The organism is Stomatohabitans albus, assembly GCF_036336025.1.
Classification (GTDB): domain Bacteria; phylum Actinomycetota; class Nitriliruptoria; order Euzebyales; family Euzebyaceae; genus Stomatohabitans; species Stomatohabitans albus.
In genome coordinates this window covers 34,738-92,408 of the sequence record NZ_JAYKKE010000003.1, presented here as the reverse complement: position 1 = coordinate 92,408, position 57,671 = coordinate 34,738, and the positions used below count along the sequence as shown (strand labels likewise).

Below are 57,671 nucleotides of genomic sequence, written 5' to 3'. Positions count from 1 at the left end.
GACTGCTATAGGGCAAGCTGATGCGCCGGTTGTAACACGAGCCGGTGCCCGTCAGGGAGATGCGGTACTCCTGGTTGGGCAGGTGGGCAGCGCGGCGGCGTGTCTCGATGCATACCATGCCAAGCGGCCCATTCCACCAGCGTGTCACCAGGCGCACACGCGCCCTCGGCCACTCGTTGGCCCCGGACAACTCCTCGCCAATCTTGGTATTCACGCCATGATTGATGTGTCCGATGGGCTTGGGGCAGATGCAGCACATATTGCCGACCTATCTGGGGTCACTATTGGCCTGTTATGGGAGGCGATTGCTGACCATGTGGATCCAAGTGTGGGAGAAGCCGTTGACGGTGATATGGACCGTCTTGCCACGCTTGCCATGGGCGGTGGGGATGATTATGCCCTCATTGCCACGTGTGATGCGGACCGCGTTGACCTTGTCTTATCAACCCTTGGCCATGCATTTCCAGATATTCCTGCAAGTCAGATTGGTATTTGTGCCGGTGGGGGAGAAGGGGAGCCTGTCACCTTATATGGGTGGCCCAACGATCCCGACCACACTCAGGTGGTGTCCGATGCCGGGTGGGACCACGGGTGAGCCTCCAGCTCGATGATCCCATCTCCGTCCTTCCTGGCGTCGGGACGCGTGCCGTTCGGCTGTATGCACGGCTAGGTATTCATCGAGTTTGGGATCTCATTACACACTGGCCTCGCCAAGAGGCGTTCCATCTTGAGCACCATGGTGAGGCCGCCCATCAGGCACGCGATGGTGAGGTTGTGCACTTCGTTGCAACGATCGATGCATGGACGCGGACACCAAGACGGGGCAAAAAGGTCGGGACGGTTACCTTGACCGATGACCTGGGTACCCGGTGGGTGTCAACGTTTTTCCAGCGATGGCCACACTGGTTAGAACGACAATTTCCCGTCGGGTCGGTGGTCGAGGTAAATGGCAAGGTCACCCATTTTGGTGGACGGCCCTACCTCCAACAGCTCAAACTGGCGTCGGCGTCGTCACGAGATGACCAGCTCAACGGCAGCTCCATCGGTGTTGTCTATCCAGCCACTCAGGGCTTAGCAAGTGCCACGATCAGTAAGGATGTCCAGACCGCACTCCGGTTAGTTGGGGAGCTGGACGAATGGTTACCTGAACAATACGTTGCGACCCATCACCTTATGGGTGCCGATGAAGCGATACGGACGATGCATGAACCACCGTCCAGCGAGGCACTGACTCAAGCTCAGGCGCGCCTGGTGTATGAAGAACTCTTTGCGCTGCAAGTAGCACTCCAGCGAAACCGTAACATCATCAAAGGTGCTGAACATGGCATCATGAATGCGGTTGTTACCAATGGGGTATGTGATCATTTTCATAGCCGGTTGCCATTTGCGCTTACATCCGATCAGATTACGGTCATGGGCGAGATTGACCGAGATATGGGTAGTCCCCATCCGATGCACCGGCTCATTCAAGGCGATGTTGGTACCGGTAAAACCATTGTGGCCGCACATGCGATGCTGCGGGCTATTGATGCAGGGCGTCAAGCGGTACTTATGGTTCCGACACAGGTTCTCGCTGAACAGCATGCCAGTACGCTTCGTGACCTGTTACAAGATATGGTCATTGAGCGCTATGGACGGTTTTTAACGATTGATGTCCTCAGTGCCAACGACACCAAGAGCGAGCGCCGTCGTGTGTGTGATGGACTCGCGAGTGGTCTCACTGACTTGGTGGTTGCCACGCACGCGGTGCTGGAACCCAGTGTGCAATTTGCTGATCTTGGGCTCGTCGTAATTGACGAACAGCATCGCTTTGGTGTTGAACATCGCCGTTCATTAACAGATAAGCGGGTAACTGGTGATAGCCCAGACCTCCTGGTGATGACCGCAACGCCGATTCCCCGATCTATCGCCCTCACCCTTTATGGTGATTTGGATGTGTCAACCATTAAGACCCGTCCAGGTGGAGGTCGGATCACGGTCAAAACGATTGCCCTCGAAAAAACAAGTCCACGGCGTGAAGGGCTTTATGACTTCATCGCCCAAGAAGTGAGCCAAGGGCGTAAGGCCTATGTGGTATGCCCACTCATCGAACCACGCGAATCCCAAGATAATGCTATAGAATCCAACGATGTCCAAGAGGATTCCGGACCAACACTCTTTGTCGATACTGTCCCAGGAGGGCATGGGTGGGATGAGGTTGCTTCGGTGCGTGACGTTCATCGCACCCTGCAAGAGCGCTTTAGTCCAACACCGGTTGGGATGTTGCATGGGCGGATGCGCAGTGTGGAACGAGAAGCCGTTATGGAGGATTTTCGTGCTGGAACCGTACCGATACTTGTGGCGACAACCGTGATAGAAGTTGGGGTGAGCGTTGATGAGTCAAGCGTGATGATTATTGAAGATGCCGATCGGTTTGGTATCAGCCAGCTCCATCAACTTCGTGGACGGTTATTCCGCGGGTATCCAGATAATTATTGCGTCCTCTTTTCGAGTAAAGACCCTGAAGACAACCCGCGACTACAAGCGATGGTTGCTACTGCAGATGGCTTTGAATTAGCCGAGATTGACCTACAACTGCGCCGAGAAGGTGCGGTGTTTGGAACCAATCAAACCGGTGCTGGTGAATTGGCCTTTGCTAACTTACTCACCGACTTGGAAGTGGTGGCGCAAACCCGTGCTGACGTAGCGGCATTGTTGGCTGATGACCCTGACTTGGTTGGTTACCCGCGCATTGTTGAACAGGTCAACTACCGGCATCCTGATGACCATGTCATATTCGCTGATGCTGGATAAATCGTGACCTACGGATAAAGGACATTACATGCCGCGCATTATCGCTGGGGTTGCCGGTGGTCGGCCACTCAAAGTGCCAGCTGCTGCTCGCCCAACCGCTGACCGAGTTAAAGAAGCCATCTTTTCATCCATTGGCCCTATGGATGGGGCGGTTGTGGCTGACCTCTATGGGGGGAGTGGTGGACTGGCTATTGAAGCATTGAGCCGTGGGGCGAGCGGTGCGACCTGCTGGGAATCACATAGCCAAGCGGCAACGATCATTGCAGCAAACGTGCGTACCGCTCAAGTCGGTGATCGGTTCCAACTGATTGCTAAACCATGTGAAAAAGCGCCTGTGCACAACCCGATGGGGCTATTTACGCATTTGTTTGTTGACCCACCCTATGACTATCCAGTGACTACCATTGAACAGGCGTTAAATGGTCTCATTGCAATTGGTGCGGTGTCAGAACATGCCGTTCTTATCCTTGAACGAGATAAACGGCGGGCCGGTGAGATGCCAACTGGATGGACATTATTGCGTGAGCGCATCTATGGCGAGGCCCTTATCCGCTATGGTGAACGCCTATCATCTGTGAACCACACTGGGTAAGGATGCAATGAAGTTGAGAGCAGTGTTTGCGGGGTCCTTTGATCCTGTCACCTACGGCCACCTTGATGTGATCCGGCGCGCGAGTCGTCTCTTTGATCACGTTGTGGTGGCGTGTGCCAGTAATTCAGATAAGTCGGGGCTGTTTACGCCAGAAGAACGCCTGGACTTAGTCCGATCGGTCACTGGTGATTTGGGCAATGTCAGTACATCCACATTCACCGGATTAGTGGTTAAGTGGGCTATAGACAACAACATTGATGTGATGATCCGCGGTCTCCGTGGGGATCACGATTTAGCGTATGAAATGCGAATTGCTAGGGTAAATAGCACGATTGGACCGATGGAAACACTCTTTCTGCCTGCTGACCCGCGCCATACTCACATTTCGTCGAGTTTGGTGCGTGACCTGGCTGCGTTGAATGCAGATATTTCCACCATGGTTCCGGCTGTTGTTGCCGATGCGCTTGCGCAGCGTCTAGGCGGTACGCAAGAATAAGGAGTGTATATGGATATTGAAACGGCAATTGAAGAGCTGGTGCGCATCGTAAAACACGCGCGCCCAGTGATGCTCAGTCAAAATGTTCAAATTGATAAAGCTGAAGTGCTGTCACTCCTGGCGACGGTCCAAGATGGCCTTCCCGATGAGTTACGCAATGCCCGTTGGGTGATCAAAGAGCGCGAGGAGATGCTTGCGAAAGCTCGCCGTGAAGCCGACCAGATCATCGAAGATGCCCGTGCTGAACGTGAACATATCGTCAGCCAACATGAGGTGATCCGACAGGCAAACCGTGAGGCTCAACAAATTGTTGAGAGTGCCCATGACGAAGGGCGTCATATCCGCCTTGAAACTGAAGACTGGGTAGAAGCGAGTCTTAATCAACTTGATGAGACCCTTGTTTCCTTGCGTGAATATGTGGCTCGGGGACAACGGCGGCTCAATAAGCATCTGGAATCAGAGTTTTTGCCTGTTTCCATTGATGAGATGAACGCAGACCTGACTGGTGGGTTTGACCTCGTCGGTTCGAGTGACCATCCCTATGATGAATTAGATGACCCCGAACAAGATGAGGACACGGCCCGAGGGGACGTTCATGACGATGCCCCATCTGGTTCGGCTGTAGACGGCATGGCCCCAACCCGCCAGCCACGTCGCACACCCAGTCGCCCTTCTAGTCGGCGCACAGATGTTCGTCGTGATGTGGTTGACCCGTGGGGTTCAAGCGAAGGTGAGGACGCCTAAAACCGTATAGCACGAATGGTGGCGGCTGGTAAGGTTGATAATCCGCTGTCGCCTGGCCCGACCCTGCCTGCTGGCCATTTGTATGTCCTCGTCTGAAGTCTTGTCGTCACGCATCGACGTGAGTGCCCTGCTTGAAACGCCCGGAACGGTTTTACCGCTTCAGGGTGTATTTGGGGTTCCTGAAGGCTTGGATATCCCCTTGATTACCCTGCCCGATACGCTCTCAGCCGATCTCGTTGCTGAGGGTTTGTTAGAAGGGGTACTTGTTCGTGGCAGCGCCGAACTGGAGTACCAGGTGCAATGCGCATCGTGTCTACAACCAGGTACTGGACACATTGCAGCTGATATTACAGAGTTATTTGGGGAAGACGATCAAGCTGATGAGGGGTTCGTCATAGACCCTGATCAATCTATCGACCTTGACCCTATGTGGCGTGATGTCATCGCCGCCCATACCAGCGACAGGTACGTGTGCATGCCAGATTGTCGAGGCCTGTGCCCAACCTGTGGTAGTAACCGTAATGAACAGGACTGTTCCTGTGAAGATGTGAGTACTGACTTGCGTTGGCAAGCGCTTGCAGGCCTCACCTTTCCTGATGCCGATGAGGCATAGTATTCCCGAATCAATCCATCATTCTTAGAGGAGACCCATGGCAACCCCGAAGCGTAAAATGGCCCGCGCCCGCACCCGTAACCGTCGTGCCCAGTGGATGAAGAAATCTAACCTCCCAAACATTGTGTTTGATAAGGCCACCGGCACGTGGCGTATTGCGCACACCGTTGACCCTGACACCGGTCGTTATGCTGCCGCTAAGTAGGTTTGCGTAGCGTACAACCCTCAGGGTTGTTGAGGCCATGAGTAATTCAACCCGTACACCGCAAGAAGCTGCCTTAGAGGCCAGCCTTGGCGTGCGGTTTTCTGACCTTTCACTGCTCCGGCTTGCCCTGACACACCGTTCGTATGCGTTTGAACTTGGTCTCGATCACGACAACGAACGGTTGGAGTTTCTTGGTGATTCAATCCTCGGAGTAACGATCACGAGTGAACTGTATAACCGTCTCCCTGATGCGCGAGAAGGCCGTCTGGCTAAGATTCGCGCCGCCACGGTGTCTACCAAGAGTTTAGCGAAAGTGGCTGCGCTTATTGATCTCGGCCAAGCGGTTCGCCTTGGGGTTGGGGAGCAAAAAACAGGGGGTGCAGCCAAGCCCTCTATCTTGGCTGACACGATGGAAGCGGTTATCGGTGCCCTCTACCTCGACCAGGGGTTAGAGGTTGTTCGCCCGGTCATCTTGAATCTCTTTGAACCGTTGCTCCGTGACATTGCGACGCGCAATGCAAGTTTGGACTACAAGACCAGTCTGCAAGAACTCGTCGCTTCAACCCAGCCAGAGCAGCCCACCTATCTCATCAGTGAACGCGGTCCGGACCATGAAAAGGAGTTCACGGCCACCGTTGTTGTTGCAGGTGAGGAACTGGGGTGGGGAACTGGTCCAAGTAAAAAACAAGCTGAGCAGCTCGCGGCTGCACAGGCCTACATCACCTTGAATACCCGGCTTCGCAGTGCTTAACGAAGATAGGAATGAGTCGTGACCCAATTACCTGAAGCAGAGTTGATTTTCCGTGAGATGGAGAAGGAATTAGCCGGTAAACGGATCAAAGATGTGTGGGTCGCCGGTGCAAAGTTTGTGCGTGAACCCTCTACGATGAAAGCGTTTGTGGCCGGTATCCAAGGCGCGAAGATCGGTGAAGTGACACGGCGTGGCACGGCGATTCTCATTGAACTCGACGGTGACCGGGTCCTTGTTATTCTGCCGGGTGATCGTGCCCGCATGGTGCGCCATACTGCGAATGCGAAAGCGACGGAGACGGTTCGTCTTACGATGAGTTTTTCAACTGGTGGTTCGGTTCACTACAGTGACTTAAATAGTGATGGGCAGTTCCTTCTCATCGATACTGAGCGGCTCGATGCTATCCCCGAGTTTCAGAATCTTGGGCTTGACCCACTTGATGAGCCAATACCATGGCCCGTTTTTAGCGCCGATCTTGAAGCCCGTAAACGTCCACTTCTTGAGGTCTTGGTTGATACCAGCTTTATTGTTGGGATTGGTGAGATCTACGCGAATGAGGTGCTATTTCGGGCAGGTTTACATCCGTTGCGGATGTCCGATACCCTCAGCAATCAAGAAGTCCGTCGGTTACATCGCAGTGTGCTTGAACTCGTTAATGATGCCATTAAAGCGGGCGGTATTGATGTTCTTGTCGAGGGAGACCCCGATGCCTTTCTACCCTTTGATGAGTTAGAACTCATTGAGGTTTACGGTCGGGCTGGTCAACCCGATACCCGAAGTCGCGCGACCATCGAACGCTTTGAGCTTGAGGGTGGGCTGACTGCCTTCGCGTCAAGCGCGCAGAGTTAAGATGCACCTGACGTCGGTCAGGCTCCGTGGGTTCAAGAGTTTTGCAGACGATACGACCCTCACCTTCACCCCTGGGATCACAGCCATTGTGGGGCCGAATGGATCAGGGAAAAGCAATATCGTCGACGCCTTGACATGGGTGATGGGCACGCGCAGCCCTCGTCAACTACGTGGGGCGCAGATGAGCGACGTGATTTTTGCCGGTTCGGGGTCACGTCGTGGGATGGGGCGTGCGAGTGTCGACATCACGATAGACAATGCAGATGGGTTGTTACCCATCGAGTTTGCTGAAGTCACGGTAGGCCGATCACTCTTTGCCAACGGTGAAGGTGGTAGTGCCATAAACGGCGCTGATTGTCGTCAAATTGATGTTGCCGACCTCCTGAGTGACACCGGGCTTGGACGTGAAAGTCACACGATTGTTGGTCAGGGGAAAATTGATGCCATTTTGACCACCGATGCCTCCGGTCGGCGCGTCTTCATTGAAGAAGCGGCCGGGATTTTAAAGCACCGGCGGCGTAAGGACCGTGCACAGCGCAAGATCCTGCAACTTGATGAGCATTTGACACGGCTTGACGATACAGAAATTGAGCTTAAACGTCTCGCCAAGCCGTTAAAACGTCAGGCTGGGGTAGCACAACAAAAACGCCGGTTAGATGCTCAAGCCACCGATATTAAGGTTGAGTTGGCACTCCGAGCATGGCAGCAAGCCAACACGGCGTGGATGCAGGCCACCGCGTTGGTCCGTGACCATGACCAGGTGATGACTGCGGCCAAGCAGCGCTTACGGGATGCTCAGACAGCCCAGAATGAAGCCGAGGGGCGTTTGGAGCAGGCCAATGCGCACTATGGGGAAATATCTGCGATTGCGAATGAACTCCGCACCCTTACTGAGCGAGCAAAAGGGGTAGCCGGCCGTATTGATGAACGCCGGTCTGGGCTGGCCCAAGGTCGTGACGGTGACGTGATCGGTCGCGACCCCGATGCACTGCGCCACGAAGCCAGTCGCGCAGACGCAACGATTGCACAACTCCGTGAGGACGAGTTATCGGCAAGAGCAGCCCTCGCTGAGGTAGAAGCTGAGCGTGACCGTTTGGCTCAGATTGTGCGTACGATGCAACACGAACAAGCTGAGCGGCAGCGCGCCCGTACACAAGCTCGTGAAGCAGGTATTCGGTGGGAGGCCCAGATCGGAAATATCCGTACCCGGATAGAACAAACCGAACAGCGCATCAACGAAGCCAAGCAGCGCTATCGTGATGCCCAAACCGCTCGTGAAGAACTTGATGATCTCACCGTAACGAACCGTGGTCCGAGTGAGGGAACGTTACGTGCCGTTGCGGCAGACTTGGCTGCGGCGAAGGCAGCGAAGGCGAAAGCAGACGAGCAGGTTCGCATCGTACGGCTAGAGGAGCGAGAGCGGAGTCAGGCCGCGGCGAGGGCAGTGGCTGTGGCTGAAGCCAAAGAGGCCCTTGTGAACCAGGTGCCTGATGGTGCCGAAGAATTGGTAGAGCAGGGGATTGGCGGTTTAGTCGGACCGCTGTTACAAGCTATCTCTATTGATGAGGCATATGCCACTGCCTTAAGTGCCGCACTTGGGACTAGAGCACACGCATTATTGGTTGAAGATCCCCAAAGGGCACAGGCGTGGCTCGATACGCATAACCGAGATGCCTGGTTGGTGAGTCGTCGCCAAAGTCCGGTTGACCGGCCATTACCACCCGTTCCGGGGGCTGAATGGTTGGCTGGGCTTGTTGACTGCGAACCGGCTATCTATGCCGCAATTGCGCGCTTAATAGCTCCCGTGTGGTTGGTTGATGATGTCTTTGCGAGTGCCGCCCAAGACCCTGATGCCGTGTTCGTTGATCGGTCAGGCTTGATGGCTGGTGCCTGGGGCATCGGCCGAATACATGGGGGAGGCGCCCAGAGCATCTTGGCGGCCAAGGAAGCGGCCGAACAGGCTCGGATACAGGCACGAGACCTTGCAACAGAAGTGGATGAGCTAGCCGTTCGATTAGCAGAATCCCTTACGGTGCAAGAACAGACCAATGAGGTGCTTCAAGAGCTAACGACTACCGCAACACGGCTACAAACTGAGGCCAAAGCGGCACGAACTGCTATTGAGCAGCATGAGCAGGCTGTAGTGCGAGCCGACCGAGCGATGTCCCAAGCTGCTCAGCAGGTGCAGCTTGCGCAACAACAATACGAGGCGTTAGCGCACGAGCTTGAAAACGTTTCTGCGAACGAACCAGAAGCCGTACCTATGGACAGTCCTGATGATCTTGACGCATTTGCTCAGGCACGGGTAACCCACGAACAGCACCAAGAACAAGTCGTTGAAGCCCGTTTAGCAGTCCAACATATTGAAGGCGATATCCGTCGCCTTACCAACGAAGCAAAAGCCCTTCGCCAGGAGGCTGATCGTATCGAAGCTGATGTCATTGCGATGCGAAAGCGCCGAGCCGCTCGCTTGGCAGCACTTGAGCAAATTGACAAGCTTGTTGAGCAGGCACGGGCTATTTGGGTGCAAACAGAAGCTTCTGCCCAACGGGCGCGTACCGAAGGTGAACAGGCTAAAACGACTCGTGATGACCTTGCAGCCCAGGCCCGATCAGCCCGCAACGCAGTGGGCCAAGCACACAGCCATGTCGATGACATCACTGCACAGGTACATGAAGCTGCATTAGATGCCCAACGGGCACAGAGCGATGTTGATCTTGCCAGGCGACACCTTGATGATTTGGGTATCGACGAGCCGGCCGAGTTGATAGCCCAGCGTGGGGCAGCAACCCCCGTTGACCGGAGTGAACGAGTTGATGCTGATGCGATCGACATATCTGTCACTGTTCCAACCCAAGGGGTACCAGACGAAGACACCGATATCCTTACCCAACGGTTAGCTGATATTGAAGTGAAAATTGGGCGACTTGGCCCCGTCAACCCCCTGGCGGCACGTGAATATGCCGAATTGGAACAACGGCGAACCTTTTTGGCTGAACAAATCAGTGACTTAAAAGATGCGCGCAAGGATCTGGTTCGTCTTGTCGAGGCCGTTGAACGCCATATCGGGCAGGTATTTGAGGCCGCATTTGATGATGTGGCTGCTAACTTTGCGAGTTTTTTTGAGCTGCTATTCCCCGGTGGCAAAGGTCGGTTACGCTTAACGGATGCCACTGATCCCCTCACCACGGGCATTGAGATTGAAGCTAGCCCTCCAGGTAAGAAGGTGCGCCATCTGAGCCTCTTATCTGGTGGCGAACGCACCTTAACCGCTATCGCCATGTTGTTCGCTATTTTTGCGGCACGACCTAGTCCGTTCTACGTGCTCGACGAAGTTGAAGCCGCGTTGGATGACGCAAACTTAGAACGGTTTGTGCGCCTCCTCAGCCAATTCCGTCATCAAGGACAATGGATTGTGGTCACCCACCAGCGCCGCACGATGGAAGCGGCCGATATCCTCCATGGGGTCAGTATGAATAGCGACGGGGTGAGTGTCGTACTTACCCAGCAGCTACGCGATATTTCTGACCTGGCTGGAGACGACCACTAGCCAATTCACCGAACCTTCAACTTGGTCGGTACGTATTGCCACGGTTGGTAGGGAGAACGTACACCGTGCGTGAATGTTAGCCTTTGGAACATGCTGAATCTGAACAACCCCACGGTTATAGGGATATCCATTGTTGCCGCCCTGCTGTTGCTCCTCCTGGTGTGGCTTCTTACTCGGCGTACAAGCGTCGTACCTGATGCACCGCCATCTGAGGAGCCAACTCCACCACAGCCAGCAACCGAACCAGTGGTGCCCAGTATGGAATTGGGGGGCACGATTCAGATTGGGGCGCTGCCAGAACCAGCTCCAACGATAGATTTCCTTGATCATGGGCGTCACCCCGACGGTCTCGTGCACATCGAGGATCAGCCTGGGGATGGGGATGCATTGGCCAGTGCGGTTGTCACTGAATTACCGGTTGAACCCGAATCAACGCAGGACGTGGCCAGTGCGGAGGTACCTGGAGCTGAAACGCTTGTTGAGGAAGAGCCAGAAGCACCCGTTGAGGAGGTTGCGAAACCGTCCCTTCTTCAACGGTTCACTGAACGACTGACCCGTTCTCGCAATCAGCTTGGGGCTCAACTCCGCTCGATATTTGGTGCTGGTCTTGATGATGAATCGTGGGAAGACCTCGAAGATACGTTGATCAGCGCCGATGTTGGTGTCGAGGCGACGATGGATCTCGTTGAACAATTGCGTACTCGCGTCCGTGAACAGGGCATTACCAGCGGTGATGATGCGATGGCCGAATTGAAGTCTCTTTTGCTCGACGATTTGACCATAGGCAATCGGGAGATGCAGCGGCGGGCTGATGGTACGAGTGTTTGGCTCTTTACCGGAGTGAATGGAACGGGCAAAACTACGAGCATCGGTAAGCTGACAAAACGGTATAGCGATGCGGGTGATCATGTTGTTCTTGCCGCTGCGGATACATTCCGTGCAGCCGCTGCTGATCAGTTGAAAATCTGGGGAGAACGTTCTTCGGTTCGCGTGATAGCCCAAGCTGAAGGGGCCGATCCTGCCGCAGTTGCTTTTGATGGGTGGAAGGCTGCTGAGGCGGCTGGGGCGGACATCTTAATGATTGATACGGCTGGCCGGTTGCAAAATAAGACCGAGCTGATGGCTGAGCTTGAAAAAATCAAGCGTGTTGTTGAACGCGATGCGGGTCCGATTGATGAGGCATTGCTCGTGCTTGATGCCACAACGGGACAGAACGGTCTGAGTCAAGCCAAGGCGTTTGCAGAGGCCGTGAACTTGACGGGTGTTGTGCTCACCAAACTGGATGGCACCGCTAAAGGTGGGATCGTGATCGCCATTCAACGCTCGCTAGGTATCCCGGTTAAGTGGGTAGGGCTTGGGGAAGGTATCGAAGACCTTGCCCCCTTTGAACCAGAAGCATTTATTGATGCATTATTTGCTGAGGATACGGCGTCATAATGGGGCGGCCACGCGCCTACATTCACCAGGCCAACAGTGTTGTTATTGCCCGCACTCCTGCGGAGCTCAACGGGTTTATTGACCACGTTGAGCGTGCGGGTAAGCCAATCACGCCGGTTGCCCCAACCGTTGCGATTAGTCCATTGGAGCCTGGTGGCCTCGCCGCATTGTTGCACGACGATGGTGTTGATATTGCCGGCACCTACGCGATCCAACCACACGTAACCGACCCGCAACTTGATTGGCAAGAAAAGAAAGCGGTAGGACTTGGCGCTATTCGTGCTGCAATCAACCAGGCCATTGATGAACAGCGCCAAGTTGAGCTTCATTACTTCGCCACATCCCATCACGGTGCTGCCACAATTCGAGTGATTGACCCGTGGTCATTGACGGGTAATTTATTGACAGGCTGGTGCCATCTCCGCCACGACGAGCGATCCTTTGCACTTGAACGTATTGGTACAGCAGTCCTATTACGCACCCCGATTGCCAATCGGCCCACCTCATCATGACTCAGGTGTCTGTACCATGAGGGTGTCTTTTGGCGCCCTCGGGGCCGACCCCTTGCTTGTGGCGGGGTGTCTGATGCCACCCTTTGATGGAGATAGGGCGAAGTATTGAGATTATTTAGGTTTCCTTAAGATGAACAATATTCAGCCTTTATGCTATCTGAATGTTCACCTATCAAAACACAAAGAATGCTCTTGTTGCAGTGGTTATTGCCTCTGGACTCGCACTCCCATTGGTGGGTAGTCCTGTTGCGCTTGCCCAGTCATCCTTACCGCCTGTAACCAGTCCAGTTCCGGCCAACGCGGTCATCCATGAGATTGGTGACCAAGCCGCCTTTGACCAACTCTTTTCTCGTACTGGTGCCTTAGCCCAAGCGAATGCCACCCCGACGGGGTCCACTCGGGCTGACCATGTCGTGCGATTAGCAAATGGTACCTATCGCTTGCCCGCGGCCATTGACTATCAGAACCTGTCGATCACCATAACCAGCAACAGTCCCGTAACTGCCCTTGGTGTTGATCACAAAGATGCCGTTCGCCCGCGCGATGAGGGAGCGGTATTGACGATTGAAGATCCTCGGTCTTCTGCATTTGCGACTACCTGTACGGTGCGTTCTCCACTCATCGTTCAGGACGTTCATATTGCCAACGATGTTCGTGGCAAGTCCGTGTTCCAAGCTGATAGCGATCTGTCATTACTCAACGTGAATGGGCTGCGCAGTGACCCGTACCGTAACGTTGCGATTGTGAACGTTGCCAATGAACAGGCGGCGCCACGTGTTGTTATCGAACATTCAACCTTTGATGGGGTGTCGCCTCTAGCGGTAGATAAGACGCTTGGATCCACTCGATTTGAACACAACGTCGTCAAGCATCCAGCACAAACTGGGCGAACGTTGAAGTTTGGTATGGGCGCTGGTCAACGCGCTTGGGTACCCACGGTGAATGACCATATCGTTCGAGATAACTTATTTATCCAGGATGGAAATACCACCACCATTCAGGTGCATCGGCCTGGCGTAACGATTCATCATAATGAGTTTCGCTTACCAGCAAATGGTCGATTCACTGCGGTAGGGATAGAGCTTGGGAGTTCTCGTTCACGGCGTTCAACCTTGCCAAAGATTCAGGCCGTGGTCATTGAAGACAATACGTTGACCGGGGCGGAACGACCAGTTGCCGCCGAGGGCATCACCCTTTCCTATTCGGATTCGTTTGAACCTGGAGGGGTATCCATTGCACGTAATGATTTTGGTGATTTGGCAATAGCGGTCAAAACCGGAGTCGTATGGACCGATGATGCCCCGATTAATTTCGTTGGGAATTACACCGGTCAGGCAGTCAATGAACTCAACCCCGCAACGATTAAGGATCCGGCGCTGACGGTGCCCCCTGGTGCAGGGTTATTGGCTCCTGTACCTCAGCCACCCATCCAGCCCCAGCCACCTGCTCAGCCCCAGCCACCGGTCCCAGGCCCTCAAGTTCAACCGACGCCTACCCCCAGTGCGTCGCCGTCAGTCAACCCGGCTGGCCAGCGAACAGTCATTCGTGTCTCAGGTGAAACGCGGGTTGAAACCTCCGTAGCTGCATCGAAAACGACGTTTGCGACGGGTGCTGAAACGGTGATTTTGGCGCGCAGTGATGTGGCTGCCGACAGCGTATCTGCAACTCCCTTAGCTCATGCAGTGAATGCGCCCATCCTGCTCACACAATCCGACACGCTCCATCCCGCAAGTGCTAACGAAATCCGGCGTTTAGGAGCCAAAACGGTGTACGTGATGGGTGGCGATGCGGCTGTCACCCCGGCAGTTGAACAAGCAGTTGCCAAGCTTGGCGTCAAGGTGATTCGTATAGCCGGAGCAAATCGTGCCGCAACTGCCATTGCGACGGCTGAACACATTGCCAAGGTAGGCAAGGTTGACCAGGTCCTCGTGGTAGACGGTACGGATTGGCAATCCAGCCTCATAGCGGCACCCGCCGCAGCCCAGGTGAACGGCGTTGTCGTCTTGACCAATGGCGCTGTCATAGCCCCTGAGACAACAGCCTTCCTGGATGCCTTCACGTCATTGAAGGTTACAGCGGTCGGGGATCAAGCGATCAAGGCAACCGCTCGGGCACAATCCGTCATTGCTGGTGCTGATCCGTCCGTCTTATCAGTCAAGGTGGCCAGCGTGTTCTTCCCGGATCCCAAGATGGTGGGTGTCGCCACAACAACTGATTTTGCTGACGCCTTGACCGGCGGTGCCCATATTGCGGCGGTCAACGGACCGTTGCTCCTGGTCCCTGCTGAGACACCAACCGTGGTAACGGAGTGGATGACCTCCAAGAAGAAGATCGAAACGATTTACGTGTACGGCGGTCCTACCCGTATTGGATCCACGCAAGCAGAGGCATTGAGTAAGTAATACCTCCCCATCTCACGCCCCAGCGCATCGTTTGGGGCATGAGCTTATTCGAGGTAAGGTCAATGCCTAAAGAACGGCTCCGCAATAGTTGCGGAGCCGTTTGCGTTACGGGTGCTTTACAGTGTGCCGCCGTTGGCGATAAGCCGTTCACGATTTGCTTGTGCAAGGTCGTAGTAGGCGCGGTCCTTTAACTTTGATGCCGCAGCCTCATCGACAACGACAATGGCATGGGGGTGAAATTGCAGTACCGATGCTGGGCATGAGGCGGTCACTGGACCTTCAACCATGGCCGCAATAGCGTCGGCTTTGCTTTCACCTTGGGCGACTAACAAGGCCACACCACATTCCATAATCGTGCCGAGCCCTTGGGTGATGCATAAGCGGGGGACATCGTCAGGGTTTTCAAAGAAACGGGCATTCGCATCGATTGTGGACTGGGTCAGGCTTTCAACGCGGGTCCGGCTCGCCAAACTTGACGATGGCTCGTTAAAGCCAATGTGGCCGTTATTCCCAATACCCAGGAGTTGAACGTCAACACCACCCGCTTTGCGGATATTTGACTCGTGACGTTCGGCTTCAGCAACGAGGTTCTCCGCCACACCGTTTGGTGTGTTCAAATGGCTCAGTGGTAAGTCGATATGGTCAACAATCGCATCACGGATCGTCTTGTGATAGCTCTGCTCATGGTCAGGGGCGAGGCCAACATATTCGTCCAGTGTGAACGCTTGGGTATCGGCAAAGCTCAGGCCCTCTTCCTTGTGAAGCCGAATCAGCTCAGCGTATGTACTCATCGGGCTTGAACCCGTCGCAAGCCCAATCGTGGCACCGCCACGACGAACAATCTGGGCGATCACATCAGCAGCATAGCGGCCGACTTCTTCGTCAGATTCACGAACAACAATGTGCATTACAAGACCTTTCCATTACGGATTACTTGGGTGAGTTCATAGGTTGCAGTTAGGACAAGAACATCCGCGCGCATACCGGTAGCGAGGCGGCCACGGTCTTTCAAGCCGTACAGCTCAGCTGGCCGACTTGTTGCGGCGCGAATGATCTGGCGTTCATCCAAACCGTAGTCAACGATGCAGCGTTGAACATTGAATATCAGGCGGCTCGTGCCACCGGCAATAGCTCCTTCGCTTCCATCACCGGTTTTCAATCGCGCCACACCATCGGTAACGGTTACATCAAGTGTGCCGAGGACATAATCGCCATCAGAGAGACCGGCCGCAGCCATGGAGTCAGTGATAAGAATAAGCCCATCACCAGCGGCATCGGCGGTCATTCGAACAATATCGGGCTGGACATGGACACCATCGGCAATCAGTTCCACCGTGGTTTGGCCAGCCTTGGCAAGATCAAGGAGGTAGGGAATCGGACCGGGCACACGGTGGTGGATTCCATTCATCGCATTAAAGAGGTGGGTCGTGGTCCATGGGCCACGGATACGCCCGGCTCGTTCGTCAGCTTGGAGGGCGTGCCGGGTTTGGTCAGCATCGGCATCGGTATGCCCGACGCTTGGTACCACATTGAATGAGCGACATAGCGTAATGAGCTCATCAAAATGTGCGGTTTCAGCCGCTAACGTGATGGAACGGACAGCACCATTCCCGCGTTCACACCAATCGGTAAACCATGCAGGGTTACCGGGCACGATCACGTTGGGGTCGTGGGCGCCCTTCTTTTCACAAGAAATAAACGGGCCTTCGAGGTGAATCCCATCCAGTACGCCATCATGGACAAGGGGGGCCAGGGCGTCAATATTGGCCTGCATCTGTTCGTGGGTTGCGCTTACCACACTTGCGATCAGGGTTGTTGACCCCATGTGATGATGGTGTGTAGCTGCGGTGATGGCGGCCTGGGGATCATCGGCATAGGTTCCGCCCGCACCACCATGATGGTGAACATCAATAAGACCAGGGGTGATAATCGGTACCTGTTCGGCCTTGTCGAGGGGGAACGGACAAGAGGCCGATGGACCAGCGTAAGTGATACGTTCTCCGTCAATAGCAACCACACCATCAGCAAGGGTTGGTCGGTCACCAAAAATGACGCGTCCGCGTAACAACATAATGGACTCCGTTCTGCAGGGTGATTCGTTCATTGAACGGGTGAGGAGAGGGCCACCACGCATGGTAACCCTCCCCGATAGCGTTGTTGCGGTTTAGACCTCTGCGCTTAACAGTTCGTTGTCACCGCGACCTGGTGTCTTTAAATCAAAGACACGAATCATGGCCATGAAGATGAAGTAGTACAAGAAGAAGTAGACAATCCCAATGCCGAGCAGCAACAAGGGATTTTGGGCAATCCCCCAGTTGATGACAAAGTCAATTGCCCCACCGGAGAAACCGAAGCCGTGATGGATTCCCAGCGCATTCGTTAACGCCATAGAAACCCCAGTAAGTACCGCATGTACGGCATACAGCGCAGGGGCAACGAACATGAAGGAGAACTCAAGAGGCTCCGTGATACCCGTTAAGAAGGCGGTGAAGGCCACAGAAATCATAATGCCACCAACGGCTTTACGGTTTTCTGGCTTGGCGGAATGCCACATGGCGATGGCGGCACCAGGGAGGCCGAACATCATGACGGGGAAGAATCCGGTCATAAAGACCCCAGCGGTTGGATCACCAGCGAAGAAACGATGCAAGTCACCGTTTGAAATATCACCCGGGGTACACAACGTAGCTCCTTCAGGGCAGGTATATGCCCCCTGGATGAACCACACCACCGAGTTCAAAATATGGTGCAAGCCAAAGGGAATTAAGAGGCGGTTGACCACCCCGAAGATACCCGCACCCAAAACGGTATTTTCACTGATCGCATTCCCCAACCCGGTGATGGCGGCATCAAACCAGGGATAGATAAAGGCCATGATGACGGCCACTACGATGGACACTAACGAAACAATAATGGGCACAAAGCGACGACCAGCAAAGAAGCCCAAATAGTCGGGCAGCTTCACGCGGTGGTACTTTTCCCACAGCTTGGCAGCAATAACGCCAGCCACGATGCCGGCAAGGACACCATAGTTGATTTTTGCGCCTTCAGTACAGGTGGCGAGTGCGTCGCCGTCTAACCCACCACACTGAATGATGGGTGCCATGGTCTTAAAGACGTTATCGAGGACGAGGTAGCCGACGGCACCAGAAAGTGCGGCAGACCCGTCACCCTTTTTCGCAAAACCAAAGGCGATACCGATGGCAAACAAAATAGGTAGGTTTTCAAAAAGGGCTGCGCCACCAGCGCCGATGACCTTAGCGATGTTGTTTGCAACTTCACTTTGTTCAAGGCCGATGTATTTGATGATGTCAGCTTGGCCAAAACGCAACAGTAACGCGGCTGCGGGCAAGGCGGCGATAGGCAACATCAGTGAACGACCGAAACTCTGCAATGTCTGCAAAATAGCGGCACCGGGCTTGCGGCCAGGGCTGGCGGCGTCCGTTTGAGCATCACTCATTGGAACTCCTCGAAGGGTATTGGTTTGGTAAACGTTTAGTATGGCATTTGACTATTGCGCAAATCATCGTGTATGTCAAATGACATCATACGTCTGATGAAAAAAAGGCTGGGTCGCGAATGTGAATTGTTTAGCTCAACCGCGCACAGAACGACCCGATTGGTGTATTGTGACTCCCAATCGACCAAAGAGGAGACTTTATGAGTAAAGCAGAACAAATCCTAGGTGCCCTCGGAGGCGCAGATAACGTTGAAGATATTGAAGGTTGCATTACCCGTTTACGTACAATCGTGGTCGACCCGAGCAAGGTTGACCAGGATGCGCTTAAGGGCCTTGGTGTACACGGGGTGAGTGTTGCTGGCACGGCCGTTCAGGTTGTGGTCGGCCCAACCGCAGACGCCCTTGCTGAAGACATTCAGGATCTTCTGTGAGTGCGATTTTGGCCCCATTCGATGGGGCCATTCTAGCCTTAAGCCAGTTTGATGATCCGGTCTTTAAAGATGAACTCGTTGGCAGTGGGATTGGTCTCCGCCCATCTACCGAGATTGAACGATTAGCGGTCCACTCGCCGATTACTGGGACCGTGATCAAGATCATGCCCCACGCCTTTATTGTGCTGCATGGAGATCGGGGAGTCCTTGTCCATATCGGTATCGATACCGTCTCCTTACACGGGGAAGGGTTCACTCGACATATCGAGGAGGGGCAAGAGATCGAAGCTGGACAACTTTGTTTCGAAGTAGATGCCACCATTGTGCGTTCACATGGGTTGGCCCTTGATACTCCGATTGTAGTGATGGATTCACCCAAAGGGGCATACGCATCAACCCGCAACGGTGAAGTTGTGCATCAAGGCGACGTACTGTTCGAACTTGGTGAATAGGTAAACCTACCTGAGCCACCTGTGGGGTGGCTACGTGGCTCGGGTATATTAGGCCATCATGTTTGATGCCTTATCTGATCGCCTTGACGCCGTCTTTGCTCGATTCCGTGGATCGCGAAAACTTACGGAGGACCAAGTCAAAGAAGGCTTGCGCGAGATACGTGTTGCCCTATTAGAGGCGGATGTGAACTTTCGGGTTGTTAAAACCTTCACATCACGTGTCAAAGAACGGGCAGTGGGATCAGATGTGTCTGAGGCACTTACGAGTGGCCAACAGCTCATCAAGATTGTGAATGAAGAGCTCGTTCGCATTCTGGGAGAACAATCAGCCAGTCTGGATCTCGGTTCATCAGTCCCAGCAGTCATTATGCTGGCTGGCCTTCAAGGGGCAGGTAAAACAACGGCTGCCGGTAAGTTGGCCCTCCATCTCAAACAAAAAGACCGCAAACCGATGCTCGTTGCGTGTGATTTGCAGCGCCCAGCAGCTGTGCGACAGCTCCAGATCCTTGGTGAACGTGTTGGGGTTCCTGTCTATGCACCACAAACAGAAGGTAACCCCGTTGATGTAGCGAATCATGCGGTTACCGAGGCACGCCGCCTTGGGCGAGACGTGGTGATCGTTGACACAGCTGGGCGAACCAATGTCGATGAAGAAATGATGGCCCAGGCTGCGGCCATCAAAGCGGCAGTCAATCCCGTCGAGACGCTATTTGTGATTGATGCCATGATTGGTCAAGAGGCCGTGAATGTAGCCCAAGCCTTCTTGGAAGCCGTTGATTTTTCTGGTGTGATTCTGTCGAAGCTTGATGGTGATGCTCGTGGCGGTGCTGCCTTGAGTGTGGCTGAAGTAACTAATCGTCCTATCAAATTTGCCAGCGTGGGCGAAAAGTTGGATGAGTTTGAGGCGTTTCACCCTGACCGTATGGCGGGCCGAATTCTTGGAATGGGTGATGTGCTCACCCTCATTGAAAAGGCAGAGGCAACGTTAGACCACGAACAGACGGCTGCAGCAACTGAGGCCATGCTCTCAGGTCAATTCACGCTTGAAGATTTTTTGGGCCAGCTCCAACAAATTAAAAAGATGGGCCCCCTTCAGGGGATTCTCGAGATGATTCCTGGAGTCGGTAAAGCACTCAAGGATGCAAATGCGTCTGTTGATGACCGTGAACTGGTGCGTATTGAAGCGATTATCCAGTCAATGACCGTTGAAGAGCGTAGAAATCCAAAGATTTTAAATGGGAAACGGCGTAAGCGTATTGCGGCTGGATGTGGACGCAGTGTCCAAGAGATTAATCAGATGATTAAAGCCTACGATCAGATGGCGGCCATGATGAAACAGATGGGCCCCATGATGAATATGTTTGCCGGTGGTGGGGGTGGTCCCAAGCGCGGTCGGTTTGGTCAGATGCGTGAATTACAGAAGATGCGCAAAGAACTCGAACAAGGGGATATGTCTGCCTTAGGCGGCGACCTATCGTCCATGATGCCGGGTGGCCAGATGCCCAATCTTGGTGGATCAATGCCGGGACTTGGGGGACCAATGGGTGGAATGGGCGGTATGGGTGGCCCAGCACCGGTTGGACCCGGAAAAAGAAAAAAGAAAAAGAAGCGGTAAGACGTACTCTGGGAGTTTGCACGCATAGCAGTCGAGGCACTGCTATGCTTTCACGTCCGACCGTACCGATTCTGAGATTTTCAAGGATATTACATGGCAGTCCGTATGCGCCTTCGGCGCGAGGGGAAGAAGAAGCAACCGTTCTACCGCGTCGTTGTCGCTGACAGTCGCTCACCACGCGATGGTCGTTACATTGAGGATATTGGGTACTATCAGCCCACCCATGACCCCTCAACGATTGAAATCAAGAACGATCGTGCGCTGTACTGGCTAGGTGTCGGTGCCCAACCGTCCGATCAGGTGAAGCAACTCCTTCGTATTACCGGCGTATGGGAAGAGTTCAAGCCTGGTGACAAGGGCCGTGACCGCACCGCTCAGCATGAAGCAAAGGCAGCGAAAGCTGCTGAACGCGATAAGCGTGTCGCTGAAGCCTTAGCAGCTGATGCTGCTCGTGTTGCTGAAGCCTTGGCGGCTAAGGAAGCTGAGATTGCCAATGCTGCCGCTGATGCTGATGCTGAAGAGGCTGAAGCAGATGCTGCTGATGCTGCGGCCGCCGAGGCTGAAGAAACCACTGAAGCTGACGCACCTGAGGCTGAGTAACTTGAGTTCATCTCTAGCCGTCGTTGACTGGATTGTGACCAATCTAGTAGACGATGTTGATGCCGTTGAGATCATCGAAGCTGAAGATCCCGATGGCACATTGGTCTATGAGGTGCAAGTCGCGCCTGATGATATGGGACGCCTGATTGGGCGACGTGGACGGACCGCGAAAGCGATTCGGACGATCGTATCGGCCATCAGTGACGAACCAGTAAACATCGACATTATCGGCTAACGGCTATCGTCTGCGTATCGTGAATACCGTAGCGGTCGGTCGTATCGGAAAGCCATTCGGTATTCGGGGTGAAGTCTACGTTCACCCCGAAACGGATTTAGGTGATGTGATTGACCAGGGTGTTCAGCTTCAAACCTCAGGTGGCCAGACACTAACCGTCCATCGTGCCCATTGGCATGGAGGGCGCTTTATTGTGGCATTTGAGGGATATACCACCCGAGATGATGCTGAATCACTCCGTGGACAGAACCTGTTTATTGATCGCGCAACCATCGTGTTAGACGATGACATGATGTGGGTCCAAGACATGATTGGTGTTCCTGTCGTAGATCCAAATGGTTCCTCGGTTGGTGAAGTTGCGGGAGTTCGTGACGGCACCGCACATGACTGGATCGTCCTGAGAACACCAGATGGCAAAGAACATCTGGTACCCCATGTTGCGGCAATTATCAATGTTGATGTTCAGCCGTTTGTCCTTGATGCGCCTGACGGCTTACTCGACTTGGAGTAGCAACGATGCGTATCGACGTGCTGACAATTTTCCCTGATTTCTTTACGTCGCCGCTGCGCACCTCTCTCCTTGGTCGTGCCATTGCCTTGGAACGAGTCCATATCAATATTCACGACCTGCGTACGTGGACACACGATACGCACCGGACGGTTGATGCACCTCCATACGGCGGCGGTGCTGGCATGCTCATGCGCCCAGAACCATTTTTTGAAGCGGCTGATGAGCTTTGGCCTGCCCAGCGTCCTCGTACGCTGGTTATGACGCCACGTGGCCGCCCCTTTGATCAGGCCTTCGCTGAAGAACTTGTCCAAGAGCCCCATCTAGCATTTCTGTGTGGTCGCTACGAAGGGATTGATGAGCGTGTGCATCTCCACCTCGCCACTGAGGAAGTTGCGGTTGGCAATGCGGTACTCGGTGGGGGAGAAGTTGCTGCCGCACTGATGATAGAGGCCATCACCCGACTTATTCCCGGTGTCATGGGCAACGAACATTCAGGCATTGAAGAGAGTTTTTCAGACGGTCTGGTTGAACATCCCCAGTACACCCGTCCTGCAACCTATCGTGGTTGGTCAGTACCATCAGTGCTTACCAGTGGTGATCACGGTGCAATTGCAGCATGGCGTTATCGTCAGGCCGTCGCTCGAACACGATTAGTACGCCCCGATTTATTGAGGAGGGACAATGACTGAAGTACCCGACGAATACGGTTCTTCACTGTCCCCATCGGCTCCTTCAACCCAGGATGATCATCAAGACTCTGACCGTGCTGCGGCGATACTCAGGTGGATTCGTGAAGTCGTCACATTGGTCGTCACGGCACTGGTGATGGCCATTCTGCTCAAAATGTTCTTGATCCAGACCTTCTATATTCCCACCGGGTCGATGCTTGAAACATTACAGCTTCAAGATCGCGTCATGGTTGAGAAGGTGAGCTATGGGCTTGGCGAGCCAAGACGGGGCGATATCGTCGTATTCCGTCGGCCAGGGCTAGAACCTGACGGGTTAAACCCAATTGCTGCACTGCGTGGGTTGGCTGAAAGCGTTCACCTCCTTGAACCTGAGGTTGATCGTGATTTGATCAAACGCATCATTGGGTTGCCGGGTGAAGAGATCACCATCGTTGATGGGGTCACGTATATCAACGGTCAAGCACTCCCAGAACCGTACACGATCAAAGACCCTGGAAGTTACGGACCATTCACCGTACCGCCAGGGCAATACTTCATGATGGGCGATAACCGACCAAATAGTTTGGATAGTCGGTTTACGTTGGGTACCGTACCAAAAGAGAACATTATCGGTAAGGCATTTACCATTGTCTGGCCGGTTGGGCACGCTCGCCTCGGCTTGAGTGCTAACCAGGAATACGGTGAACTTGCAGAAACTACAAAATCATCTGCTGACGTATCGTCTGGATCATAGTAACCTGTTCCTTCGCGTTAAACGCGACCCTATTTGTTTATTCCTTCGGAGACCTGTAGCAATGAACCGCACTGACATGGTCGATATGGCGACCCTTCGTGATGACATCCCTCATTTCAACCCTGGTGACAACGTCAAGGTTCACGTAAAGGTGACCGAAGGCGAGCGTACCCGTATTCAGGTATTCCAAGGGGACGTGCTTGGTCGCCGTGGTTCGGGCCCGCGTGAAACCTTCACCGTTCGTAAAATCAGCTTCAACGGTATCGGTGTAGAACGTATCTTCCCTGTCCACGCACCGATCATTGAGAAGATCGAAGTGATGCGTCGTGGCCGAGTTCGCCGTGCCAAGCTGTACTACCTGCGTGACCGCGTTGGTAAGGCGGCAAAGATCCGCGAACGCCGCTAATCAGCGGCGCGATACGTGAACCGACCGGGCTTCCGGTCGGTTTTTAGTTACCTCCGCATCACCAGATTCCTTGTAGAGCAGCGTTTGCCGCTTCGTGGCTAGTGCGTGCAGTATGGCGATTGGCAAGCCTGTCTGCCTCAATGCCCAGGCGATTTTGGTGGGCGCGTCGTCCGTGTGCGCAACAATATGCTCGATTTGAGTGGCTTCCGGGGATAGCCAAGCGCATCGCTGAAGCAGAAGGCTGGTCAGATGTTGTCTTCGGCGTGACGTTTGAAGAAATCCAGCAACGTATGGTTGCCGGTTGGTTCACCCACACAGTCATGGAGCATACTCCACGAGACAAAACGCACCGTGTCGGCCTTCTTGGGGCTAAAGACATTGAGTACCGAGATGGCAGCAGACAGGAGCCAGGGTGGCAGTTTTGAGATCTTCACCGGACGGTCGAGTGCTCGGAAGGCACATTCAGCAAGGCCTTGCCAGGTAAAGGCTTCAGGGCCTCCCACATCCCACATACCAGGTTCGCCAGCGGTGAGTCGATCGATGCAGTAGGCCGCAAGGTCAGCACCATGGATCGGGTTGATCCGTACGTCAGGTCGTACGACATAAACGCGCCCCTTCTGGGCCATCTTGAGTATTTCAGTCATGTCAGAGAAGTACCCTGGGGGATTAATGATCTGGCTTGAGATCGATGAAGACCTCAAATCGTTAACAAAGGCAGTCTTCGCCTGGGTCAACTGTGCCGGGCATTGGTCACCTCCGATGACATTGATATAGCAGAACTGGCCAACACCGTGTCGTTCAGCCGAGCGGAGGATAGCGAGGTTCGCCTTGTGGTCGATATCCCATGGATCGGCTGCTTGCTTCGTAACCCCGAGGGCGGAGACCACGTTGTCCACGCCTTCAGCGATATCTGCAACAAAGTCGGGGTTCGAAACTGCCCCGACAGCCCAGTCGTCAACGAGACCTTCCAAAGAGGGCGACTCCCACGGGCCGGGGGCGAGGGCGCGTTCTCGGCTCCTGACAATTGCGCGCACGTTGTGGCCGCGACGGTGCAGTTCTGCAACGATGAAGCGTCCGAGATACCCCGTGGCTCCAGCGACGAGTGTTGTGGCGGTCATGTGTGACTCCTTTCTGCGGCAAGTGAGGTGCTGACAGATCTGAGCCAACGAACTGACCTTCTCCCGCGCGGTACCGGGACGAAACGGATTGGAGATGCGTCAACCAGAACACCTTGGCGCACCTTGCCACGTCCTGGACCACTATCTGAAACGAAGGACCACACGCAGCTGGTCCACCTCATTCCCCGATCATTTAAGTGATTTCTTTTACACTATAGGCTGTCTACTTCACCGATTACTTCGGTAAGAATCCCCTAGATCATTGGTCGATCGAGCCGGTACTTCGCGGTCTACAAGGGGTGTGAGCAGTCAGAGTGACCGCCTCCTAGCTGAGACGTACCAGAAGAACCGAAAAGTCTTAACCCCAGTCCCAAATGCTAAGAACTTGGCGGTCTGCGAGACGCTGAGCCTGAGGCCAAAACCGTTTTGTGGTAAAGCGATCATGTCGGGATACGAGCTACGCCATGAGCGATCAATTCTGGTGCTGATGGCCGCCCGGTCGAGTGTCCATCGCACCTTCAACCGGCTCCACACCCACTGCGCAGTTGACGTATCTCTTGATGGCCACATACTGCCCCCGAACACATACAAGCTATTAATCGGTGGGATCAAGTAGTACTTGGAATCTGAGTTATGGAACCGATGGCACACACCGTATGCCTCCGAGTGTTGGCGGGTGGTTAAGGCTAATGTCACTAGGTTTCTTGGACGCACCGGACAGGTACCCCAGCACCCTTTTGGTAACGGGTTGCCCGATACCACAAGACGGAATGTTGAAGCGGCATGTGGACACGGTGGTGCTCAGGAACAGGGTGATTGCCAACACCTATTCCTCGTTCACTATTCCGCTCTCTCCGAGAGGCTGTATGCGATACACTCCACAGTGAAGGAGATCATGCCGACAGATCCTCTTTTCTATTCCTTCTACATCGTTGCTGAGAAGAGGGAAAGGTGAATCATGCGTAATAGAACGGTTGAGAGCCGGTCTACGCTTCGAGCACGCAGAGTACTTGGGGCCTGTTATCTAGCCGCTGGCATCGGAAAGTGCTTCCCATCCTGGGAGAGTACCGAGGGACGCCTTACCCAGGCACTTGAGGCGAATCGGGGCACGGTCATCGAACAGCCGACCCAGTGGCTCCTTCGTGAGCACGAAGGGGTCAACGCATTTGTGGCGTCGGCAATGACCGGTGCAGGCGTAGCGATAGTGGCCGGGGAAGGCCCGATCGTGGACACGGCTATTGCCTGCACGCTACCCATGCTCGGCTGCTTTGTCACCGTACTTCACCGGGCACTCCCAGCGGTCATTCCGGTCGACCTTGCCTTTGCCGGAGCCGCGATCTGGATTCTGCGCAAGCGTCGCCAGAGCCGGTGCGTGAGCTAAGAGCTGTTGCACCACGGGCCAGGGTGCCCGAATACGGATTCGTCCAATGAATAATCGTTCTGGGATTGGTTGTTGGAAGTTCTCCACCGCTGGTTAGTGGTTGGTGAAGGTGACATAAAACTGGTTTTTGGGGTGGGCTTTTACCGTTTGATCTGTCCTACCTTGATGGTGCCCTTGAGTCAGAGTCCCCAGATGGACAGCCACAGATACTCGAGGATTGCCTGCCTGGTCGGAAGGTTCCCTGGCAGAACAGAGCGTGTGGAGCAATGAGCTAATGAGCATGGCGACAGCCGAGGACCAGGTAACCGCCAATCCCGTTGTAGCTACCTTTGTAGCTAGAACGTTGCATCGCGCTGGGGGTATAGGCCCTGCTGAGGTTAAGCACTCGAAACCCATGCACGGCCACACGTTGTCATAACAAGTAGTCTGCCCGCCAATTATCTTCAATAGGTGATTCATCTGGCCGGGGGGTTGCTGGTTCGATGTTCTTGACGGCACCTGTCACCGATAGAAACCAGCACCTGTTCAAACTAATGGATAACGAGCACACCAGTGGCCCATAGTCAGGCCTGCTTTACCGTGTTATGGTGTACGCCTTCGAGACGCGGCGATACCTAAGGCATGTGCTGCCAATAGCCCAGCCCCGCATAGCCCTGCAGCGCGCAATGGACGAGATGTCGTGGGTACTCCAGCGGCGCGAAGCCGCCGACGTGCCCACCACCACTGCGGAAGTACCACGGTGGGGGAGGTCAATACCCCCGTGACGTAGCCTCGGGAAACCATCGCACTTAGTAGGTGTCCCCAGCCATGCGCTCCGAATGCCATCTGGACATCCTGGTAAAGCCAGCCACGGCCACGGGATCGGATGCCGTCGATGACCGCCACGGCTAAGAGCAGGCCTATCACGCTAACACCCACGTTGACATGTCGTTGGCTGGGTTGTCGTACTACTTCAGGTACACGATTCGACACCCCGAGACGTTGGTAAACGGCGGGTGCCGTGCGCGCCATGGTTAACCACTCCTCGCCATCATTGGCTAAGAACGACCCCCACAACGATAAGGGGACAAGCCATCGGTCACGCCCTTCAAGCCTTCCATTCATCGCAATTCCCTTTCATCAGAAGTATTGCAATAACCCTTGGGTGACGGTATTGACGATAACAGGCTGACACTACGAATGGCAACACGGAGTGAGCTGATCAGAAAGCGCACCCTCATAGCTCCCTGAAGATGGGTTATCCCCAGAGTTGGTAGGTTGTGGATCTTTTTTGTTTCTTGTGGATAAGTGGCGTTCCGTTTGTGGTGAATACCTACGGTCGTGCCTATGTACACACCACATCGTCTTGGCGCTGTTGGCGAAACCCTTGCCGCCGACTATCTCAGCACCCACGGATATACCCTGCTTGATCGCAATTGGCGCGCTGCACAGCATCTCCGTGGTGAACTGGACATCGTTGCCCACAAAGACAATCGTCTGGTCTTTGTAGAAGTAAAAACATCCAGTGCGACCACAGGTCATGCCCTGGCCCACATCACCAACCAAAAGTGCCGCCAGCTTCAAGCACTTGCACGTGCTTGGCGCGACACCCATCACCACGTGCGTGGCTATAGCCGTGGCGACGTGATTGCTGTCACCATTCCTCGCCATAATCCTGACCAGACAGCTCTCTTACATCTAGAGGGGGTCTGGTGAGTACCGGATTAGCACGTACCGTGGCGCTCGCGGGGCTACAAACCATTCCTGTACAAGTCGAAGCCACCATCAGTAAAGGGCTTCAAACCGGTCCAGGGAACGGTTTTGGTGTCCTCGGAGTTCATGGACAGATCGCCAACGAAGCTCGAAACCGAGTTCGGGCCGCACTGGAGGCAATTGGGGTGCCCCTCGCCGGCCATCGTGTACTGGTGAATCTCACCCCTGCAGCGGTTCCCAAGGCAGGCTCACGGTTTGACCTGGCCATCGCCGTTGCCGTGATGCGCGCATTCGGCCTTCTTGATACGAGTGATGATTGTTTTATCGGAGAAGTATCCTCGCATGCGAATGTCATTGGGGTGAAGGGTGTCTTACCAAGTGTGGCAGGGTACGACCAGGTTGTGGTAGCCAGTGACAATGCCATGGAGGCACGGCTTGGGTGTTCTGGGGAAGTCCGGTGCCTCAACACATTACGGGAATTGTGTGATGGGTTAACCGTTGTTGTTTCGTCGCCCGATCCCCTTCCTCCTGACCCAGTTTTAGACCTTGCTGACGTCTATGGCCAATTCGAAGCAAGACGGTCCCTCGAACTCGCTGCCGCAGGGGGCCATAACTTGTTGCTCATAGGCCCACCAGGTACTGGCAAGTCCATGTTGGCGGCTCGTATGCCGTCGATTCTCCCGCCTTTAACCGCTGAACAAGCCATAGAGGTTGCCAGTATCCGAAGTTTATGTGACCGCCCTGGTTCACTCCTTGCTATGCCCACACAACGCCCATTTGCGGCCATTCATCACACCGCGTCACGGTCTGCACTCCTCGGAGGTGGGTCACCGATTGCGCGTCCAGGTGCCATTACCCGTGCCCACCATGGGGTGCTTTTCATTGATGAAATCTTTGAATGGGGACCACGAACCTTAGACGGGTTACGCCAGCCCCTTCAAGATAACCAGGTCGTTATCGCTCGTTCAGGGGGTCAAGTAACGTGGCCAGCCTCCATTCAAGTTATCGCTGCGGGGAACCCCTGCCCTTGCGGACCGCCAAAAACGGGTTGCCGGTGCCGACCTGAGCAGGTGCTGCGTTATCGTGCCCGTCTATCAGGGCCATTGGCCGATCGGTTCGACCTGGCACCGCGTGTGCAGCGCACTGCCACGAAAGATGTTAAACAAGTCGAGCCAGGGGAGTCATCATCAATCGTCGCCCAACGGGTCATGGCAGCTCGGCAGCTTGCAGTCAATCGTCAAGGATGCATGAATGCGGTTGCACCAATTGGCGATATTCGGCAGGCATCAAGTGAACAAGCCATCACCGTTTTGGCCGATGCGTGCGATGCCAATGGGCTGAGCGCCAGAGGGTTTGACCGCGCCCTTCGGGTTGCCCGCACGATCGCTGACCTCAGCCAAGAACCAACCACCCAAGCCGTTCATGCGCTTGAAGCATTAGCCCACCGAATGCAACTTGATGCGTTATGGAGTCTCACATGACAATCAGTGACCAAATCCGTTCACTCGTTGCCCAAGGACTCACTAGTAAACATATTGCGGCTGCCTGCAAGCGTGCCGATCCCAGTGGCCTTGACGAGGTACTTCGGGCTATACGTCCAACAGGCCAACCCATCCCGATTGATAAGCGTCTCATCTGTATTGGAGACCCAACCTGGCCAGAGCGCCTAGACCATTTCACGATGATGGGTGGCCCGTGGTGGCTCTGGTGTGAGGGCATAACATCAGCATTATCTTGCCCAACAACCGTTGCCATCGTTGGAACCCGTCAGGCGAGTGCCGATGGGCTTCAACTGGCCTACACGATTGCAAACGATCTCGCCCAACATGGCATTACGGTCGTATCGGGTATGGCACAAGGTATCGACCAAGCCGCACACCGGGGGTGTTTAGCCGGTGGCGGATTAACGATAGGCGTGTTGGGTTGTGGGTTGGAAGTGCCCTATCCAGCCAACGCAACGGCACTGAAGGCTGAGGTTATTGCCCAAGGATGCCTTGTTAGTGAACAGCCTCCAGCCATGCCCATCGCCTACCCAGGTCAGTTTCTGGAACGTAATCGCATCATCGCTGGACTAGCTGATGCGGTAGTCATTATCGAAGCCAAACAGCGTTCAGGGGCATTGAATACGGCCGGCTGGGCAGCCACGTATAACCGGGAGTGTTTGGTTGTACCATCAAGCCCAACAAATCGGTCTGCCGCAGGAAGTTTGGCGTTGATTCGTGATGGTTGTTTGATGGTTCGCAATGGCCATGATGTCCGCGAAGCCCTCGGCCTCACCAACTCTGCTGATGAACCGGTGTCTGGTGTACCGCCAGTGCTTCACGAACGGGTCCAGGAGATATACACCCTGTTGGGGCCACAACCCACCGCCATGGATACCCTCTGTGCACATACCGGGCTGCCCATTGCTGAGGTTATGGCACGCTGTGGGGAGTTGATGAATGCAGGCCTGGCCAGCATGACTGGGGAAGGTATCTATCGACTCACCTAGGGTCATTACCTATCGCCGGCCCCATTCCACCTGTTTATCCCTTGTCATGTGATGCAGAATGGGTCTGTGCCTATTGATCCGAAAAGTCTTATTGGTTTCGGTGCGGAAGCAACGTCGCGTTCAGTTAAACGCGTGTCTAACTTGCCCGCACCGATTCGTCAAGCCATAACTGGAGACCCCATTGAAATAGATGGTCAGGTTCTCGATCATGAGAGTCAGGTAGTACTTAAAGCAGGGGAATGGGCCAGGCCCGACACCCTCACCCCTGACAATGTGGCTGAGTTCCGTCTCTTTGGTAATTCATCAGCGATCATGGGCGGTGGATCACCCCTACCCATTGCCGAAGAACGCAATTTCTCGATTCCGACACAAACAGGGCCGATTGAAGGGCGGTTGTATCGGCCCGTCACGGGAGATGCAGTGACACCAGGATTGTTATACCTGCACGGTGGGTCATGGATATTCGGCAATATTGATACCCATGCCAACGTCTGTCGCATGATTGCGATGGCGGCAAACGTGACCGTGTTAGCGATTCACTACAGCCTCAGCCCTGAACGTGTATTTCCCTTTGCCTTAAATGAAGTGCGTGATGCATGGCATTGGATGCACGCACGTAAAGACGAACTGGGTATCACCGGCGGTATCGCTATTGCTGGGGATTCGGCAGGGGCCAATATGGCTACCGTGCACTGTATCCGAGCCCGTGATGAAGGCTGGCCCACGCCCTCATTCCAACTGCTCTTTGTACCGCCAACGGACATGGTGTCGATGACCTACAGCCGGGAACGATTCAAAGAAGGGTTTTTCTTAACGGAAGCTGATCTCGTCCAAGCAGCAGAGAATTATCTGGGCGGAGACCACTCCTTACTTACCAACCCACTTGTATCACCCATATTGTGTGAGAACTTATCGGGGCTTCCAAGTGCACATATCGCCACAGCAGGGTTTGATCCCCTTCGTGATTATGGGGAGGCGTACGGAAATGCATTACGTGAAGCTGGGGTTCAAGTTGATATTTGTCGTCACGCAACGTTGCTTCACCCGTTCGTCAATTTGATTGGTGTTAGTCACGCCGCCCGTGAAGCTGTAGCAGTGGCAGCGGGCGCATTACGCATGGGAATAGCCAGTGCCGGCATCTACGTACCCTGAGCAGTCAAAAATTCATCCGGTCTGGATAGCTTGTCGTGACGAGCTCCTGCATTATCTGGCCAATGTGCGTCATGTGAGCGATCATACGGTGGCGGGATATCGCCGTGATATCACGCAATATGCGCGTTGGTGTACGGCCTTTGGGATTGACCATCCTCAAGAGGTCACCTTGTCAGTGCTCCGTGCGTGGATTGGACAGTTAAGTCGAGACGGACTGTCTAGGGCGTCCATCTCCCGCAAGCGTTCTGCTATCCGAGCCTTTCACAAACGGCTGGTTGAAACCGGCGTGATGGATCATGACCCGTCTCAACGCTTGGGTACCCCCAAGGTGCATCGAGACCACCCCGACACCTTGCGGCGTGATCAAGTTGCCGCCTTAATTGCCCAAGCAAAAGCCCATGGAGACAAGGATTCTCCCTTTATTCAGGCTCGTGATACCGCCATTTTGGAAGTGTTGTATTCGACAGGTCTACGTGTCAGTGAGTTGTGCGCGCTCACGTGTACCCAAGTCCTAGAGCGACCCAATGTGCTTCGGGTCATGGGGAAAGGACGCAAGGAGCGTCAGGTCTTACTCGGTGAACCCGCCCAACAAGCTATTCGTACGTACCTTACGCACCGTTCTGCGCAGAACATCAGCGCAAATCACGATCTGCTGTTTATTTCTCCCAAAGGTACGCCACTTGATCGTTCAGCGATATACCGTGTTGTTGACAAACGAGCGAAGCAAGCCGGATTAGCAAATGTTTCTCCACATACCTTGCGACATTCGTTTGCGACTCACTTATTGGAAGGCGGAGCCGACCTAAGAAGTGTCCAAGAACTTCTCGGACACGATGTGCTTGCAACAACACAGATCTATACCCATCTAACGACTGACCATATTCGGGATGTGCATGCCAGCGCCCATCCCCGACGCTAGGACCTTGCTGTGACGACAGACGTGACCACCAAACCTCGACCCTCGGACCAACCCGAGGTACAAGAAATGTGGGACGAGTTTTACAAAACCCGGAGCGAGCTTGCTCGTGAGCGGTTAATTATGCAGTACTCGCCCCTGGTTAAATACGTAGCTGGACGGGTATGGTCTGGCTTGCCGCGCTCCGTAGACCGCGCTGAGCTTATTAGTCACGGCATGGTCGGGCTGAACGATGCGATCAATAAATTCGACCCCTCGCGCGGGTTTAAATTCGAAACCTATGCGATGAGCCGTATTAAGGGTTCAATTATCGATGAGTTGCGTGCGGCTGACTGGGTTCCACGCTCTATTCGTGCGAAGGCTCGTAACGTTGAACGGGCGATGGCTGAATTACAGCAACAGCTTGACCGCACTCCAAGTGATGAAGAACTCGCTGAGTTCATGGGCATCGACACGAGTGAGCTTCAACAAACCTTGAGCCAGATTGCCACGATGAATCTGGTGGCATTAGATGATCCGTTCGGTGATGAAACCCAAGGGGCTACCTTAGGCGAAACGTTACCTGACGAATCCGGTGTTGACCCGCTAGAGATTGTTGAACACACCGCAGTCAAAGAAGTACTGGTTGATGCGATTAACCGGATGGGTGAACGCGAAAAGACCGTTATTTTGCTGTACTACTTTGAAGGTATGACCCTCGCGCAGATTGGTGAGATTCTGGGTGTCACCGAAAGCCGTGTGTCACAGATTCATACGAAAGCCGTTTTGGGGTTGCGCACCAAAATGAACGCGCGCTTTGAAGCATAAGACGTCCCAATCACCCCGCCTGTGGATGGCGTCTGTATTATCCACATCTGTGAAACTGAGTGCGGTAGCTCCTATCCGTGCGCACCAAGCTTGGCGTCATGTACTCCCAACACATATCACGAGAGGTATTTCGTCTCTGGGCGGCGATTAGTGTTGTACTCGTGGGATGGCTGGTGCCCCAAGGGGCCTTGGCGAGACCGATCTCCTATGTTCGTCCGGTACCTGGGACTGTTGTTCAAACCTTAGCTGAGCCTAAACAACCATGGACATCAGGGCATCGGGGTGTCGACCTCGCTGCTACGCCAGGAGAGTCGGTGCATGCAATGCGGCGTGGGACCATCGTGTTTGCTGGGATGGTTGCCGGAGTTGGTTGGGTCACAATCGACCATGGCGGTGACCTGTCAACAACCTATGGGCCCATCGCCATGCCTAGTGCTGTACGTGTTGGCCAAGTGGTTCAAGCGGGAACGGTGATAGGCGTTATTGCCCCTGGCCAAAACCACCTCGATGTGGGCGCACGAGTTCCTCACCCGACCTGGCGGACGCATTACCGTTACTTGGACCCTTTGAGCTTGGAACAGCAATGGATCATCCGACTGAAACCCGCGTAGCAAAGCAAGGTAAACACGCTACGCTAGCCTGCCCACAGCTTGCTGTGGGTATTTCGCAGTGCACGAATGCCCCGCGGTCCTTGTATGAGGGAGGGGCAGGCAACTGGCCTTGTGCACAAGGTACAACCGCAAAGGAATTACATGAGCACGTCCACTCGACCCGCAACTGTCCGTCAGCTTCTCGAAGCCGGCGTTCACTTTGGCCACCAGACCCGCCGCTGGAACCCCAAGATGAAGCGTTTCATCTTCGGTGAGCGTAACGGTATTTACATCCTGGACCTCCAACAGACCGTTGGCATGTTGGAAAAGGCTACGGCCTTCATTGAAAAGACCGTCTCCAAGGGCGGCACCGTGCTGTTTGTCGGCACCAAGAAACAAGCCCAGGAAGTTATTAGCCAGCAGGCCACCCGTGTTGGGATGCCCTATGTGAACTATCGCTGGCTTGGCGGCATGTTGACAAACTTTGAAACGATCAAGGGTCGTTTGAGCCGTTTGCGTGAACTTGAGGATATGGTCAACGACGGCACCATCGAATTGCTGCCAAAGAAGGAAGGCCTCCTTCTTATGCGCGAACTCGACAAGCTTCGCCAGAACCTTGGTGGCATCCGTTCAATGAACAAACTGCCCGCTGCTATCTGGGTTGTGGACACGGTTAAGGAACACATCGCGGTTGCCGAAGCCAACCGTCTTGGCATTCCCGTTGTGGCTGTGGTGGATACAAACTGTGACCCCGACATGATTGACTTTGTCATTCCGGGTAACGATGACGCCATTCGTTCCACGGCGATGCTCACCGGGTTGATCGCCGATGCGGTGGCAAACGGCTACGCCCGTCGCGCCTCCGGTGGTGAAGTCGCTCCGGCCGATGTTCAGGCACCGGTTGAGACTGAAGAGGTTGCCGAACCACTTGCTGAATGGGAAATTGCCCTTCAGGCTGAAGAAGCAGCCAGCGCAGCCATCGCCGCTGGTGCCGTACCTGGCGACCTGATCGATCCAGACGACGATCTGTAGAACCCCAGGGGAGGGGAACCTCCCCGACCCATGATGTTTCCGCTCAAGTCGGGTAACGGACCGCAGCGGCTTTCAAACTCAGACCTACCCAAGGAACAATCACAATGAGTGACGTGAAAATCAGTGCTGCCGATGTTAAGCGCCTGCGCGAGGCAACCGGTGCAGGAATGATGGATTGTAAGAAAGCGCTCGTCGAAGCCAACGGTGATTTTGAATCAGCCGCTGACATTGTACGGGCCAAGACCGGCCGTAAGATGGCCGAACGTGCCGGTGAACGTGAAGCTGGCGACGGTGTGGTGCATGCTGTCGTAAGCGACAGTGGTGACCAAGGTGCCATCGTTAAGGTGGCTTGTGAAACTGACTTTGTGGCCAAGGGTGACGCCTTTGTGAACTTGGCGCAGGTTGTTGCCGAAACCGTCTTGGCACACGATGTTGCTGATGTGGCCGCATTAATGACCACCGCAACGCCGATGGGCAAAACGGTTGCCGACCTCGTTGAAGAGGTACAAAGCACCACAAAAGAGAAGGTCGAGATTACGGACTTCCGCCGCTTCGCCGTGGACGGTGGCACTGTTCGCTTCTACCTCCACACCCCCACCCCTGGTATTCCAGCCAAGATTGGTGTGCTGGTGGCAGTCAACACTGCCGGAGAGAGTGCCGCACAACTGGCGAGTGACATTGCCCTTCATGCCGCTGCTGCACGTCCGGTCGCGGTACGTGAGGATGAGGTTGACCCGGCATTGGTCGAAAAGGAACGCACCTTTGCTCGCCAGCAAGCCGAAGAGGAAGGCAAGCCAGCCAATATCATTGAGAAGATTGTTGAAGGCCGTGTTCAAGCCCTCTTCAAGGAACAGGTGTTATTGAACCAGCCATTCGTCAAGGATCCTTCCACCACCATTGCCAAACTCTTAGGCGACGTTGAATTAGTTGACTTTGCACGCTTTGAGATTTAACCCATAGCGGTTACTGCACGGCATAACAAGACCCCCAGTGTTGGGGGTCTTGTTTGTTGAGTGAGAGAAAAGAGACGACGTATTCGGTGTCAAACCAATAATGGGTGGTGAGGAAACAGACTGGTTACTTCGTAACGATTCGCCAGGTGAGGGGGTACCGGCGCAAACGTGCGTTGGAGGCGTCAATCGCAGCCAAGACCGAAAAGACGAGGTAGCCAAGGAAGATCAGTATGAGACCAATGAATGCAAAGGGGATCGTGATCACCAAGAACATACTGGCAAAGAGCGCGTATACGGCGATGGTGACCGTAAACGAGAAGTTCAATGATTCAAGCACGTGGGCTCGAAGTTCTGGGCTACGACCCATCGTAATGAAATAGAAGACTAAGGGGCCAAGAAACGCGAACCCACCAAGGAACACGGCGACTAACCCAGAAATATGTGTGAGAATGGCGACGGTCCGATCGTCATCATTTAACGGTGATGGTGAGGTGACATTGAAATCGCTCATGGCGGAGACTTTCTCTTTATAGGGTGAACAATTATGGCTGCAATCGTGCCAGCATCATTCGCTCGCTCCAACAGGGCCAGCCCCTTAACAGGCATCAGGGCCATCCCTCACAAGCGTATTAGAATCGCCACCAAAGACTGAGAGGAGCGCGATGCCATGGCCGAACCCTATGCCCGTGTGCTGTTGAAATTGTCAGGTGAAATGTTTGGATCTGAGGGTGCAGCCATCACTCCAGACGTGGTTGGTTCAATTGCCAATCAACTGGCAGAAGTCGTCGATAGCGGCCACGAGGTTGGCATTGTGGTTGGCGGGGGCAATATCTTCCGAGGTGCAAGTCCACGGGCCGCTGGGATGGATCGTTCTAGTGCGGACCATATGGGCATGTTAGCCACGGTCATTAATGCGTTGGCCCTTCAAGATGCGTGTGAGAAGGTTGGGCTGGATACGCGAGTGATGAGTGCGGTACACATGTCTGAAATTTGTGAACCGTATATTCGGCGCCGTGCCGTGCGCCACCTGGAAAAGAAACGGCTAGTGATTTTTGCCGCCGGCCTTGGCGCACCCTATTTCTCGACCGATACCGCCGCAGCACAACGTGCCCTTGAAATTGAAGCTGATGCGGTACTCAAAGCGACAAAGGTTGACGGTGTGTACGACGTTGACCCCGAGAAAGAAGCTGATGCAACGCTGTATAAGGACCTTGACCATCACACGGTTTTAAACCAGGGGTTACGGGTTATGGATGCCACCGCAATCAGCTTGTGCATGGACAATAATTTACCGATTATCGTCTTTAACCTAAACCCGGTGGGCAATATCTTGAAGGTAGTACAAGGGGAACATATCGGTACGTTCGTGCATACCCCGTAATCCAGCGCTCAGGACGACTCAAAGGAGCAATGATGATTGATGACGTGTTAGCAGAGGCCACCACTGCAATGGAAGGGGCAATTGAGCACACACGTGAACGGTTGAGCCGTATCCGTACGGGACGGGCCAATCCACAACTCCTCACCAATTTGCGTGTGGAATATTACGGTACGCCTACCCCTATGCAGCAAGTAGCCAGTGTGACTGCCCCTGAGGCGCGTGTATTGCTTGTTACGCCCTATGATGCGAGCGCCCTGTCAAATATCGAAAAAGCGATCCTGTCGTCTGATCTTGGGTTGAACCCGTCTAATGATGGCAAGGTTGTTCGGGTTGTATTTCCAGAATTGACCGAAGATCGTCGTAAAGAATTCGTGAAAATGGCGAAGGAGCAAGCTGAAGAGGGCCGGATTTCTATTCGCAATATTCGCCGAAAAATGAAGGATCAGATCGGGGAATTAGAGCTCAGCGAGGATGAAGAGCGCCGAGCTGAAAACCGTCTCCAAGATGTGACGGATAAGTATGTTAAACAGGTCGATGAGATTCTTTCTGCGAAAGAATCAGACCTGATGCAGGTCTAATACTTTATGGATGAACCGACGCGAAAACCCAAGGACCGTAACCTAAAGGCCGCAATTGGTGTTGGTGTGGCCCTTGGGATCGCGATGGTGCTTGCGGCGCGGCTCTCTCCCATTGCGCTCTTAATCGTTGTTCAGTTATTCCTTGTGATTGCGCTTATGGAACTGGACCGCGCATTCACGATGCGACGTTCCCAACCCCCCACGCTGTTGGCTATCGTGGCGATGCCCATTTCGTTTTTTGCCGCATGGAATCTCGGTCCCGTTGGATTGTTAATGGGTGTCCTCCTGAGCTTTCTTGTAGGGGTTCTTGGGGTGATGACCTCGTCGAGTCAAGGCCGAGCAGCAGAACGGTTCGGCCTTTATGCCTTGATGGTGTTATGGGTACCATTCCTGGCCTCGTTCTTGGCGCTGATCTTGCGCATGGATAACGGCATCTGGATTGTGCTCAGTGTGTTTGCCCTCGCGGCATCAAACGATATCGGTGCCTACATCGTTGGGCGGCGGTTTGGAAAACACCCCTTAGCCAAAACGATCAGCCCTGGGAAAACATGGGAGGGTATGTTTGGCGGCCTTGCCACCACGGTCCTTATTGCTGTGATCCTATTTTTCATCGTCCCACTTCCAGACGGCATTGATGTGTGGCAGATGGGTGTGATGGGTATCGGGATGTCCTTGGCGTCTGTCTTTGGTGATCTGTTTGAGAGTTTGATTAAACGTGACCTTGGTGTAAAAGATTTAGGTTCCATTTTGCCTGGTCATGGCGGTGTTATGGACCGGATTGATGCCCATCTCTTTGCCTTTCCGGTAGCCTGGCTTCTTTTAACAGTGACAGGTGTGTAAACGGCATGGTGGTTTCTCTTTCTCGACCCGTTCGAGACCTCTATAACGATGATGAGCTTGCGCATGTCCTTGAGGATCAGCCAGCCTTCCGCGTGAACCAGGTTCAAGATTGGTTAGCCAAAGGCATTGATGACCCTGCCAAGATGCATAATCTTCCTCGGGCCCTGCGAGAACAATTGGCTGAAGCCGGAGGAGAGCGGCCACGCATTATTCGCGTGAGTGAGGCTGATGACGGGCTGACGCGAAAAGTGTTATTACAGTGTGGGAATGAAGCAATCGAGAGTGTACTCATGCTCTATCCCAAAACGAACGATAGAGCTGGGCGGGCAACGGTGTGTATATCAACCCAGGCAGGCTGTGCGATGGGATGCCCGTTTTGTGCCACCGGCCAAATTGGGTTGAAGCGCCAGTTGACACTCGGTGAAACCGTTCGCCAGGTGACTGTCATGCAGCGCCTCTTAGCTGGTGACGCTGATCCTGAGGTCTGGGGAGAGCACCTCCCGGCTCCGTTACCGAAAGGCGTCCCCGACCACGTCACCAACGTTGTATTTATGGGGATGGGTGAACCCTTTGCGAACCAAAAAGTTTGTTTGGGTGCCGTGAAGTGGCTTCATGAACGGTTTGGGTTAGGCGCCCGGTCGATAACGGTCTCAACAGTCGGTATCGTGCCCGGAATCAAACGCCTGCAAGCGATGGATTTACCAGTCACGTTGGCCGTGAGTTTGCATGCCCCAACCGATGCCTTGCGTAACGACCTTGTACCCGCCAATAAAGCATTTTCTATTGATGAATTATTGTCGACGGTGGCTGATTACCTTGCGGCAACGAAACGCCGCGTCACGATTGAGTACGTCATGATTGACCAGGTCAATTCTGCAACATACCAAGCAAAACAGCTTCGCGATGTTCTTAAAAAGCACCTCGGTCTGGGCAAAGTACACGTGAATCTGATCCCGATGAATCCCACCCCAGCCGTGCCATGGTTTGCCCCACCTATTGAGCAGCAGCAAGCCTTTGCCCAGGTGCTCAATGACGGTGGGATTCCCGCTACCATTCGAGCAAATCGTGGGAACGATATTGATGCGGCTTGTGGCCAGCTCTATGCGAATTATCAGGCAGGGTCGGGTAAAACCTTGCCACGTGCTGTTGGTGCCGCTGATCGGGTGATGCAACATCAAATGACAACGAAACGGGGTTCGAATGCGTAGGATTTCCTTGTTAGGTTCGACTGGATCTATCGGGGTACAGACCATCGACGTGGTGGAATCCCTGCCTGACGACCTCATGATCGTGGGCCTGGCCAATCGAGGAAATCCTGGGATCATCGACCAGGCGTTACGCTGTGGTGCAACATATGTAGGAATCGTTGACCCCGATGTGGCGGCTCAGGCCCGATCCGTGCTTGAACCAGAGGGCATTACGGTTATTGATGGGCCAGATGCCGCAACTGCGATTGCATCTATTGCATCTGATGTCGTGGTGAACGGGATGGACGGCCTTCAAGGTATTGGTCCTTCTATTGCTGCGCTGCAGTCGGGTGCTGCACTTGCGTTAGCGAATAAAGAAAGCATGGTTGCTGGCGCCGCACTGTTACATACTGCTGCTGGTGGTGACCATGACCGCATTATTCCCGTTGATAGTGAGCACTCAGCCTTGGCCCAGTGTCTGCGTAGTGGTGAGCACCATGAGGTTGGCCGGCTTGTTTTAACAGCATCGGGCGGGCCATTTCGTGGACGAACGCGCGATGAACTTGCCAATGTCACGATCAACGAGGTGCTCGCCCATCCCACCTGGGATATGGGTGCCTTGGTGACGGTTAATAGTGCATCGTTAGCCAATAAAGGGCTTGAAGTGATTGAGGCCCACGCCTTGTTTGGGGTGGACTACGATGCGATTGACGTCGTTGTCCACCCGCAAAGTATCGTGCATTCAATGGTTGAGTTTGTTGACGGCAGCACGATTGCCCAACTTGCGCCACCAGATATGCGTTCAGCCATCCAATTGGCCTTGACCTGGCCAGAACGTAAACCGGTCGCTCCTGTCGCTATGGACTGGTCATCACCGCAAACGTTGACGTTTGAAGCGCCAGATCGTCTTACATTCCCCCTGCTTGATATTTTTATTCAGGCAGGCCGTACCGGTGGCAGCGCCCCAATCGTGGCCACTGCTGCGAATGAGATTGCAGTAGAGGCATTGTTGGCGAACAGGATTTCGTTCTTGCAAATCCCAACGATTGTGACCGAAACATTGGACTGGCAACCACACGAGCAAATCCGTGATGTTGCCGATGTCTATGCCATTGATTCAGCGGCGCGAGCCTATGCACGGACGAAGGTGGAGCAATTGGTATGAGCATTCTGGCAATTCTGTTCTTTATCGCGGCGCTTCTTGTAAGCGTCATGATTCATGAAACAGGCCACTTTGTTACGGCCAAAGTCTTTGGTATGAAAGCCACCCAATTCATGATCGGGTTTGGCCCAACCCTCTGGTCCACGATGCGTGGTGAAACCGAATACGGGATTAAAGCAATACCACTTGGTGGGTATGTGCGTATTGTCGGTATGAGTACTGCAGATGAGCTGTCTGAAGCGGATTGGGAAAGTGGGCGCCTGTACATTCAGCAACCTCGTTGGCAGCGACTGATTGTGGTACTTGCTGGTATTGTCACCAACCTTGTATTGGGCTATCTGCTCCTGGCGTTGGCCTTTGGACTCTTCGGATCCATTGTGATGCACGATGGCGAGGTGGTACGCCAGTCGGTTGGTGTGCTGCCTACGTTGGCGGCCGCATTCAACGGGCCAGTATCTTTTGTCACGATGGTGGGTCAGATGGTGTCCACCGTTGGATATCTTTTTAGTCCGGCGGCAATTACTGATCTCGTGGGTCAAATTACGTCCAGTGCCCCACGCACGGATGGCTCCCTTATTTCTATTGTGGGGATGGCTCAAGTCGTTGGGGCATTTGGAAGTCAGGGCAACCTGTTTGCAGTCCTGGTCATGGTGGCCCAATTGAACCTGGTGCTCGGTGTGATGAACGTGCTGCCCTTTCCACCCCTTGATGGTGGGCATGTCGCGGTGATTGTGATTGAAGGCACGGTTAACACCGTTCGTAGATGGATGGGCAAACCGGCAAACTGGATGATTAACGTTGATATTTGGGCTTATATCGCCCTAGCCGTCATTTTGTATTTTGTGTTGATACTCATTGGCACAACCATTTTGGATGTCTTAAAGCCAGCATCTTCATTAGTTGGGTCCTGAAGGTTGTGATGGCGTGGTGACAACCCCGGTGTCTTGTGGGGCAGGGGCCGAGGTGCCTCCGTGGACGCTCATACGGTCCAACCAGAGGCCAAGGGTGTGTTCCAACTTTGGGCCAAGACTAATGAATTGATGGCCATCGCGTTCAAGGTCCAGCATGATTGCGGCACTTGTTTGTAAGACCTGGTTGTCACCCCACGGTTCGGGTGGTGAGTGGTCTTCGGATTGTTGTACCGCCTGCATGAGTACGGAATGCAGTGGGCCGATGCCATCATGAAGGACTGTGGGTGCTGCCCCGGTGAGGCATTCTTCCAACGGCCATAAATAGGTCGTATCGGTCGGGGTATCTGTGGATGGGTGACCAAGGGCGGCTTGGGTCACCATAACAACACGCTGGCGTAAGTCACCATCATCACAAACCGGTGGCACAGGGTCGTTCGCTGACCAGGCGCGTCCCGTTGAACAAAAGGCAATGCGGTTAGCTCCCAGCGCGGTTGCCAAGGTGAGTTGCTCTTCAATCGCGACGATGTGGTCCCCACTGGGGTATGGGCGTAAAAGGGCGAGGAAGAGCGGATCATTCCCACGGTGTGCACACAGCATGGCGTGGGTGAACCCGTGATGGACAAGGCTTGAGCAGGCGAGGTTACGAAGTACTGAAACCTGGTCAGAAGGGTCAACAAAGTTCAAGAATGTTTCACAAGGTTTAGGCATGTAATAAATGATTACACGTGTTTAGATGGTTTTCGTGTCGTTTGCAAATTGTTAACTGAGAAGTCACCTGATTTACACTCAAGCTCTGTCATGTAGAGGAGGAAATATGTCCCAACAACATCGTCCCAACCCTGGATCCACGGCAAATAGACCCGCACACATGCTGACGCCAACACCCGGTCCTGTGGCGTTAGCGCCACTTGATGCCGTACGAGACATCCATCGCAATGCCCTCATTGACGGTGGTGCCACAATTGGCGATTTAGGTCCAGATACGAAGGGGCTGTTCTTTCTCGACTATTTTCGTGCTCATGAACTCGCCGGGATATTAGCCGAACACCCTGGCATTGAATGGGTTCAACTGCCCTATGCCGGTGTTGATGCTTTTGGTGAAACGATTGCTGAGTTTGGTGATCGAGTGCTGTTCACGAGTGCAAAAGGGGCATACAGCGAACCAGTTGCTGAACATGCACTGGGGTTGACCATAGCGGCCAATAAAGAGTTTTGTATGCGAGCCAGGGCAACGACGTGGGGGCCCATTGGTGGACAATCACTCTATGAAGCCAATGTTGTTATTGTGGGTGCAGGTGGCATTGCAATCGAATACATGAAGCAAATCGCCCCCTATCGCTGCCACATCACCGTTGTTCGACGGGCCGACCTTCCGGTCGATGGAGCTGATTCAACCGTCACATTCGAGTTCCTGAATGACGTCCTGCCCCAAGCGGACGTGGTGTTATTGGCTGCAGCCAATACCAAAGACACCTACAAAATGATGAATGCTGAACGGTTAGACCTCTTAAAGCCCAATGCCGTGTTGATCAATATTGGTCGAGGTCCACTGGTTGATAGTGATGCACTTGATGCGGCCTTACGTGCAGGCAAATTCTTTGGTGCTGCCTTAGACGTTACTGATCCTGAACCACTACCCGATGATCACCCGCTCTGGACCAACGACCGCTGCTTAATCACTCCACATGTTGCTGACACCCCTGACCAGGTTGCTTACTTACTGAGCCTTCGGGTTGGGCACAACGTGAATGTATTTTTAACCCAGGGTGAAGACTGGCAGGGGCTTGTTGACCCCGCATCTGGCTATTAGTGGCTATAGGCATTCTCGGGAACGGTCAAAACCTGTCGTTGCTGGTGTGGTGTACACCACACCACACGGACGTATTTGCTCCGAGATTTACACCTTAGTAGTAGTTTCTTGGGTAGGCGGGTCGAGGATGTCCTCAGCTGGTGGCCCTTCAATATTGATCTTTGGAAGCCAACGTAACCAACCGGGAAGCCACCAGTTGAGATGGTCCATAAGCACCATCACCGATGGCACCAGGAGAGAACGAATCACTGTAGCGTCGAGGAAAACCGCAACGGCCAAGCCAAAGCCCAATTGTTGGATTTGGGTGGCTGAACCAAAGGAAAAGGTCATGAAGACGACCACCATGATGAGGGCCGCACCAGTAATAATGCGAGATGTAGAACGAATGCCCATCGCAACGCTTTCTCGGTTATTGCCGGTGCGGTCATAGTGTTCACGCATTCGGCTCAGGATGAATACGTGATAATCCATACTGAGGCCAAACAGGACGCTAAATAACAAGATGGGCAGCCAGGCTTCTATTTTGGGCGTGTGGGTGTACCCCAACAGATCCAGCCCCCAACCGTGTGCAAAGACTAACGTCATTACCCCGTAGGTAGCGCCCACACTGAGCAAGTTGTAGATCATCGCCTTAATCGGGACGATGAGGCTTCGGAATGCGATCATCAACAAGATGAAACTCAGGGTCAGTACGAACCCGATTGCCAATGGGGTTGTTGGGGCGAGCATCAGTTGCATATCCAACTCACCGGCGCTCTGGCCACCAACGAGCAGCCCTTGGTCGTCCCCTTCAGGGGCATGTTCGGCTCGAAAATTGCGTACCCAATCATAGGATTTTGGGTCTGATGGGCTTGTTTTGAGGTGGAGGTCTAGCCGGCTGACCTTCCCGTTTTTACTCGTCTCAATAGGAAGTACCGTTTCAACGAGTGGATCATCGACGAGGGTTTGTTCGAGCATGGTCAGATCACGCTGACGTTCAGGCGTGGTTGCAACGAGTTCAACGGGAAAGAGTTGCCCTTCCCCCCATTGGTCATAGAGGCGATGTACTCCGTCGGCAACATCGCCGCGAGGCAAACTATCAGCGCCAACAAATCCGGTCTGTAGTGATAAAGCAGGGATAGCCAGTGCTACGAGGAAGGCAACTGAAGCAGTCATGACCGCCCAAGGGTGCGTTACGCTGAGCTTTGTCAGTTGCCCAAAAAACCCGCTGTAGAGCCAGCGTTCATCAATGGCTTCTAGGGACTTGGATCGTGTTCGTACTGGCCAGTTAATACGGTCGCCAAGGAGTACAAGAATGGCGGGTAGGAGGGTGAGCACGGCAGCTACCGCCATGCTGACGACGAGCACGGCACCCAAACTCATGGATTGATAGACATTGAGCGGCACAAACATAATGCCCAATAACGACAAAATGACCGTTGCACCACTAAAGGTCATGGCCATGCCGCTTGTGCCACCGGCGATGGCGATAGCGTCCTTGGTCGGGCGGCCACGGCGGCGTTCTTCTCGATAGCGTTCGGTTACAAAGAGGCAGTAATCAATTCCAACAGCCAAGCCAAGCATTGAGATCATATTGGTCACAAAGAGTTGTAACGTCATGACCTGCCCTACCACTGCCGCGAGTCCTAAGGCGCAGGTAATGGCGACAACGGCAAGGAGCAATGAGTTCAACGCTGCAATGAGTGCGCCAAAAACAACGACAAGGACCAGCAGGGTAATGGGCACTCCGGTCAGCTCAGCGTTTGATAGATCCTCTTCGACGATATGGCTGAACGCATGTTGAATGGAACGTTGGCCTAAGGTTGTGACGGTAAGTTGTCCATCACGTTGTGCTTGTATGCGTTCAGTCCAGTCTTCGATATTGATCGTATTGATCGGCTGGCCAGCATTAACCAAGATGATGCTGCTGTGGTTGTCCTTGCCGGTTAAGGAGTCGATGACGGTATCGACCTTGGCCAACTGTGCATCCGCATCGTGTGTTGCTTGCGCAATATCAGCATCAAGGGCTTCACGGTCGGTATTTAAATCAGTTGCGGCTTGGGCGAGGGTTTGACCTTGGGCGGCGAGTTCAGCCCCTTGTGCTGCGGCATCTTGAGGGGAGAGGAGGCCTTGCTGGACTTGGGATTGTATGGATTCTTGTGCTTGTTTAAGGGCTTCTTCTTGTGCAAGTAAGGCGTCACCACGAACAGCCAAGGCATCACCTCGGGAGCGAAACGCCGCTTCACGGTCGCTTCTTGCCTGATCAACAAGCCGCTGAATAGTTTGACGGTCAATAACACTCGGTGCAGGAAGTTCTCCGGATTCCAAATCTTCTAGGGTCAGTGCCGCAACGGACACCGGTTTGCCATTGGCTTCGGTCAGTACGTGACTGAGCGCATCGCGGATGTTATCGGCGATGGTGGCTTCTCGTGTGGTGAATGCGGGATCATCGGCAGTGAGTTGGTCACCAGCATCAACCAATATGGTTTCTCGAGTGGTTGAAACCGGTGGTAGCCCAGCTTCTTCAAGTACAGTTTTAGCCCGAACGCTCTGGTAGTCGCCACCCAGCGTGAATGCTGACGTCAAGTGGTCCGAGAGTGATGTGGTAGCTAGCGCCCCCATGACCACACAGATAACCAACCACCCCACAAGCACACGATATGGGTGCGTCGCACTGGCGACGGCGAGGCGTTGGGTGAACGGTGGACGAGCTGTTGGCACAAAAACCTCCTCTATTTCCCTTGGCATACTAGTCAGCGACCCAAACGCTCGGTACCGTTACTGAATGTCCTCTCTTCCGCTATTACCCCAAACCCCAGCTGATGCCCCACATAACGACCCGCCTCAACGCCGTGTGAGCCGCCAGATTCAGGTTGGAGATGTTGCTGTCGGGGGCGGTGCGCCAATTAGCGTGCAATCGATGACGACAACAAAAACGCATGACATCAACGCCACATTGCAGCAAATTGCGGAGCTCAATGCTGCCGGTGTTGACATTGTGCGCATTGCTGTTCCCCGTCAAGAGGATGCTGACGTATTGGGGATTATCGCCCAAAAGAGCCCTGTTCCGATTGTGACGGATATTCATTTCCAATGGAAATACGCCATGGCCGCGATCGAAGCGGGGGTTGCGAAGGTGCGTATCAATCCAGGCAATATCCACAAAGCAGGGGATAAGTCGAAGGTGCGCCTCATCGGGGATGCGGCGCGTGAGAAGCATATTCCGATCCGTATCGGAGTGAATGGCGGGTCACTCGAAGCCCGGCTCATTCATAAATACGGTGGGGTGACCCCTGAAGCCCTTGTTGAAAGTGCATTGGATGAGGCCCACATTCTTGAGGATGTTGATTTCGGTGATATTGCCATCAGCGTGAAGCACTCGGACCCGTGGGTCATGATTCAAACCTACCGACTTCTGGCTAAATCCTGTGACTATCCCCTTCACCTCGGCGTGACCGAAGCTGGTCCAGCCGGAACCGGCAGCATCAAAAGTGCAGTTGGCATCGGCACCCTATTAGCCGAAGGGATTGGTGACACCATTCGGGTTTCACTCTCAAGTCCGCCAGTTGAAGAGGTGAAGGCGGGCATCACGATGCTTGAGTCCTTGCATTTGCGTGAGCGTGGCCTTGATGTGGTGTCGTGCCCAGGGTGTGGACGGGTGCAAGTGGATATTTGGACACTCAGTACCCAAGTTCAAGACGCGCTGGATGGCCTCATTGATGTCCCGATGCGGGTGGCGGTGATGGGGTGCATCGTGAATGGGCCTGGTGAGGCGCGCGAAGCTGACCTTGGGGTTGCTAGTGGGAATGGGAAGGGCCAGATCATCAAGAAAGGGCAGGTTGTAAAAACCGTTCCCGAAGATGAAATCGTCGGCACACTTATTGAAATGGCCACGGAGATGGCTGATGAGATACGTAACGAGCGTGGCGAGGGGGAGCCTGCAGTTGTTACTGCGTAGAAGTCGCTCTCTAATCGGGCTATGGTCTAAAGAGCACAAGTGGGCCTTGCCCGCTTGAATTTTTATCAACAGCACTTTGAGGAAAGGACACCGATGGCCAACGATAATGAAGCGGTCAGCACGGACCTTCGTCAGTTCCTCACTGGTGTTGTGCCGTCATCAATTGAGATAGTTGCCGTTCGTGTGGCTGGTAAGCCACCAGCACGCAAGGTTACGATCATCATCGGCAAGGTTGGTGGATTGACCCTTGATGAGGTTGCTGATACCGCGAGTGTGATTAACCAAGCACTTGATGAGGTCGAGAACACGCCCAAGGACCCAGTCCCTGGGGAGTACACCTTAGAAGTAACCACGCCAGGCGTGAATTGGCCATTAACAACACAAGCAGACTTTGTTCGTGTTGGAACCCATTCGGTCACCGTCCAACCCCACGATGGTGCATCGGTGACTGGGCCAGTTGTCCAGGCGACCGATGATGCGGTCACGATCAAAACTGATGCCGGTCCCGTTACGGTGGAATATAGGAACATCCGGAAGGCTGTTCAGACACTACCGTTTTAATACTTGCCAGAGGAGCCCCCATGAAACCCATGGATATCAGTGCAATTGAGATGATTGCACGCGAGAAGAACCTGTCCTTTGACACGGTGTTAGAAGCAATGGAATCAGCCATGGCCAATGCGTACAAGCGCACCCATGACACGGATCATGCGCGAGTCGTTATCAACCGCTCCACTGGTGAAGTCACGGTATTTGCACAGACATTCGATGAGCATGATCAGCTTGTTGAGGAGTGGGTTGATACCCCAGAAGATCCGGGTGGACGTATGATCGCGATGACGGTCAAACAGGTACTCACCCAGCGCCTGCGTGAGGCAGAGCGGGAACAAACGGTGGGGGAGTATGCCGGCAAAGAAGGTGACCTCGTTACGGGCACCATCCAGCTTCATGACAACCGCACCGTTGTCCTTGACTTGGGGAATGCGGAAGCCGTACTGCCCATGGGTGAACAGGTGCCAACGGAGCAATACCACCATGGGGAGCGGATCCGTGCGATCGTTACTGAGGTAAAGCGCAAAGGAACCGGCCCAGCCATCTTGGTCAGTCGTACCCATCCTGATCTAGTCACTGCGTTATTCCGGCTTGAAGTCCCCGAAATTGAGTCCGGTATTGTCACGATTAAAGCCATTGCCCGCGAAGCTGGCTATCGCACAAAAATTGCGGTACAGAGCCAAGACCCAGCTGTTGATCCAGTTGGAGCGTGCGTTGGTCCTCGCGGTCAGCGTGTACGGGCCATTGTCGATGCGTTGGCTCAAGAAAAAATTGACATCATCACGTGGAGTGAAGAACCAGCTCAGCTTGTTGCCAATGCGTTAAGCCCAGCCAAGGTTCGTGAGGTCTACCTCTACCCTGATGAACAGCTTGCTATTGTCATTGTGCCCGATTACCAGTTGCCGTTAGCCATTGGGCGCGATGGGCAGAATGCACGCCTGGCGCACCGGCTCACGAAGTGGCGGATTGATATCAAGTCCGAAACCCAGTTCGCTGAAGAACAAGCCGCTGCTCAAGCGTGGCTGGATGAACAGGGTGTAGATGCTGCTGAGGCTGGCGAAGATGTGGCACCACTTGTTGATGACGCTCCAGCGTTAACAAATGATGCTGAACCAGAGCCCGCTGAACCCATTGATGGTGACTCAGATGAGGTTGCACCGTCAGTGCCAAACGAAGCGCCGGATGAGCAAGAGGTCTAATACCGAGCTAGTACGAATGGACTAGCTAGTAGGGTGCAACGTGCCTGAACGTTCTCCATTTTGTGTTCACGCGTGATAAGCCACTGAAAGCGCGCGTGATGCCGGTACCCTAGATGGTCCGTTTAGGACCGTCCGGCCTTAAACACCAGTACAACAATGTTCATCGCCTAATGTCCTTGGGCGATGTCGCGTGTCAAGTTAGGAAAGTGGTCCCCATAAGCAAGGTTCGTATATACGAGATAGCCAAGGAAACCGGGCTGAGCAATAAGGCAGTCCTGGCTCGTCTTGCCGATATGGGTATTGAGGCGAAGTCCCACTCATCGTCCATTGATGCTGCCGACGCGAAGAAGCTGATGGATAGCCTTGGTGAAGCGCGTGCGAAACGTCAGGCGAAACCCGTTGAAGACACGAAGGCTGAGGCTGAGCAATACGATCTCGAAGACCTCAGTCCATCCAAAGGGGCAAAGGCTAACCGGATTGTCCCGCCACACCTGCGTGGTGGGGGTCAGGCAGACCAAGAAGAGAGCCCTGAGGCGAGGCCAGCGACACCGCCAACTCCGGTAGCCAGCACCCCCGAGGGTGGAACCGGTGCGCCACGTCCAGCGACCGCTCCAGTGCAAGCCTTCCGACCAGCACCGGCGCCCAGTGCCAGCAGCGATGCGCTCACGGCGGATGGAACGCCTGTTGTACAACCGGACCCTGAACGCCCGGCTCCAACTCCGGCTCCAGCTCAACGTCCTGGAGGGGCACCTCCGGTGGCGCAACGGCCGGCCTCAACACCTCCCGCAGATGAGCCTGCACCAAGTCCTAGCGTGTCGTCAGGTGCGGCTCCAGCGGGTACAGCCCAAGGCAAGGCGGGGTCTATTTCTCGTCCCCTTGACCCACGTCAAGCAGCCAAGATTGCCGCTGCCGGTGTGGTTCGTCGTGCCGATGAAGTTGTTGTTCGTCCCGCACCAGAGCCGCATCGTCCTGTTGATCAGACAGCACAGAATTACAGCGGTGACGCGCCAGCCCAGCCGCGCCAACCACGAGGCGATCAACGTCGTCAAGGACAGGCACGCCAAGGCGGCCAGCAACGCCAAAGCGGGCAGCAACGCCAAGGTGGACAGGCGCGCCAAGGCGGCCAGCAACGCCAGGGTGGGCAAGGAACTCCTGGGGTGCCACGTCCTGGTACACCCCCGCGTCCTGGTCAACCTACGGCGGGTCAACCAGCACCGGCTGATGCCCAGCAACGTCGCCGTATTGAATCAAATCTGCCGCGTGAAGGGTCTGGCAAACGTCATATCCCACCACCTTTGAAGGCAGCTCCCGCAAATCAGCATGGTGGTCATGGTGGTGGGGCTGGCCGTCCTGGTGGGCGTCCGAGTGGTGACCGTCACCAGCCACAAGATCAGCGAAACGATGGTCCAGCCGCACCGCGTCCAGGCCAACATCGCCCAAAGAGTAAGAAAAAGTCCAAGGGTGATATGACGCCTCAAGAGCAATTTGAGGCAGAGAATCGGTCACGGCAACGCCGCAAGAAGAGCGGTCCGGTCAAGGCCACCGTTGAAGGTCCCATTGAGGTGATGAGTGGGATTACGGTCAATGAGTTGGCTAAGGCCATGGGTGTGAACCCGACTGACATCATTGGTGTGTTGTTCCGTATGGGTGAAATGGTCACCGTAACCCAGTCCATTTCTGATGACCTCGTTGAGCTCGTTGGGGCAGAGATGGAAGCTGATATCCGCTTCGTTACTGCCGAAATGATGGAGTTTGGCGACGTAGAAGATGACGATCCAGCCGACCTTGTCGACCGTGCCCCAGTGGTGACCGTTATGGGTCACGTTGACCACGGTAAAACGAAGCTTCTTGACGCTATCCGTCATGCTGACGTGGTCAGTGGCGAAGCCGGTGGCATTACTCAGCACATCGGTGCCTACCAGGTCACTCGTCAAGGCCGCAAAATCACCTTTATCGACACCCCTGGTCACGAAGCGTTTACCGCCATGCGTGCCCGTGGTGCCAAGGTGACAGACGTTGCGGTGCTCGTCGTAGCAGCCGATGACGGGGTGAAACCACAGACCGTTGAAGCCATTGATCACATCAAGGCGGCTGACGTGCCGATCATTGTGGCGGTCAACAAGATTGATAAAGAAGGCGCAGACCCGATTCGGGTGCGTACCCAGTTGACGGAGTACGACTTGATTGCCGAAGAGTTCGGCGGTCAAACCACGATGGTTGATGTGTCAGCACTCAAGGGCACCAACCTTGATGAGCTTCTTGACCTGATCTTGTTACAGGCTGACGTTCAAGAAACGAAGGCCAATCCAAACCGTGAGGCCTCAGGTACCGTGATCGAAGCAAACCTGGACCGTGGGCGTGGGGCGGTTGCAACGGTGCTTGTTCGCAACGGTACGTTGCGCCAAGGTGACAACCTGGTGGCTGGCATTGCAAGCTGCCGTGTCCGCGCCATGTTTGATGATCAAGGCGAGCGGGTCACCGAAGCCGAACCTGCCAAACCTGTTCAGGTTCTTGGTTGGTCCGATGTGCCTAGTGCTGGTGATGAGTTCCGCGTGGTCGAAGATGAACGTACCGCCCGTGAAATTGCGGCTGGTCGTGCTGACCGTGAACGCAAGGCCGAGTTGGCAAACCGTCCACGAGTGATGACGTTGGATACCTTGTCCTCAGCTGTTGCCGAAGGCGAACTGACTACCGTCAACCTGGTTATCAAGGGTGATGTGTCCGGTACGGTCGAAGCTGTTGCCGCAGAGATGAACAAGCTCAATGTTGAAGGGGTTCGCACCCGTATTGTCCGTAAGGGCGTGGGTGCGGTGACCACTGATGATGTGGTGCTTGCTGAAGCATCAAATGCGATCATCATTGCCTTCAATGTCCGACCTGAAAGTAACGCCCGCCACGCCATTGATGAGTCTGGCGTTGACTTGCGTCAATACTCCATCATCTACAAGGCGATTGAAGATGTTGAAGCGGCCATCAAGGGCATGTTGGCTCCTGAGATTGAAGAAGTGGTCTTGGGTCGTGCCACCGTGCGTGAGGTCTTTAAGGTGCCGCGTGCGGGATTTGTCTTTGGTTCCTACGTGACCGAAGGGGTACTTCGCCGCAATGCGAGTGTGCGCGTCATCCGAGATGGGGTTGTCGTGGCTGATGACCAGATCGCCTCGTTGCGTCGCTTTAAGGACGATGTGGCCGAAGTGGCAACCAACTACGAATGTGGTGTGGGCCTGACCAATTTCCAAGACATCAAAGCCGGTGACGAGTTCGAGTGCTACACCGAACAAGAAGTCGCACGAACATAGTAACGTTCAGTTAAAGAACCCCGTTTCGGCGGGGTTCTTCTGTTCCTATTGCATTGCACCATAGGCTTTACAGGGCACGACAAAGATAAAGGAGTCCGAGGATGAGTCAAGCACCCAAGGGCGCGCGGTTAGCCGAGCGCATTCGTGAGCATATGGCTTTGGCCTTACAACGGGTTAAAGACCCTCGGATTGGTTTTGTTACCGTCACCGATGTGCGATTGACTGGTGATAACGACCGGGCAACGGTGTACTGGACGGTGTTGCCAGATACCGAAGAAGAACGGGAAAAGACGACCAAGGGGCTGTCCAGCGCCCGTGGTTTGCTTAGGAGTGAGCTAGCTCATGCTCTGGGAATCCGTAATGTTCCCGAACTGGTTTTTACCTATGACGATGTAGCTGAACACGGTCGCCATATCGATGAAATTCTTGCCGGCCTGCATCCCAAAGAGGATTTAGGTGAAGGGGAACAGGCCGATACGTCGGGTGATACTCCAGACGCGATAACTGAAGGATAGATGCCCGATGAGTATGACCACCCCAACTGATGATGCTGCCATTGATGCTATTGTGACCACGCTCCGCGGTGCCAAGCGTGTGCTGGTTACCGGGCATGTGAATCCTGATGGTGATGCTATCGGGTCCAGCCGAGCCTTAGCCCTCGCATTACGTTCACTTGGCATTGCCGCAGATACCTCATGGGGTGGTGATCCAGCAATTGCTGACTCAAGCCCAAAGGAGCTGTCACCGACATGGGTACGCTTTGGTGGCCAGGAAACGGTGGTGACCTATCCCAAGGCTGAGGACTACGACGTTGTGGTTACGTGTGACACGGCCAGTTTCAAACGTAATGGCACCTTGATGCCACTCCTTGAGGCTGTGCCCACGGTGGTGGTTATCGACCATCACAATACGAATGATTTTTATGGTGACTTGCACTACATCGACCCCGACCAGTCCAGTGCGTGTGGGGTGGTTGTTCGTGTCATTGATGCCCTTGGGGTTGACCTGACCCCAGAGATGGCTGAGCTGCTGCTCCTTGGACTCACTACAGATACTGGTCGCTTTTCCTATGGGCGTAGCCCTATCTATGACCACCAGTTTGCGGCACGGTTGATTGAAGCTGGCGCCAACCCTGACGTGATCAATCAGGTGGTCTTTATGTCCAATCCCGCAGCGTTTTTAGAGCTCACGGGCCTGATGCTTTCGCGGGCAACGCTGAACGATGGCATCGTCATTTCTTGGGTGAGCCAAGAAGATGTGCAACGCATAGGCATTGCCCTTGATGAGAGTGAAAAGATTCTAGACCATCTGCGCGCCATAGATGAGGTCTGTGTGGCTATTGTGACCCGCGAAGATGCGCCTGGACTTTGGCGTACCTCATTCCGTGGCCGCATCGGCATGAACGTGGCTCGGATTGCCCAGTATTTTGGTGGGGGCGGGCACACGTTGGCGGCTGGTTGCACCGTCCGCGCCAAGGATTATGAAGATGCTATTGCCCAGATCTATGCGGCGATAGAAGCCGTTGGCATCAGTAATGACTGACCTTGCCATTGACCCCAATGAAGGGGTTATTGTCATTGACAAGCCGGCTGGCATGACCAGTCACGATGTGGTTGGCAAGATTCGTCGTCTTGTGGGTTCACGCCCTGGCCGTAAAGGCAAACGCCAAGGCCCTAAAGTCGGCCATGCCGGTACCCTCGACCCGGCAGCAACCGGTGTGCTCGTGGTGTGCATTGGGCGAGCGACACGACTGGTGCCGTGGCTGCAAGCGGCAACTAAAACCTATGAAGCCACGGTGCGATTAGGGCGCACCACCGACACCCTCGATGATGACGGGGTTGAGACCAGTACAACTGATGCAAGTCATGTGACTACCGATGATGTCCAAGGGGTGCTTGGCCAGTTCATCGGTGACATCGAGCAGATTCCACCGATGGTGAGCGCCATTCGGGTTGATGGGGAACGCCTCCATGAGAAAGCCCGGCGGGGTGAGGTGGTTGAACGGAACCCCCGGCCAGTGACTATTCAATCAATCACGATTGATGGCATGGGGTATGAACCGTATCCTCATGTGGCACTCACCGTGGTGTGTTCGGCTGGGACCTATATTCGTACCCTGGCAGACGATATAGGCCAAGCCCTCGGTGTAGGGGGCCATTTAACGGCATTGCGTCGCACCGCCAGTGGGCAGTCAACGTTGGCTGAGGCCGTGCCGCTTGAAGGGCTTGATGAGGCGGGTTTGCGAGCCGCATTACAACCACCGTTGACGGCGCTCTCCTTTTTACCAACCGTCACGATTACGAGTGCAATGGCTGAGCAGCTCCGTAACGGGCAACGCCCCGTGGCTTTGGGACTATCTACAGACACCGTGGCTGTTGATCCTGATGGTTACCTCGTTGGTATTGTGCATGATGTGGGCAACCAATTAGTGAGTAAGCTCATTATGCACTGATGGGTTACAACGAACGAACGGATATTGATTATGGGTGCAACGGTTGCTATTGGCATGTTTGATGGGCTTCATATTGGTCATCAGCGGTTAATACAACAGGCGATTGATGATGCACGTGCGAATGACCGGCAGTGCACGGTGATGACCTTTGCCCATCATCCAATGGCCGTGATCGCACCCGATAGGCAACCCACCCAACTGCAACGAGATGAAGACCGTATTGCTGCCCTGTCGGCGATTGATGGTGTAGACCAAGTGGTACCCCTACATTTCCATGAAGGGGTACGCCAGATGAACGCCGATGACTTTGTGCGTGACATTGTGGTTGGTCGTCTTGAGGCTGAACAGGTCATCGTGGGAGCCAACTTCAGGTTTGGGCAAGATGCCAAAGGTACCCCAGAGGTGATTGCGAAATACGTGCCAATCACGATGGCTGATCTGTGCACGGTTGATGGGGTGATTGTGTCGTCTACCCAGATTCGTGATGCCATTAAGACAGGTTGGGTGGAGCGAGCCAATGAGATGTTGGGCCGTCCGCATTATTTGCGTTCTACGGTGATTACGGGTGATCAGCGTGGGCGTACCTTGGGGTTCCCAACCGCGAATTTAGACGTGCGTCCAGAGATGACGGTACCGGCTATTGGGGTGTATGCCGGGTTGATGCATGGGGCGGGCTATGAGAATGTGTTGACTGCTGTGAGTATCGGGTATAACACGACGTTTGGGCATACGCCGACCTTGCGTGTTGAGGCGCATCTGCTTGATTTTGATGATGATATTTATAGTGAGCTAATCACGATTGAGTTTCATCATCACCTGCGTGGGCAAGAGCGATATCCGGGTAAAGAAGCGTTGATTGAGCAGCTTCAGAAGGACTGTGCGCGCACCCGCGAACTCATGAGCTAACCGGTTAGGTTGCACTTAAAGGGGTGGCGTTATCTTCCTAGTGTACGGGTCAGTAGAATCCGAACAGATAGGGAGTAACGCTATGATGTGGTCGATTGCTACTTTCCTCGTGGCTTTGATGGCGTTCACTGCAACACCCGCACTCGCGAATACAGCCATCGGGAGTGAAATTAATCAGGAGGACATGCGTACAACCGTATTACAATATAGTGATCTTATTGAGTTAAATTTTAATCTCAAAGACTCGTTCTTAACATACGCAGACTATCTTCAATCGAATGGAATTGTCATTCAATCTGATGGAGGTAACCACAGTAAAAGTCTTTATTAATCGGGGTTGGGATAAGATGTTCTCAAAACTTGTTATGGAATGAGGATTCGGCAATCGTGTATCCTTACTTAATAAGAAGGGGTATGTTGGTTATGGTTAGGATTTCTGAATGGATCAAGTATGATAAAGTGTCTTTAATTCTGTTTATCTTATGGATAGTATTTTTTATTTTAATTCTACAAATATTTGGTTCAACTAGAAATGTGCTTATATTTACTATCTTCTCTAATATGATGTTATTCTTTGTCGGACTTGCTTCTCGATTTGGGGTAATAGCTTCTATAAATCCCTTTCTTGAGCGCGGTCTTTTAGGTTTAATTCTAGTTCCCGTTGCTGTTATTATTGCCAATAGTACTTTGAGTAATATAACATTATTTCTAGTCGAGATTGCTTTAGTTCTCATTCCAGGATATTTGTATGACGTATATGGTCAAGGTAAGGCTAGAGTTAGCAGCTATATTGAGGGCAGACGGCTATAGCGTCTGATATCATCAAGCTAAACAAATATATTAATATTTTAATATATTCTTATTGTAGTAATCTTTATGGTGAGGTGATCGGGATTGAGTTTCATCATCACCTGCATGGGCAAGAACAGTATTCAGGAAACGGTGCGTTGATTGACTAGCCTCAGAAGGACTGTGCACGCACCCACGAACTCATGAGCTAACTTGTCTCACGCTTTCCCTCTGGCCAGCAGTCTGTTCTGCTGGCCATTTGCGTGCGTCGCAGCTGTTGTTGGTTTTTAGACGTGGAAATCACGTAGTTTCAAAGTGGTGTTTGTGGATGGGCTGTGATATGAGAGTCTGAGTAGGTATGAGCTCGTGCTGAGTTGCTGGTGAAAGGGGTCGTGATGATACCCAGGCGTTTTGGTTTTGTTCTTTTGTTGGTTGCTTCCTTGGCTGCTTGTTCTGGTAGCGG

General features: G+C 53.9%; 56 protein-coding genes (1 of these 56 running past the window's edge). 48 read left to right on the top strand and 8 right to left on the bottom strand.

All coding sequences use genetic code 11. The annotated features are described in order from the left end of the window. From thiL to VCU37_RS08080, 13 genes are all read left to right on the top strand, one after another. On the top strand, nucleotides 1-595 hold the 3' portion of the coding sequence (thiL, locus tag VCU37_RS08140) for a thiamine-phosphate kinase (protein ID WP_336250151.1). The gene continues 407 nt to the left of window position 1, outside the view; the window shows 595 of its 1,002 coding nt (coding positions 408-1,002); its start codon lies off the left edge, out of view; the stop codon is at nucleotides 593-595. After that, nucleotides 592-2,793 carry an ATP-dependent DNA helicase RecG gene (locus tag VCU37_RS08135; RefSeq protein ID WP_336250150.1) on the top strand — a complete coding sequence of 734 codons (2,202 nt, stop codon included), beginning with the start codon at nucleotides 592-594 and terminating at the stop codon, nucleotides 2,791-2,793. Before thiL ends, VCU37_RS08135 begins: the two co-directional genes overlap by 4 nt. 28 nt (nucleotides 2,794-2,821) lie before the next feature. Continuing rightward, complete coding sequence (locus tag VCU37_RS08130; protein ID WP_336250149.1) at nucleotides 2,822-3,385, top strand: RsmD family RNA methyltransferase; 564 nt, start codon at nucleotides 2,822-2,824, stop codon at nucleotides 3,383-3,385. 7 nt (nucleotides 3,386-3,392) lie between these two features. Beyond that, a complete protein-coding gene (gene coaD, locus VCU37_RS08125; protein WP_336250148.1) occupies nucleotides 3,393-3,881 on the top strand; it encodes a pantetheine-phosphate adenylyltransferase in 489 nt (162 codons plus the stop codon). A gap of 9 nt (nucleotides 3,882-3,890) precedes the next feature. Beyond that, on the top strand, nucleotides 3,891-4,625 hold the full coding sequence (locus tag VCU37_RS08120; RefSeq protein WP_336250147.1) for an ATP synthase F0 subunit B: 735 nt from the start codon (nucleotides 3,891-3,893) through the stop codon (nucleotides 4,623-4,625). Between the two features lie 82 nt (nucleotides 4,626-4,707). Then, on the top strand, nucleotides 4,708-5,238 hold the full coding sequence (locus tag VCU37_RS08115) for a YceD family protein (protein WP_336250146.1): 531 nt from the start codon (nucleotides 4,708-4,710) through the stop codon (nucleotides 5,236-5,238). A 37-nt stretch (nucleotides 5,239-5,275) separates the two neighbouring features. Then, on the top strand, nucleotides 5,276-5,443 hold the full coding sequence (gene rpmF, locus VCU37_RS08110) for a 50S ribosomal protein L32 (RefSeq protein WP_336250145.1): 168 nt from the start codon (nucleotides 5,276-5,278) through the stop codon (nucleotides 5,441-5,443). Between the two features lie 37 nt (nucleotides 5,444-5,480). Continuing rightward, nucleotides 5,481-6,194: a ribonuclease III gene (gene rnc, locus VCU37_RS08105; protein ID WP_336250144.1), complete on the top strand. Its 714-nt coding sequence runs from the start codon at nucleotides 5,481-5,483 to the stop codon at nucleotides 6,192-6,194. Between the two features lie 18 nt (nucleotides 6,195-6,212). Continuing rightward, entirely contained in the window at nucleotides 6,213-7,043 is an 831-nt protein-coding gene (locus VCU37_RS08100) for an Fpg/Nei family DNA glycosylase (RefSeq protein ID WP_336250143.1), read from the top strand. Nucleotide 7,044: 1 nt separating this feature from the next. Beyond that, a complete protein-coding gene (gene smc / locus VCU37_RS08095; protein WP_336250142.1) occupies nucleotides 7,045-10,593 on the top strand; it encodes a chromosome segregation protein SMC in 3,549 nt (1,182 codons plus the stop codon). Nucleotides 10,594-10,683: 90 nt separating this feature from the next. Further along, on the top strand, nucleotides 10,684-12,030 hold the full coding sequence (gene ftsY / locus VCU37_RS08090) for a signal recognition particle-docking protein FtsY (RefSeq protein ID WP_336250141.1): 1,347 nt from the start codon (nucleotides 10,684-10,686) through the stop codon (nucleotides 12,028-12,030). Beyond that, complete coding sequence (locus VCU37_RS08085) at nucleotides 12,030-12,542, top strand: helix-turn-helix transcriptional regulator (protein WP_336250140.1); 513 nt, start codon at nucleotides 12,030-12,032, stop codon at nucleotides 12,540-12,542. The genes ftsY and VCU37_RS08085 overlap by 1 nt, the downstream gene beginning before the upstream one ends. A gap of 161 nt (nucleotides 12,543-12,703) precedes the next feature. Continuing rightward, nucleotides 12,704-14,944, top strand: a complete 2,241-nt coding sequence (locus VCU37_RS08080; protein ID WP_336250139.1) for a cell wall-binding repeat-containing protein — start codon at nucleotides 12,704-12,706, stop codon at nucleotides 14,942-14,944. A 116-nt stretch (nucleotides 14,945-15,060) separates the two neighbouring features. Here the strand turns inward: VCU37_RS08080 and nagB are convergent, their stop codons facing one another. The 3 genes from nagB to VCU37_RS08065 all read right to left on the bottom strand — a co-directional run bounded on the left by nagB (nucleotide 15,061) and on the right by VCU37_RS08065 (nucleotide 18,404). Next, complete coding sequence (gene nagB, locus VCU37_RS08075; protein ID WP_336250138.1) at nucleotides 15,061-15,852, bottom strand: glucosamine-6-phosphate deaminase; 792 nt, start codon at nucleotides 15,850-15,852, stop codon at nucleotides 15,061-15,063. Then, a complete protein-coding gene (locus tag VCU37_RS08070; RefSeq protein WP_336250137.1) occupies nucleotides 15,852-17,015 on the bottom strand; it encodes an N-acetylglucosamine-6-phosphate deacetylase in 1,164 nt (387 codons plus the stop codon). Before VCU37_RS08070 ends, nagB begins: the two co-directional genes overlap by 1 nt. A gap of 93 nt (nucleotides 17,016-17,108) precedes the next feature. Next, complete coding sequence (locus VCU37_RS08065; protein WP_336250136.1) at nucleotides 17,109-18,404, bottom strand: PTS transporter subunit EIIC; 1,296 nt, start codon at nucleotides 18,402-18,404, stop codon at nucleotides 17,109-17,111. Between the two features lie 200 nt (nucleotides 18,405-18,604). Between VCU37_RS08065 and VCU37_RS08060 the strand changes: the two genes are divergently transcribed. From VCU37_RS08060 to rplS, 9 genes are all read left to right on the top strand, one after another. Next, entirely contained in the window at nucleotides 18,605-18,835 is a 231-nt protein-coding gene (locus VCU37_RS08060; RefSeq protein ID WP_336250135.1) for a PTS sugar transporter subunit IIB, read from the top strand. Continuing rightward, nucleotides 18,832-19,287 (top strand): PTS sugar transporter subunit IIA, encoded by a 456-nt coding sequence (locus VCU37_RS08055; RefSeq protein WP_336250134.1) that lies wholly within the window; start codon nucleotides 18,832-18,834, stop codon nucleotides 19,285-19,287. Before VCU37_RS08060 ends, VCU37_RS08055 begins: the two co-directional genes overlap by 4 nt. Nucleotides 19,288-19,345: 58 nt before the next feature. Continuing rightward, nucleotides 19,346-20,902: a signal recognition particle protein gene (ffh, locus tag VCU37_RS08050; protein ID WP_336250133.1), complete on the top strand. Its 1,557-nt coding sequence runs from the start codon at nucleotides 19,346-19,348 to the stop codon at nucleotides 20,900-20,902. 93 nt (nucleotides 20,903-20,995) lie between these two features. Next, nucleotides 20,996-21,502: a 30S ribosomal protein S16 gene (gene rpsP, locus VCU37_RS08045; RefSeq protein WP_336250132.1), complete on the top strand. Its 507-nt coding sequence runs from the start codon at nucleotides 20,996-20,998 to the stop codon at nucleotides 21,500-21,502. Nucleotide 21,503: 1 nt separating this feature from the next. After that, nucleotides 21,504-21,737 carry a KH domain-containing protein gene (locus VCU37_RS08040; RefSeq protein ID WP_336250131.1) on the top strand — a complete coding sequence of 78 codons (234 nt, stop codon included), beginning with the start codon at nucleotides 21,504-21,506 and terminating at the stop codon, nucleotides 21,735-21,737. Between the two features lie 19 nt (nucleotides 21,738-21,756). Beyond that, nucleotides 21,757-22,248: a ribosome maturation factor RimM gene (gene rimM / locus VCU37_RS08035; protein ID WP_336250130.1), complete on the top strand. Its 492-nt coding sequence runs from the start codon at nucleotides 21,757-21,759 to the stop codon at nucleotides 22,246-22,248. Between the two features lie 5 nt (nucleotides 22,249-22,253). Beyond that, on the top strand, nucleotides 22,254-22,937 hold the full coding sequence (trmD, locus tag VCU37_RS08030; protein ID WP_336250129.1) for a tRNA (guanosine(37)-N1)-methyltransferase TrmD: 684 nt from the start codon (nucleotides 22,254-22,256) through the stop codon (nucleotides 22,935-22,937). Beyond that, nucleotides 22,930-23,670 (top strand): signal peptidase I, encoded by a 741-nt coding sequence (lepB, locus tag VCU37_RS08025; protein WP_336250128.1) that lies wholly within the window; start codon nucleotides 22,930-22,932, stop codon nucleotides 23,668-23,670. Before trmD ends, lepB begins: the two co-directional genes overlap by 8 nt. Nucleotides 23,671-23,731: 61 nt before the next feature. Next, entirely contained in the window at nucleotides 23,732-24,076 is a 345-nt protein-coding gene (rplS, locus tag VCU37_RS08020) for a 50S ribosomal protein L19 (protein ID WP_336250127.1), read from the top strand. Nucleotides 24,077-24,321: 245 nt separating this feature from the next. Here rplS and VCU37_RS08015 read toward each other — a convergent pair whose 3' ends face one another. Next, nucleotides 24,322-25,194, bottom strand: a complete 873-nt coding sequence (locus VCU37_RS08015; protein ID WP_336250126.1) for an NAD(P)H-binding protein — start codon at nucleotides 25,192-25,194, stop codon at nucleotides 24,322-24,324. A 958-nt stretch (nucleotides 25,195-26,152) separates the two neighbouring features. Between VCU37_RS08015 and VCU37_RS08010 the strand changes: the two genes are divergently transcribed. Further along, a complete protein-coding gene (locus VCU37_RS08010) occupies nucleotides 26,153-26,575 on the top strand; it encodes a DUF6041 domain-containing protein (RefSeq protein ID WP_336250125.1) in 423 nt (140 codons plus the stop codon). A 582-nt stretch (nucleotides 26,576-27,157) separates the two neighbouring features. On the opposite strand, the gene VCU37_RS08005 is transcribed toward VCU37_RS08010, so the two are convergent. Continuing rightward, nucleotides 27,158-27,679 (bottom strand): HXXEE domain-containing protein, encoded by a 522-nt coding sequence (locus VCU37_RS08005; RefSeq protein ID WP_336250124.1) that lies wholly within the window; start codon nucleotides 27,677-27,679, stop codon nucleotides 27,158-27,160. A 222-nt stretch (nucleotides 27,680-27,901) separates the two neighbouring features. Here VCU37_RS08005 and VCU37_RS08000 point away from each other — a divergent pair, with 222 nt between their 5' ends. From VCU37_RS08000 to tsf, 9 genes are all read left to right on the top strand, one after another. After that, nucleotides 27,902-28,270, top strand: a complete 369-nt coding sequence (locus VCU37_RS08000; protein ID WP_336250123.1) for a YraN family protein — start codon at nucleotides 27,902-27,904, stop codon at nucleotides 28,268-28,270. Further along, on the top strand, nucleotides 28,267-29,748 hold the full coding sequence (locus VCU37_RS07995) for a YifB family Mg chelatase-like AAA ATPase (protein ID WP_336250122.1): 1,482 nt from the start codon (nucleotides 28,267-28,269) through the stop codon (nucleotides 29,746-29,748). Before VCU37_RS08000 ends, VCU37_RS07995 begins: the two co-directional genes overlap by 4 nt. Continuing rightward, on the top strand, nucleotides 29,745-30,758 hold the full coding sequence (gene dprA, locus VCU37_RS07990) for a DNA-processing protein DprA (RefSeq protein ID WP_336250121.1): 1,014 nt from the start codon (nucleotides 29,745-29,747) through the stop codon (nucleotides 30,756-30,758). Before VCU37_RS07995 ends, dprA begins: the two co-directional genes overlap by 4 nt. A gap of 66 nt (nucleotides 30,759-30,824) precedes the next feature. Further along, nucleotides 30,825-31,910: an alpha/beta hydrolase gene (locus VCU37_RS07985; protein WP_336250120.1), complete on the top strand. Its 1,086-nt coding sequence runs from the start codon at nucleotides 30,825-30,827 to the stop codon at nucleotides 31,908-31,910. Continuing rightward, entirely contained in the window at nucleotides 31,888-32,829 is a 942-nt protein-coding gene (locus VCU37_RS07980; protein WP_336250119.1) for a tyrosine recombinase XerC, read from the top strand. Before VCU37_RS07985 ends, VCU37_RS07980 begins: the two co-directional genes overlap by 23 nt. Nucleotides 32,830-32,838: 9 nt before the next feature. After that, entirely contained in the window at nucleotides 32,839-33,633 is a 795-nt protein-coding gene (locus tag VCU37_RS07975; RefSeq protein ID WP_336250118.1) for a FliA/WhiG family RNA polymerase sigma factor, read from the top strand. 98 nt (nucleotides 33,634-33,731) lie between these two features. After that, nucleotides 33,732-34,244: a murein hydrolase activator EnvC family protein gene (locus tag VCU37_RS07970; RefSeq protein ID WP_336250117.1), complete on the top strand. Its 513-nt coding sequence runs from the start codon at nucleotides 33,732-33,734 to the stop codon at nucleotides 34,242-34,244. Nucleotides 34,245-34,385: 141 nt separating this feature from the next. Beyond that, complete coding sequence (gene rpsB / locus VCU37_RS07965; protein WP_336250116.1) at nucleotides 34,386-35,255, top strand: 30S ribosomal protein S2; 870 nt, start codon at nucleotides 34,386-34,388, stop codon at nucleotides 35,253-35,255. A 104-nt stretch (nucleotides 35,256-35,359) separates the two neighbouring features. Beyond that, nucleotides 35,360-36,208, top strand: coding sequence for a translation elongation factor Ts (gene tsf / locus VCU37_RS07960; RefSeq protein ID WP_336250115.1), 849 nt, complete (start codon nucleotides 35,360-35,362; stop codon nucleotides 36,206-36,208). A gap of 124 nt (nucleotides 36,209-36,332) precedes the next feature. Here tsf and VCU37_RS07955 read toward each other — a convergent pair whose 3' ends face one another. Beyond that, entirely contained in the window at nucleotides 36,333-36,719 is a 387-nt protein-coding gene (locus VCU37_RS07955; RefSeq protein ID WP_336250114.1) for a DUF4870 domain-containing protein, read from the bottom strand. A 156-nt stretch (nucleotides 36,720-36,875) separates the two neighbouring features. Here VCU37_RS07955 and pyrH point away from each other — a divergent pair, with 156 nt between their 5' ends. Genes pyrH through VCU37_RS07925 form a run of 6 tightly spaced genes read left to right on the top strand, consistent with a single transcriptional unit; the run spans nucleotide 36,876 to nucleotide 42,267 of the window. Further along, complete coding sequence (gene pyrH, locus VCU37_RS07950) at nucleotides 36,876-37,589, top strand: UMP kinase (protein WP_336250113.1); 714 nt, start codon at nucleotides 36,876-36,878, stop codon at nucleotides 37,587-37,589. Nucleotides 37,590-37,621: 32 nt separating this feature from the next. Then, the gene (gene frr / locus VCU37_RS07945; protein ID WP_336250269.1) at nucleotides 37,622-38,167 is read left to right on the top strand and encodes a ribosome recycling factor; all 546 of its coding nucleotides are present in this window, start codon (nucleotides 37,622-37,624) and stop codon (nucleotides 38,165-38,167) included. 6 nt (nucleotides 38,168-38,173) lie between these two features. Beyond that, nucleotides 38,174-39,007 (top strand): phosphatidate cytidylyltransferase, encoded by an 834-nt coding sequence (locus tag VCU37_RS07940; protein ID WP_336250112.1) that lies wholly within the window; start codon nucleotides 38,174-38,176, stop codon nucleotides 39,005-39,007. Nucleotides 39,008-39,012: 5 nt separating this feature from the next. Beyond that, a complete protein-coding gene (rlmN, locus tag VCU37_RS07935) occupies nucleotides 39,013-40,215 on the top strand; it encodes a dual-specificity RNA methyltransferase RlmN (protein WP_336250111.1) in 1,203 nt (400 codons plus the stop codon). Beyond that, nucleotides 40,208-41,359 (top strand): 1-deoxy-D-xylulose-5-phosphate reductoisomerase, encoded by a 1,152-nt coding sequence (gene dxr, locus VCU37_RS07930; protein ID WP_336250110.1) that lies wholly within the window; start codon nucleotides 40,208-40,210, stop codon nucleotides 41,357-41,359. Before rlmN ends, dxr begins: the two co-directional genes overlap by 8 nt. Next, a complete protein-coding gene (locus VCU37_RS07925; RefSeq protein ID WP_336250109.1) occupies nucleotides 41,356-42,267 on the top strand; it encodes a site-2 protease family protein in 912 nt (303 codons plus the stop codon). Before dxr ends, VCU37_RS07925 begins: the two co-directional genes overlap by 4 nt. Here the strand turns inward: VCU37_RS07925 and VCU37_RS07920 are convergent. Continuing rightward, complete coding sequence (locus VCU37_RS07920; RefSeq protein WP_336250108.1) at nucleotides 42,253-42,975, bottom strand: hypothetical protein; 723 nt, start codon at nucleotides 42,973-42,975, stop codon at nucleotides 42,253-42,255. The genes VCU37_RS07925 and VCU37_RS07920 overlap by 15 nt on opposite strands. Before the next feature lie 106 nt (nucleotides 42,976-43,081). On the opposite strand from VCU37_RS07920, the gene VCU37_RS07915 reads away from it, so the two are divergent. After that, nucleotides 43,082-44,077 (top strand): D-isomer specific 2-hydroxyacid dehydrogenase family protein, encoded by a 996-nt coding sequence (locus tag VCU37_RS07915; protein WP_336250107.1) that lies wholly within the window; start codon nucleotides 43,082-43,084, stop codon nucleotides 44,075-44,077. An 87-nt stretch (nucleotides 44,078-44,164) separates the two neighbouring features. Here VCU37_RS07915 and VCU37_RS07910 read toward each other — a convergent pair whose 3' ends face one another. Next, nucleotides 44,165-46,777 carry an MMPL family transporter gene (locus VCU37_RS07910; protein ID WP_336250106.1) on the bottom strand — a complete coding sequence of 871 codons (2,613 nt, stop codon included), beginning with the start codon at nucleotides 46,775-46,777 and terminating at the stop codon, nucleotides 44,165-44,167. 64 nt (nucleotides 46,778-46,841) lie between these two features. On the opposite strand from VCU37_RS07910, the gene ispG reads away from it, so the two are divergent. The 9 genes from ispG (at nucleotide 46,842) to VCU37_RS07865 (ending at nucleotide 57,229) form a co-directional block, all read left to right on the top strand. Continuing rightward, a complete protein-coding gene (gene ispG, locus VCU37_RS07905) occupies nucleotides 46,842-48,014 on the top strand; it encodes a flavodoxin-dependent (E)-4-hydroxy-3-methylbut-2-enyl-diphosphate synthase (RefSeq protein WP_336250105.1) in 1,173 nt (390 codons plus the stop codon). A 93-nt stretch (nucleotides 48,015-48,107) separates the two neighbouring features. Then, nucleotides 48,108-48,575 (top strand): ribosome maturation factor RimP, encoded by a 468-nt coding sequence (locus tag VCU37_RS07900; RefSeq protein WP_336250104.1) that lies wholly within the window; start codon nucleotides 48,108-48,110, stop codon nucleotides 48,573-48,575. A gap of 20 nt (nucleotides 48,576-48,595) precedes the next feature. After that, nucleotides 48,596-49,765: a transcription termination factor NusA gene (nusA, locus tag VCU37_RS07895; RefSeq protein WP_336250103.1), complete on the top strand. Its 1,170-nt coding sequence runs from the start codon at nucleotides 48,596-48,598 to the stop codon at nucleotides 49,763-49,765. 206 nt (nucleotides 49,766-49,971) lie between these two features. Next, nucleotides 49,972-53,061 carry a translation initiation factor IF-2 gene (gene infB / locus VCU37_RS07890; RefSeq protein WP_336250102.1) on the top strand — a complete coding sequence of 1,030 codons (3,090 nt, stop codon included), beginning with the start codon at nucleotides 49,972-49,974 and terminating at the stop codon, nucleotides 53,059-53,061. A gap of 101 nt (nucleotides 53,062-53,162) precedes the next feature. Further along, on the top strand, nucleotides 53,163-53,576 hold the full coding sequence (rbfA, locus tag VCU37_RS07885) for a 30S ribosome-binding factor RbfA (protein WP_336250101.1): 414 nt from the start codon (nucleotides 53,163-53,165) through the stop codon (nucleotides 53,574-53,576). A 7-nt stretch (nucleotides 53,577-53,583) separates the two neighbouring features. After that, a complete protein-coding gene (locus VCU37_RS07880) occupies nucleotides 53,584-54,603 on the top strand; it encodes a DHH family phosphoesterase (protein WP_336250100.1) in 1,020 nt (339 codons plus the stop codon). Next, entirely contained in the window at nucleotides 54,596-55,513 is a 918-nt protein-coding gene (gene truB / locus VCU37_RS07875) for a tRNA pseudouridine(55) synthase TruB (RefSeq protein WP_336250099.1), read from the top strand. The genes VCU37_RS07880 and truB overlap by 8 nt, the downstream gene beginning before the upstream one ends. Before the next feature lie 30 nt (nucleotides 55,514-55,543). Then, entirely contained in the window at nucleotides 55,544-56,419 is an 876-nt protein-coding gene (gene ribF, locus VCU37_RS07870; RefSeq protein ID WP_336250098.1) for a riboflavin biosynthesis protein RibF, read from the top strand. A gap of 423 nt (nucleotides 56,420-56,842) precedes the next feature. Beyond that, nucleotides 56,843-57,229, top strand: a complete 387-nt coding sequence (locus tag VCU37_RS07865) for a hypothetical protein (RefSeq protein ID WP_336250097.1) — start codon at nucleotides 56,843-56,845, stop codon at nucleotides 57,227-57,229. Nucleotides 57,230-57,671 lie beyond the last annotated feature (442 nt).

Excerpts from the sequence above, each read along its gene's own strand:
- lepB (WP_336250128.1), top strand. The coding sequence starts at position 22,930 with ATGACTGAAGTACCCGACGAATACGGTTCTTCACTGTCCCCATCGGCT.
- VCU37_RS08120 (WP_336250147.1), top strand. The coding sequence starts at position 3,891 with ATGGATATTGAAACGGCAATTGAAGAGCTGGTGCGCATCGTAAAACAC.
- dxr (WP_336250110.1), top strand. The coding sequence starts at position 40,208 with ATGCGTAGGATTTCCTTGTTAGGTTCGACTGGATCTATCGGGGTACAG.
- VCU37_RS08010 (WP_336250125.1), top strand. The coding sequence starts at position 26,153 with ATGCGTAATAGAACGGTTGAGAGCCGGTCTACGCTTCGAGCACGCAGA.
- VCU37_RS07940 (WP_336250112.1), top strand. The coding sequence starts at position 38,174 with ATGGATGAACCGACGCGAAAACCCAAGGACCGTAACCTAAAGGCCGCA.
- VCU37_RS08080 (WP_336250139.1), top strand. The coding sequence starts at position 12,704 with ATGTTCACCTATCAAAACACAAAGAATGCTCTTGTTGCAGTGGTTATT.
- rpsP (WP_336250132.1), top strand. The coding sequence starts at position 20,996 with ATGGCAGTCCGTATGCGCCTTCGGCGCGAGGGGAAGAAGAAGCAACCG.
- ftsY (WP_336250141.1), top strand. The coding sequence starts at position 10,684 with ATGCTGAATCTGAACAACCCCACGGTTATAGGGATATCCATTGTTGCC.
- smc (WP_336250142.1), top strand. The coding sequence starts at position 7,045 with ATGCACCTGACGTCGGTCAGGCTCCGTGGGTTCAAGAGTTTTGCAGAC.
- truB (WP_336250099.1), top strand. The coding sequence starts at position 54,596 with ATGACTGACCTTGCCATTGACCCCAATGAAGGGGTTATTGTCATTGAC.
- rpmF (WP_336250145.1), top strand. The coding sequence starts at position 5,276 with ATGGCAACCCCGAAGCGTAAAATGGCCCGCGCCCGCACCCGTAACCGT.
- rlmN (WP_336250111.1), top strand. The coding sequence starts at position 39,013 with ATGGTGGTTTCTCTTTCTCGACCCGTTCGAGACCTCTATAACGATGAT.
- VCU37_RS07920 (WP_336250108.1), bottom strand. The coding sequence starts at position 42,975 with ATGCCTAAACCTTGTGAAACATTCTTGAACTTTGTTGACCCTTCTGAC.
- VCU37_RS07900 (WP_336250104.1), top strand. The coding sequence starts at position 48,108 with ATGGCCAACGATAATGAAGCGGTCAGCACGGACCTTCGTCAGTTCCTC.
- ffh (WP_336250133.1), top strand. The coding sequence starts at position 19,346 with ATGTTTGATGCCTTATCTGATCGCCTTGACGCCGTCTTTGCTCGATTC.
- VCU37_RS08060 (WP_336250135.1), top strand. The coding sequence starts at position 18,605 with ATGAGTAAAGCAGAACAAATCCTAGGTGCCCTCGGAGGCGCAGATAAC.
- VCU37_RS07915 (WP_336250107.1), top strand. The coding sequence starts at position 43,082 with ATGTCCCAACAACATCGTCCCAACCCTGGATCCACGGCAAATAGACCC.
- frr (WP_336250269.1), top strand. The coding sequence starts at position 37,622 with ATGATTGATGACGTGTTAGCAGAGGCCACCACTGCAATGGAAGGGGCA.
- VCU37_RS08000 (WP_336250123.1), top strand. The coding sequence starts at position 27,902 with ATGTACACACCACATCGTCTTGGCGCTGTTGGCGAAACCCTTGCCGCC.
- dprA (WP_336250121.1), top strand. The coding sequence starts at position 29,745 with ATGACAATCAGTGACCAAATCCGTTCACTCGTTGCCCAAGGACTCACT.
- VCU37_RS08070 (WP_336250137.1), bottom strand. The coding sequence starts at position 17,015 with ATGTTGTTACGCGGACGCGTCATTTTTGGTGACCGACCAACCCTTGCT.
- trmD (WP_336250129.1), top strand. The coding sequence starts at position 22,254 with ATGCGTATCGACGTGCTGACAATTTTCCCTGATTTCTTTACGTCGCCG.
- VCU37_RS07925 (WP_336250109.1), top strand. The coding sequence starts at position 41,356 with ATGAGCATTCTGGCAATTCTGTTCTTTATCGCGGCGCTTCTTGTAAGC.
- rpsB (WP_336250116.1), top strand. The coding sequence starts at position 34,386 with ATGAGCACGTCCACTCGACCCGCAACTGTCCGTCAGCTTCTCGAAGCC.
- VCU37_RS08065 (WP_336250136.1), bottom strand. The coding sequence starts at position 18,404 with ATGAGTGATGCTCAAACGGACGCCGCCAGCCCTGGCCGCAAGCCCGGT.
- VCU37_RS08005 (WP_336250124.1), bottom strand. The coding sequence starts at position 27,679 with ATGAATGGAAGGCTTGAAGGGCGTGACCGATGGCTTGTCCCCTTATCG.
- ribF (WP_336250098.1), top strand. The coding sequence starts at position 55,544 with ATGGGTGCAACGGTTGCTATTGGCATGTTTGATGGGCTTCATATTGGT.
- rplS (WP_336250127.1), top strand. The coding sequence starts at position 23,732 with ATGAACCGCACTGACATGGTCGATATGGCGACCCTTCGTGATGACATC.
- VCU37_RS07955 (WP_336250114.1), bottom strand. The coding sequence starts at position 36,719 with ATGAGCGATTTCAATGTCACCTCACCATCACCGTTAAATGATGACGAT.
- nagB (WP_336250138.1), bottom strand. The coding sequence starts at position 15,852 with ATGCACATTGTTGTTCGTGAATCTGACGAAGAAGTCGGCCGCTATGCT.
- coaD (WP_336250148.1), top strand. The coding sequence starts at position 3,393 with ATGAAGTTGAGAGCAGTGTTTGCGGGGTCCTTTGATCCTGTCACCTAC.
- VCU37_RS08130 (WP_336250149.1), top strand. The coding sequence starts at position 2,822 with ATGCCGCGCATTATCGCTGGGGTTGCCGGTGGTCGGCCACTCAAAGTG.
- VCU37_RS07970 (WP_336250117.1), top strand. The coding sequence starts at position 33,732 with ATGTACTCCCAACACATATCACGAGAGGTATTTCGTCTCTGGGCGGCG.
- tsf (WP_336250115.1), top strand. The coding sequence starts at position 35,360 with ATGAGTGACGTGAAAATCAGTGCTGCCGATGTTAAGCGCCTGCGCGAG.
- nusA (WP_336250103.1), top strand. The coding sequence starts at position 48,596 with ATGAAACCCATGGATATCAGTGCAATTGAGATGATTGCACGCGAGAAG.
- VCU37_RS08115 (WP_336250146.1), top strand. The coding sequence starts at position 4,708 with ATGTCCTCGTCTGAAGTCTTGTCGTCACGCATCGACGTGAGTGCCCTG.
- rbfA (WP_336250101.1), top strand. The coding sequence starts at position 53,163 with ATGAGTCAAGCACCCAAGGGCGCGCGGTTAGCCGAGCGCATTCGTGAG.
- VCU37_RS08085 (WP_336250140.1), top strand. The coding sequence starts at position 12,030 with ATGGGGCGGCCACGCGCCTACATTCACCAGGCCAACAGTGTTGTTATT.
- VCU37_RS07865 (WP_336250097.1), top strand. The coding sequence starts at position 56,843 with ATGGTTAGGATTTCTGAATGGATCAAGTATGATAAAGTGTCTTTAATT.
- ispG (WP_336250105.1), top strand. The coding sequence starts at position 46,842 with ATGTCCTCTCTTCCGCTATTACCCCAAACCCCAGCTGATGCCCCACAT.
- VCU37_RS07880 (WP_336250100.1), top strand. The coding sequence starts at position 53,584 with ATGAGTATGACCACCCCAACTGATGATGCTGCCATTGATGCTATTGTG.
- rnc (WP_336250144.1), top strand. The coding sequence starts at position 5,481 with ATGAGTAATTCAACCCGTACACCGCAAGAAGCTGCCTTAGAGGCCAGC.
- VCU37_RS08015 (WP_336250126.1), bottom strand. The coding sequence starts at position 25,194 with ATGACCGCCACAACACTCGTCGCTGGAGCCACGGGGTATCTCGGACGC.
- pyrH (WP_336250113.1), top strand. The coding sequence starts at position 36,876 with ATGGCCGAACCCTATGCCCGTGTGCTGTTGAAATTGTCAGGTGAAATG.